The 55892-nt window shown below is 71.6% G+C and carries 57 protein-coding genes, 1 tRNA gene and 1 riboswitch (1 of these 59 running past the window's edge); of the genes, 44 read left to right on the forward strand and 14 right to left on the reverse strand.

Features of this window, described 5'->3' with window-relative positions; all coding sequences use genetic code 11:
- Nucleotides 1–488 precede the first annotated feature (488 nt).
- Nucleotides 489–1037, reverse strand: coding sequence for a MarR family winged helix-turn-helix transcriptional regulator (locus ACIRF9_RS29740; RefSeq protein ID WP_403828266.1), 549 nt, complete (start codon nt 1035–1037; stop codon nt 489–491).
- A gap of 134 nt (nt 1038–1171) precedes the next feature.
- Here ACIRF9_RS29740 and ACIRF9_RS29745 point away from each other — a divergent pair, with 134 nt between their 5' ends.
- Nucleotides 1172–2434: an MFS transporter gene (locus tag ACIRF9_RS29745; RefSeq protein ID WP_403828769.1), complete on the forward strand. Its 1263-nt coding sequence runs from the start codon at nt 1172–1174 to the stop codon at nt 2432–2434.
- Between the two features lie 57 nt (nt 2435–2491).
- Here ACIRF9_RS29745 and ACIRF9_RS29750 read toward each other — a convergent pair whose 3' ends face one another.
- The 3 genes from ACIRF9_RS29750 to ACIRF9_RS29760 form a co-directional block, all read right to left on the reverse strand.
- Nucleotides 2492–3280 carry a class I SAM-dependent methyltransferase gene (locus ACIRF9_RS29750; protein ID WP_403828268.1) on the reverse strand — a complete coding sequence of 263 codons (789 nt, stop codon included), beginning with the start codon at nt 3278–3280 and terminating at the stop codon, nt 2492–2494.
- Nucleotides 3281–3313: 33 nt separating this feature from the next.
- Nucleotides 3314–4969, reverse strand: coding sequence for a SpoIIE family protein phosphatase (locus ACIRF9_RS29755; protein ID WP_403828270.1), 1656 nt, complete (start codon nt 4967–4969; stop codon nt 3314–3316).
- A gap of 212 nt (nt 4970–5181) precedes the next feature.
- The gene (locus tag ACIRF9_RS29760) at nt 5182–6561 is read right to left on the reverse strand and encodes an NAD(P)/FAD-dependent oxidoreductase (protein ID WP_403828272.1); all 1380 of its coding nucleotides are present in this window, start codon (nt 6559–6561) and stop codon (nt 5182–5184) included.
- Nucleotides 6562–6939: 378 nt separating this feature from the next.
- On the opposite strand from ACIRF9_RS29760, the gene ACIRF9_RS29765 reads away from it, so the two are divergent.
- Together ACIRF9_RS29765 and ACIRF9_RS29770 are read left to right on the forward strand one after the other, a co-directional pair.
- Nucleotides 6940–7734 (forward strand): TetR/AcrR family transcriptional regulator, encoded by a 795-nt coding sequence (locus tag ACIRF9_RS29765; RefSeq protein ID WP_403828274.1) that lies wholly within the window; start codon nt 6940–6942, stop codon nt 7732–7734.
- A gap of 287 nt (nt 7735–8021) precedes the next feature.
- The gene (locus ACIRF9_RS29770) at nt 8022–10166 is read left to right on the forward strand and encodes a sigma-70 family RNA polymerase sigma factor (RefSeq protein WP_403828276.1); all 2145 of its coding nucleotides are present in this window, start codon (nt 8022–8024) and stop codon (nt 10164–10166) included.
- Here ACIRF9_RS29770 and ACIRF9_RS29775 read toward each other — a convergent pair.
- Nucleotides 10153–13572, reverse strand: coding sequence for a BTAD domain-containing putative transcriptional regulator (locus ACIRF9_RS29775; protein ID WP_403828278.1), 3420 nt, complete (start codon nt 13570–13572; stop codon nt 10153–10155). The genes ACIRF9_RS29770 and ACIRF9_RS29775 overlap by 14 nt on opposite strands.
- Nucleotides 13573–14034: 462 nt before the next feature.
- Entirely contained in the window at nt 14035–16164 is a 2130-nt protein-coding gene (locus ACIRF9_RS29780) for an asparagine synthase-related protein (RefSeq protein ID WP_403828280.1), read from the reverse strand.
- Nucleotides 16165–16870: 706 nt separating this feature from the next.
- On the opposite strand from ACIRF9_RS29780, the gene ACIRF9_RS29785 reads away from it, so the two are divergent.
- The 4 genes from ACIRF9_RS29785 to ACIRF9_RS29800 all read left to right on the forward strand — a co-directional run bounded on the left by ACIRF9_RS29785 (nt 16871) and on the right by ACIRF9_RS29800 (nt 22040).
- Entirely contained in the window at nt 16871–18295 is a 1425-nt protein-coding gene (locus tag ACIRF9_RS29785) for an MFS transporter (protein WP_403828282.1), read from the forward strand.
- 81 nt (nt 18296–18376) lie between these two features.
- On the forward strand, nt 18377–19585 hold the full coding sequence (gene lhgO, locus ACIRF9_RS29790; protein WP_403828284.1) for an L-2-hydroxyglutarate oxidase: 1209 nt from the start codon (nt 18377–18379) through the stop codon (nt 19583–19585).
- An 86-nt stretch (nt 19586–19671) separates the two neighbouring features.
- Entirely contained in the window at nt 19672–20502 is an 831-nt protein-coding gene (gene trmB / locus ACIRF9_RS29795) for a tRNA (guanosine(46)-N7)-methyltransferase TrmB (protein WP_403828286.1), read from the forward strand.
- A 92-nt stretch (nt 20503–20594) separates the two neighbouring features.
- Nucleotides 20595–22040, forward strand: coding sequence for a PrsW family intramembrane metalloprotease (locus ACIRF9_RS29800; protein ID WP_403828288.1), 1446 nt, complete (start codon nt 20595–20597; stop codon nt 22038–22040).
- 6 nt (nt 22041–22046) lie between these two features.
- Here the strand turns inward: ACIRF9_RS29800 and ACIRF9_RS29805 are convergent, their stop codons facing one another.
- From ACIRF9_RS29805 to ACIRF9_RS29820, 4 genes are all read right to left on the reverse strand, one after another.
- Complete coding sequence (locus tag ACIRF9_RS29805; RefSeq protein ID WP_403828290.1) at nt 22047–22991, reverse strand: aldo/keto reductase; 945 nt, start codon at nt 22989–22991, stop codon at nt 22047–22049.
- A gap of 112 nt (nt 22992–23103) precedes the next feature.
- On the reverse strand, nt 23104–24147 hold the full coding sequence (locus tag ACIRF9_RS29810; protein ID WP_403828292.1) for a M23 family metallopeptidase: 1044 nt from the start codon (nt 24145–24147) through the stop codon (nt 23104–23106).
- Between the two features lie 7 nt (nt 24148–24154).
- Nucleotides 24155–24323: riboswitch (cyclic di-AMP (ydaO/yuaA leader) on the reverse strand.
- A gap of 243 nt (nt 24324–24566) precedes the next feature.
- Nucleotides 24567–24640, reverse strand: a tRNA-Met gene (locus ACIRF9_RS29815).
- Between the two features lie 62 nt (nt 24641–24702).
- Nucleotides 24703–25830 (reverse strand): dihydrofolate reductase family protein, encoded by a 1128-nt coding sequence (locus tag ACIRF9_RS29820; protein WP_403828294.1) that lies wholly within the window; start codon nt 25828–25830, stop codon nt 24703–24705.
- A 66-nt stretch (nt 25831–25896) separates the two neighbouring features.
- On the opposite strand from ACIRF9_RS29820, the gene ACIRF9_RS29825 reads away from it, so the two are divergent.
- From ACIRF9_RS29825 to ACIRF9_RS29835, 3 genes are all read left to right on the forward strand, one after another.
- The gene (locus ACIRF9_RS29825) at nt 25897–26418 is read left to right on the forward strand and encodes a MarR family winged helix-turn-helix transcriptional regulator (RefSeq protein ID WP_403828296.1); all 522 of its coding nucleotides are present in this window, start codon (nt 25897–25899) and stop codon (nt 26416–26418) included.
- Between the two features lie 156 nt (nt 26419–26574).
- Nucleotides 26575–27201 carry a GTP cyclohydrolase II gene (gene ribA / locus ACIRF9_RS29830; RefSeq protein ID WP_403828298.1) on the forward strand — a complete coding sequence of 209 codons (627 nt, stop codon included), beginning with the start codon at nt 26575–26577 and terminating at the stop codon, nt 27199–27201.
- Between the two features lie 212 nt (nt 27202–27413).
- Complete coding sequence (locus tag ACIRF9_RS29835; RefSeq protein ID WP_403828300.1) at nt 27414–29105, forward strand: SpoIIE family protein phosphatase; 1692 nt, start codon at nt 27414–27416, stop codon at nt 29103–29105.
- Nucleotides 29106–29468: 363 nt separating this feature from the next.
- On the opposite strand, the gene xerC is transcribed toward ACIRF9_RS29835, so the two are convergent.
- The 3 genes from xerC to ACIRF9_RS29850 form a co-directional block, all read right to left on the reverse strand.
- Nucleotides 29469–31124, reverse strand: coding sequence for a tyrosine recombinase XerC (gene xerC, locus ACIRF9_RS29840; RefSeq protein ID WP_403828302.1), 1656 nt, complete (start codon nt 31122–31124; stop codon nt 29469–29471).
- 4 nt (nt 31125–31128) lie between these two features.
- Nucleotides 31129–31368: a hypothetical protein gene (locus ACIRF9_RS29845; RefSeq protein WP_403828304.1), complete on the reverse strand. Its 240-nt coding sequence runs from the start codon at nt 31366–31368 to the stop codon at nt 31129–31131.
- Nucleotides 31369–31525: 157 nt separating this feature from the next.
- Nucleotides 31526–31966: a hypothetical protein gene (locus ACIRF9_RS29850; protein ID WP_403828306.1), complete on the reverse strand. Its 441-nt coding sequence runs from the start codon at nt 31964–31966 to the stop codon at nt 31526–31528.
- Nucleotides 31967–32236: 270 nt separating this feature from the next.
- Between ACIRF9_RS29850 and ACIRF9_RS29855 the strand changes: the two genes are divergently transcribed.
- The 23 genes from ACIRF9_RS29855 (at nt 32237) to ACIRF9_RS29965 (ending at nt 47415) form a co-directional block, all read left to right on the forward strand.
- On the forward strand, nt 32237–32527 hold the full coding sequence (locus ACIRF9_RS29855; protein ID WP_403828308.1) for a helix-turn-helix domain-containing protein: 291 nt from the start codon (nt 32237–32239) through the stop codon (nt 32525–32527).
- Nucleotides 32524–32847: a hypothetical protein gene (locus ACIRF9_RS29860; protein WP_403828312.1), complete on the forward strand. Its 324-nt coding sequence runs from the start codon at nt 32524–32526 to the stop codon at nt 32845–32847. Before ACIRF9_RS29855 ends, ACIRF9_RS29860 begins: the two co-directional genes overlap by 4 nt.
- Nucleotides 32848–32859: 12 nt before the next feature.
- The gene (locus tag ACIRF9_RS29865; protein WP_403828314.1) at nt 32860–33339 is read left to right on the forward strand and encodes a hypothetical protein; all 480 of its coding nucleotides are present in this window, start codon (nt 32860–32862) and stop codon (nt 33337–33339) included.
- Nucleotides 33336–33584 (forward strand): hypothetical protein, encoded by a 249-nt coding sequence (locus ACIRF9_RS29870; protein ID WP_403828316.1) that lies wholly within the window; start codon nt 33336–33338, stop codon nt 33582–33584. Before ACIRF9_RS29865 ends, ACIRF9_RS29870 begins: the two co-directional genes overlap by 4 nt.
- Nucleotides 33581–36424 carry a DUF927 domain-containing protein gene (locus tag ACIRF9_RS29875; RefSeq protein ID WP_403828318.1) on the forward strand — a complete coding sequence of 948 codons (2844 nt, stop codon included), beginning with the start codon at nt 33581–33583 and terminating at the stop codon, nt 36422–36424. Before ACIRF9_RS29870 ends, ACIRF9_RS29875 begins: the two co-directional genes overlap by 4 nt.
- Nucleotides 36425–36750: 326 nt before the next feature.
- Nucleotides 36751–38358 carry a DEAD/DEAH box helicase gene (locus ACIRF9_RS29880; RefSeq protein ID WP_403828320.1) on the forward strand — a complete coding sequence of 536 codons (1608 nt, stop codon included), beginning with the start codon at nt 36751–36753 and terminating at the stop codon, nt 38356–38358.
- A 62-nt stretch (nt 38359–38420) separates the two neighbouring features.
- The gene (locus tag ACIRF9_RS29885) at nt 38421–38843 is read left to right on the forward strand and encodes a hypothetical protein (RefSeq protein WP_403828322.1); all 423 of its coding nucleotides are present in this window, start codon (nt 38421–38423) and stop codon (nt 38841–38843) included.
- A gap of 19 nt (nt 38844–38862) precedes the next feature.
- Nucleotides 38863–39573, forward strand: a complete 711-nt coding sequence (locus ACIRF9_RS29890) for a WhiB family transcriptional regulator (RefSeq protein WP_403828324.1) — start codon at nt 38863–38865, stop codon at nt 39571–39573.
- A 68-nt stretch (nt 39574–39641) separates the two neighbouring features.
- Nucleotides 39642–40196 carry a hypothetical protein gene (locus tag ACIRF9_RS29895; protein WP_403828326.1) on the forward strand — a complete coding sequence of 185 codons (555 nt, stop codon included), beginning with the start codon at nt 39642–39644 and terminating at the stop codon, nt 40194–40196.
- A complete protein-coding gene (locus tag ACIRF9_RS29900; protein ID WP_403828328.1) occupies nt 40193–40387 on the forward strand; it encodes a hypothetical protein in 195 nt (64 codons plus the stop codon). The genes ACIRF9_RS29895 and ACIRF9_RS29900 overlap by 4 nt, the downstream gene beginning before the upstream one ends.
- The gene (locus ACIRF9_RS29905) at nt 40384–40731 is read left to right on the forward strand and encodes a hypothetical protein (protein ID WP_403828330.1); all 348 of its coding nucleotides are present in this window, start codon (nt 40384–40386) and stop codon (nt 40729–40731) included. Before ACIRF9_RS29900 ends, ACIRF9_RS29905 begins: the two co-directional genes overlap by 4 nt.
- Nucleotides 40728–40997, forward strand: coding sequence for a hypothetical protein (locus ACIRF9_RS29910; protein ID WP_403828332.1), 270 nt, complete (start codon nt 40728–40730; stop codon nt 40995–40997). Before ACIRF9_RS29905 ends, ACIRF9_RS29910 begins: the two co-directional genes overlap by 4 nt.
- Nucleotides 40994–41653, forward strand: a complete 660-nt coding sequence (locus ACIRF9_RS29915) for a hypothetical protein (protein ID WP_403828334.1) — start codon at nt 40994–40996, stop codon at nt 41651–41653. The genes ACIRF9_RS29910 and ACIRF9_RS29915 overlap by 4 nt, the downstream gene beginning before the upstream one ends.
- 363 nt (nt 41654–42016) lie before the next feature.
- Nucleotides 42017–42313, forward strand: coding sequence for a hypothetical protein (locus ACIRF9_RS29920; RefSeq protein WP_403828336.1), 297 nt, complete (start codon nt 42017–42019; stop codon nt 42311–42313).
- Nucleotides 42310–42552 carry a hypothetical protein gene (locus ACIRF9_RS29925; RefSeq protein ID WP_403828338.1) on the forward strand — a complete coding sequence of 81 codons (243 nt, stop codon included), beginning with the start codon at nt 42310–42312 and terminating at the stop codon, nt 42550–42552. Before ACIRF9_RS29920 ends, ACIRF9_RS29925 begins: the two co-directional genes overlap by 4 nt.
- Nucleotides 42549–43667: a hypothetical protein gene (locus ACIRF9_RS29930; RefSeq protein ID WP_403828340.1), complete on the forward strand. Its 1119-nt coding sequence runs from the start codon at nt 42549–42551 to the stop codon at nt 43665–43667. The genes ACIRF9_RS29925 and ACIRF9_RS29930 overlap by 4 nt, the downstream gene beginning before the upstream one ends.
- On the forward strand, nt 43664–43828 hold the full coding sequence (locus ACIRF9_RS29935) for a hypothetical protein (RefSeq protein WP_403828800.1): 165 nt from the start codon (nt 43664–43666) through the stop codon (nt 43826–43828). Before ACIRF9_RS29930 ends, ACIRF9_RS29935 begins: the two co-directional genes overlap by 4 nt.
- The gene (locus ACIRF9_RS29940) at nt 43825–44142 is read left to right on the forward strand and encodes a hypothetical protein (RefSeq protein WP_403828342.1); all 318 of its coding nucleotides are present in this window, start codon (nt 43825–43827) and stop codon (nt 44140–44142) included. The genes ACIRF9_RS29935 and ACIRF9_RS29940 overlap by 4 nt, the downstream gene beginning before the upstream one ends.
- A gap of 87 nt (nt 44143–44229) precedes the next feature.
- Nucleotides 44230–44385, forward strand: coding sequence for a hypothetical protein (locus tag ACIRF9_RS29945; RefSeq protein WP_403828344.1), 156 nt, complete (start codon nt 44230–44232; stop codon nt 44383–44385).
- A complete protein-coding gene (locus ACIRF9_RS29950) occupies nt 44378–44542 on the forward strand; it encodes a DUF6257 family protein (RefSeq protein ID WP_403828346.1) in 165 nt (54 codons plus the stop codon). The genes ACIRF9_RS29945 and ACIRF9_RS29950 overlap by 8 nt, the downstream gene beginning before the upstream one ends.
- Before the next feature lie 86 nt (nt 44543–44628).
- Nucleotides 44629–46728: an FtsK/SpoIIIE domain-containing protein gene (locus ACIRF9_RS29955; protein WP_403828348.1), complete on the forward strand. Its 2100-nt coding sequence runs from the start codon at nt 44629–44631 to the stop codon at nt 46726–46728.
- Nucleotides 46729–46730: 2 nt separating this feature from the next.
- Complete coding sequence (locus ACIRF9_RS29960; protein WP_403828350.1) at nt 46731–47027, forward strand: hypothetical protein; 297 nt, start codon at nt 46731–46733, stop codon at nt 47025–47027.
- 187 nt (nt 47028–47214) lie between these two features.
- Nucleotides 47215–47415, forward strand: a complete 201-nt coding sequence (locus ACIRF9_RS29965; protein ID WP_403828352.1) for a hypothetical protein — start codon at nt 47215–47217, stop codon at nt 47413–47415.
- A 186-nt stretch (nt 47416–47601) separates the two neighbouring features.
- Here the strand turns inward: ACIRF9_RS29965 and ACIRF9_RS29970 are convergent, their stop codons facing one another.
- Nucleotides 47602–47757 carry a hypothetical protein gene (locus ACIRF9_RS29970; protein WP_403828354.1) on the reverse strand — a complete coding sequence of 52 codons (156 nt, stop codon included), beginning with the start codon at nt 47755–47757 and terminating at the stop codon, nt 47602–47604.
- 40 nt (nt 47758–47797) lie between these two features.
- On the opposite strand from ACIRF9_RS29970, the gene ACIRF9_RS29975 reads away from it, so the two are divergent.
- The 11 genes from ACIRF9_RS29975 to ACIRF9_RS30025 all read left to right on the forward strand — a co-directional run.
- Complete coding sequence (locus ACIRF9_RS29975) at nt 47798–48181, forward strand: holin (protein ID WP_403828356.1); 384 nt, start codon at nt 47798–47800, stop codon at nt 48179–48181.
- The gene (locus ACIRF9_RS29980; RefSeq protein WP_403828358.1) at nt 48178–48435 is read left to right on the forward strand and encodes a hypothetical protein; all 258 of its coding nucleotides are present in this window, start codon (nt 48178–48180) and stop codon (nt 48433–48435) included. The genes ACIRF9_RS29975 and ACIRF9_RS29980 overlap by 4 nt, the downstream gene beginning before the upstream one ends.
- Nucleotides 48432–48668, forward strand: coding sequence for a hypothetical protein (locus tag ACIRF9_RS29985; RefSeq protein ID WP_403828360.1), 237 nt, complete (start codon nt 48432–48434; stop codon nt 48666–48668). The genes ACIRF9_RS29980 and ACIRF9_RS29985 overlap by 4 nt, the downstream gene beginning before the upstream one ends.
- A 187-nt stretch (nt 48669–48855) precedes the next feature.
- A complete protein-coding gene (locus ACIRF9_RS29990) occupies nt 48856–49323 on the forward strand; it encodes a hypothetical protein (protein ID WP_403828362.1) in 468 nt (155 codons plus the stop codon).
- Entirely contained in the window at nt 49310–50941 is a 1632-nt protein-coding gene (locus ACIRF9_RS29995; RefSeq protein WP_403828364.1) for a hypothetical protein, read from the forward strand. Before ACIRF9_RS29990 ends, ACIRF9_RS29995 begins: the two co-directional genes overlap by 14 nt.
- 12 nt (nt 50942–50953) lie before the next feature.
- Nucleotides 50954–52417 carry a phage portal protein gene (locus ACIRF9_RS30000; protein ID WP_403828365.1) on the forward strand — a complete coding sequence of 488 codons (1464 nt, stop codon included), beginning with the start codon at nt 50954–50956 and terminating at the stop codon, nt 52415–52417.
- Entirely contained in the window at nt 52414–53466 is a 1053-nt protein-coding gene (locus ACIRF9_RS30005; RefSeq protein ID WP_403828367.1) for a hypothetical protein, read from the forward strand. Before ACIRF9_RS30000 ends, ACIRF9_RS30005 begins: the two co-directional genes overlap by 4 nt.
- Nucleotides 53467–53513: 47 nt before the next feature.
- Nucleotides 53514–54275, forward strand: coding sequence for a hypothetical protein (locus ACIRF9_RS30010; RefSeq protein ID WP_403828369.1), 762 nt, complete (start codon nt 53514–53516; stop codon nt 54273–54275).
- Nucleotides 54276–54293: 18 nt separating this feature from the next.
- The gene (locus tag ACIRF9_RS30015; protein ID WP_403828370.1) at nt 54294–55148 is read left to right on the forward strand and encodes a P22 coat protein - protein 5 domain protein; all 855 of its coding nucleotides are present in this window, start codon (nt 54294–54296) and stop codon (nt 55146–55148) included.
- 15 nt (nt 55149–55163) lie between these two features.
- On the forward strand, nt 55164–55541 hold the full coding sequence (locus ACIRF9_RS30020) for a hypothetical protein (protein ID WP_403828372.1): 378 nt from the start codon (nt 55164–55166) through the stop codon (nt 55539–55541).
- Nucleotides 55541–55892, forward strand: partial view of a hypothetical protein gene (locus ACIRF9_RS30025; protein WP_403828374.1) — the 5' portion only. Its footprint extends 2 nt past the window's final position; only the first 352 of its 354 coding nucleotides appear in the window; it begins with the start codon at nt 55541–55543; the stop codon is cut by the window's right edge — 1 of its three bases falls inside, at nt 55892. Before ACIRF9_RS30020 ends, ACIRF9_RS30025 begins: the two co-directional genes overlap by 1 nt.

The raw sequence follows: 55892 nt of genomic DNA on the forward strand, positions 1-55892 counted from the left end.
GGAACGGACGCTTCCTTTGTACTCACCCGAGAGACTCTCTCAGGCTTTCCTCCGGGCGCTTCCCTTCGGTCTTGCGTTTCCGACTCTATCAGATCTTTTCTCGATCCGATTTCCTCGGTGCTTTCCAGGTTCCCGCTCTCGCGTTTCCCTTTCCGGCGTTTCCGACTCTATCAGATCCTTTCGGCGTCTGATTCCCAGTCAGAGGGGGTTGTCTTCGCGGCTCTCGGGCCGTTCCGACGTCTCAAACCTTAGCGGATCCGCTCGGCAGTTCCTAATCGAGCTGCCGGGCCCGATTCGAATTGAATTCGGGCACGCCGAAATTCAACCCCGTCGGGAGATCGTGCTGATGGTTTGAGTGCCGCTTGAGCGGCGGGAGTGTCATCGAAGAACCGTTCCGGCTCCCCGACAACCCGAAGAACTCTACCCACCGCACAGGGCAGTGTCAAGCACCCCTTGTCAAGATCTTTTCGAGGGTGCTCCCGGCGGCCTCAGTCCAGGTCGCTGAGCCGGCCGCCGGCGTCCGGCTGGGCGTGCTCCACCCGGCGCAGGAGCCTGGTCAGGACCTCGCCGAGGGTTGTGCGCTCCCCCGGGGAGAGGTCCTGGAGCAGGTCCTCCTCGAAGACCGTGGCCAGGCGCATCGCCTCCAGCCACTTCTCCCTCCCCTCCGGCGTCAGCTCCACGATGACGCGCACGCGGTTGGACTCGTCCCGTTCCCGGGTCACCAGTCCTTCGGTGACCATGCGGTCGATCCGGTGGGTCATCGCGGCCGGCGTCAGGCCGAGGCGCTTGGCCAGATCGCTGGGGCCCAGGCGGTAGGGAGCGCCGGAGAGGACGAGGGCCTTGAGGACCTCCCACTCGGCGCTGCTGATGCCCAGCTCGGCGGTCTGGCGGCCGTAGGCGACGTTCATGCGGCGGTTGAGGCGGGAGAGGGCCGAGACGATCTTCTCGACCTGGGGGTCGAGGCCCCTGAACTCGCGCTGATAGGCGGCGATCTGCTCTTCGAGGGTCGGCTCAGTGGCGCCGGGGGGCTCGGCCATGTCCGCAGTATCGCATGCGGCGACTTTGCCTTGAAGTCCTTCGGAATATACTCTTTAGCTTCGAAGTTTAGCTTTGAAGTCTTCACATCTAACTAGTGAGAGAGGTGAACGTGACCAGGGCGAAGGGCGCAGCGATGCGCCGGATCCACGTGGGCAACGCACTCAGCGCGTTCGGGCTCGGTTTCACCGTCCCCTACCTGTACGTCTATGTGGCGCAGGTGCGGGGTCTTGGTGCCATGACGGCGGGACTCGTGCTCGCCGTCTTCGCCGTGGCCGCGCTGATCGTGCTGCCGTTCGCCGGACGGGCGATCGTGCGGCGCGGTCCACTGCCGGTCCTGCTCGCCGCCCTGGTCACCGCAGCTCTCGGCGCGCTGAGCCTGGGGCTGGCCGGCAGCGCCAGCACCGTGCTGGCCTCGGCTGCCGCGCTCGGGGCCGGGCAGGCGGTGATGCAGCCGGCGCTGGCGACGATGATCGTGGACTGCTCGACGACGGAGACGCGGTCGCGGGCGTTCGCCATGCAGTTCTTCCTGCAGAACCTCGGGCTGGGCGTCGGCGGGCTCATCGGCGGGCATCTCGTCGACACCACGCGCGTGTCCTCCTTCACCCTTCTGTTCGCGATCGAGGCGGCGATGTTCCTGCTGCTGGTCGTGATCATGGCGACGGTGCGGGTGCCGTCCGCGCCTCGGGTCGGGGACGCGCCCCGGCAGTCCGCCAAGGGCAGCTGGCGGCAGCTGCTCCGCAATCGGGCCATGGTGCAGCTGTCCGTTCTGGGCTTCGTGCTGTTCTTCGCCTGCTACGGCCAGTTCGAGTCGGGGCTGAGTGCGTACGGAGTAGAAGCCGCCGGCATCTCGACCTCCGCGCTGGGGACCGCGCTGGCCGCCAACACCGCCATGATCGTCGTCGCCCAGTTCGCGGTGCTGAAGTTCGTCGAGCGGCAGAAGCGGTCGCGGGTGATCGCGGCCGTGGGACTGATCTGGGCCGTGGCGTGGGTCGTCGCCGGGTACGCGGGGCTCGGGCACGGCAGCCAGGAGATGGCGACGGCGGCGTTCGTGTCGACGTACGCGCTGTTCGGGCTGGGTGAGGCGATGCTGTCGCCGACGGTCGCGCCGCTGGTCGCCGATCTGGCGCCGAGTGGGATGGCCGGGCAGTACAACTCGGCTTTCGCCCTGGTGAAGCAGCTCGCGCTGGCCGTCGGTCCCGCGGTGGGCGGGCCGATGGGGGCCTCGCTGCACGCGCCGTACATCGTGACGTTCCTGCTGTTCTCGCTGGGGATCACCTACCTCGCCGTACGGCTGGGGCGGCAGCTGACCGCCGTACAGGATCAGCCGTGGCTGGTGCGGAATCGGGTGGTGGCCAAGGGTGGGGCCGTGGTGGAGCCCGTGGCCGCGGAGGCGTGAGGGCCGGAAGCCGAGGGCGGCCGTCGTTCTGAGGACGACGGCCGCCTTTTTGTGTGATCAGCGGATCGCTGTCACCAGGGTCGCGGTGAAGGGGAAGGTGCTCGTGCCCTCGGGGAGGTGGGCGCGGATGGTGTGGGCGGCTTCGATGAGGGTCTGCTCGGTCATCGCCCGGCTCGGGGAGAGGGCGGAGAGATGGGCGGGGACCAGCTCCTCCAGCGGGAAGAGCTCGATGTCGAAGGTGATGTCGCGGTGGGTCGTGGTGCCGTAGCCCGCCCGGCGCAGGGAGTCGGTCAGGCGTTCGGCGGTGCAGGAGAAGGCCGTCCGGTAGGTGGCCGCCGCGTCCGGGCCGCCGTGCTTGCGCAGGGCGTGGTGCTGCGCGACGCAGTACGGGGACTCGTCCATACGGGTCCAGACGGTGGCCGCGAAGCGGCCCTGGGGGCGGGTGACGCGGGCGGCTTCGCGCAGGGCCGCGTCGAGGTCGGGGAAGAACTGGGCGCCCTGCTGGCACAGGACCACGTCGAAGGCCTGGTCGCGGTGGGGGATGTCGTCGGCGGGTGCCGCGGTGAACTCGATGTCCGGGTACAGGCGGGGGTGGCGGGCCCGCGCGACTTCCAGCCGGTCCTCGTCGATGTCGACGCCGAAGACCCGTCCGGCAGGACCGACCTGCGGGGCTGCGGCACGGGCCGCGAAGCCGGTGCCGCAGGCGAGGTCGAGGACGGTGGCGCCGGGGTAGAGGTCCGCGGCGTCCACGAGTGCGGTGACGAAGGGCGCCATGAGGGGCGCGACGTAGTGTTCGTAGCGCTCGGGGGCGCTTCCCTTGAGGTGAAAGCCCGTTGCGTCTGCCATTGGGAAGCAATTAGCACCGGGGGACGGGTTCGCCTAGGTGCTCGGCAGGACGAACTCGCACCACACCGCCTTTCCGCCACCGGGGGTGCGTCGGCTGCCCCAGTTGGAGGCGATCGTGGCGACGATCGCGATGCCCCGGCCGGACTCGTCGCCCGGTTCGGCGCGGCGGCGGCGCGGGAGGTGGTCGTCGCCGTCGGTGACCTCGATGATCAGTCGGCGGTCGGTGCGGCGCAGGCGCAGCCGCATGGGCGGGATGCCGTGCTGGAGGGAGTTGGCGACGAGTTCGCTGGTGGCGAGGACGCCGAGGTCGTGCAGGTCGGGCGGGAAGCGCCAGCTGGTGAGGACGCCGGAGGCGAAGGCACGCGCGCGTGGGGCCGCTTCGACGCCGCCGAGGAGTTCCAGTGCGGCGTTGCGGAAGAGTTCGCTGTCGGCGCCGGTGCGGGCGGGGTGCTGGAGGACCAGGACGGCCACGTCGTCGTCGTGGTCGGCGGTGACGCCGGCCGAGCGGACCAGACGGTCGCAGACGACCTGGGGGGTGCCGGTGGCGCCGGCCAGGGCACGTTCGAGGGAGGCGATGCCTTCGTCGAGGTCCTCGTCGCGCCGCTCGACCAGGCCGTCCGTGTAGAGGACGGCGGTGGAGCCGGGGCCGAGAGGGATGGAGCCGGAGGCGTGCATCCAGCCGCCGGTGCCGAGGGGCGGGCCGGTGGGTTCGTCGGCGCGCTGGACGTGGCCCTGGTCGTCGCGGACCAGGATGGGGAGGTGGCCGGCCGAGGCGTACACCAGCCGTCCCTCGTTCGGGTCGTGGACGGCGTACACGCACGTGGCGATCTGGTTGGCGTCGATCTCGGTGGCGAGGCCGTCGAGGAGGTTGAGGACCTCGTGCGGGGGGAGGTCGAGGCGGGCGTAGGCGCGTACGGCGGTGCGGAGCTGGCCCATGACGGCGGCGGCGCGGACGCCGCGGCCCATGACGTCGCCGATGACGAGGGCGGTACGGCCGCCGCCGAGGGTGATGACGTCGTACCAGTCGCCGCCGACGGCTGCTTCGGTGCCGCCGGGCTGGTAGGTGGCGGCGATCCGCAGGTCGTCCGGTTGTTCGAGCTCCTGGGGGAGGAGGGAGCGCTGGAGGGTGACGGCGGTCTCGCGCTGGCGGCGCTCGCTGGCGCGCAGGCGCTCGGCGGCCTCGGCATGGTCGGTGACGTCGGTGGCGAAGATGAGAACGGCGCTGCCCGCGCCTTCGCCGGTGTCTTCGGCGACCGGGGTGCAGGTGAAGGTGTAGTGGCGGCCGTCGGGGGCCTTGCGGGACTTCAGGGTGCGGGGCTTGCCGCTGCGCTGGGCCTGGTCGAGGAGGGGCATGAGGCCGAGGTCGCGGAGTTCCGGGAGGGCCTCGGCGGCCGGTTCGCCGCAGGGGCGTGGGCCGAAGGCCGCCGTGTAGGCGTCGTTGACGTAGGCGAGGCGGTGGTCGATGCCGTGGACGAGGGCGACGAGGGCCGGGACGCGGTCGAGGACCTCACGGACCGGGAGTTCGTCGACGGCCGGCACGGGGGGCGGATCGTCGGTCAGTTGTTCGGCGCGGGCCGCGGGTACGGAGCCCTCGCTCCGCCGGTCCGTGATGGTGACCGTGTGCTCGGCCCGCGCGGCGGCGCGGCGCTGAGTTCCGGGGAGCCGGGCGCTCCAGCGCGTGAAGTTCACGAATCCTTGCCTCGTGTAGTCGTCGTCGGCCGGCTCCGGGCCCGGCCTGGGCTCCGGGGGCCGCGCGGCGGTGGCCGCACATTGTTGCAGCACCCGGGGAGTGGAGCACTTGGGAACAGCCTCTGTGAGCAGCAAGCAGTCTGGCAGTGTGGCCGCGGTCCCGGCCGACATTCGTCAGACGTGGGGGCGGTCGGGGGAGTTCCTGGATCCGGTCAGGACGACCCCTTCGGGTCGTCGGAAGCCTCGTCAGAAGGCTTTCCACCGGCAGCGAGTTCGAACTCCGCGCGGGGATGTTCGAGGGATCCCAGGGAGACGATCTCCCGTTTGAAGAGCCCGGCCAGGGTCCATTCGGCGAGCACGCGCGCCTTGCGGTTGAAGGTGGGCACGCGGCTGAGGTGGTAGGCGCGGTGCATGAACCAGGCGGGGTAGCCCTTGAGCTTGCGTCCGTAGATGTGGGCGACGCCCTTGTGCAGGCCGAGGGAGGCGACGGAGCCGACGTACTTGTGGGAGTAGGTCTCGAGGGGTTCGCCGCGCAGCGAGCGCACGATGTTGTCGCCGAGGAGCCTGGCCTGGCGGACGGCGTTCTGGGCGTTGGGGGCGGTCTCCCTGCCTGCTTCGGCGGCGGTCACGTCGGGGACGGCCGCCGCGTCTCCGGCCGCCCACGCGTGCGTGACGCCGTCGATCCTGAGCTCGGGGGTGCATTTCAGCCGACCTCGTTCAGTGAGGGGGAGGTCGGTGGCGGCGAGCACGGGGTGGGGTTTGACGCCGGCGGTCCACACGACCGTACGGGTCGGGAAGCGGGCGCCGTCGCTGAGGACGGCGATGCGGTCCGCGCAGGACTCCAGGCGGGTGTTCAGGCGTACGTCGATGTTGCGGCGGCGCAGTTCGCTGACGGTGTAGCGGCCCATCTCCTCGCCGACCTCCGGCAGGATCCGGTCGGAGGCCTCGACGAGGATCCACTTCATGTCCTCGGGCTTGACGTTGTGGTAGTAGCGCGTGGTGTAGCGGGCCATGTCCTCGAGTTCGCCGAGTGCCTCCACGCCCGCGTACCCGCCGCCGACGAAGACGAAGGTGAGGGCGGCGTCGCGGATGGCGGGGTCGCGGGTGGAGGAGGCGATGTCCATCTGTTCGATGACGTGGTTGCGCAGGCCGATGGCCTCCTCGACGGTCTTGAAGCCGATGGCGTAGTCCGCGAGGCCGGGGACGGGAAGCGTGCGGGAGACGGAGCCGGGTGCGAGGACGAGCTCGTCGTACGTGAGCTGCTGGGGGCCGGTGCCCTCTTCCTCGGTGGCGAGGGTGGTGAGGGTGGCGGTGCGTTTGGCGTGGTCGATGGCGGTGACCTCGCCGACGACGACCCGGCAGTGCGGCAGGACGCGGCGCAGGGGGACGACGACGTGCCGGGGGGAGACCGCGCCGGCGGCGGCCTCGGGGAGGAACGGCTGGTAGGTCATGTACGGGTCGGGCGTGACGACCGTGATCTCGGCCTCGCCCCGGCCGAGTTCCTGTTTCAGCTTCCGCTGGAGCCGCAGTGCCGTGTACATCCCGACGTAGCCGCCGCCGACAACGAGAATGCGCGCACGTTCCTTCACCATCCCATGACGCACCCGGCGCCGGAGTTTGTCCACAGCCCCGACAATTTGTGTGACCGCGAGCCATGCGGGCACGTGGTTGGCCGAAAGACTGGCGTATGGGGCAGGTGCGCAGGTCAGCGGGTGTGCGCCGGGGTGCGGGAAGTGGCGTAATCGGGACGTATACGACCCGTACTCCGATCGGGGGGCGCTCCGTGCGGAACCTGCCCCTTCTGAATTGACTGCCTCTCAACTATGTTCGTGTCGACGGGGTGTCAGGGGGAAGCGCGCTCCATGGTCCGCGACGGGCGGGTCCGGGAGTCGGTCCCCGGTTCCACGCGCCCCGGAATTCGATGGCGGGGAGAGTCTCCGGGGGGAGACGTCATTACCGGGGGATCATTCATGCACATTCAGGACACGCATTGGTCGTCCGCTTCCGCGCTTGCGCACGGTGGCGGTGTGAGCGCGGTGGGCAACGGACGCGGGGACGGCCCGCGGACCACTCCGCTGCGCGTGGACGCACAGCGCAATCTGGAGCACGTCCTGCGGGCGGCGCGCGAGGTGTTCGGCGAGCTGGGGTACGGCGCGCCGATGGAGGACGTGGCGCGGCGCGCGCGGGTGGGTGTGGGGACCGTGTACCGGCGGTTCCCGAGCAAGGACGTCCTGGTCCGGCGGATAGCCGAGGAGGAGACGTCCCGGCTGACCGATCAGGCGCGGGCGGCGCTCGGCCAGGAGGACGAACCGTGGTCGGCGCTGTCGCGCTTCCTGCGGACCTCGGTGGCTTCGGGTGCCGGGCGGCTGCTGCCGCCGCAGGTGCTGCGGGTCGGGGCCTTCGCCGAGGACGGCTCCGAGGGCCCGGCGGCCGACGAGGCGCGGGTGCCGCAGCAGCGGACCCAGCCGGGCGGCGGTGAGCTGCGGCTGGTCGCCGAGGACGGTGCGGCGACGGGTGCCTCTGGCGCCTCCGACGCCTCCGTGGGCGACGACAGCGGGGCCGCGGCGCTGCTCGAGGTCGTGGGCCGGCTCGTGGAGCGGGCGCGGGCGGCGGGCGAACTGCGGGCGGATGTGTCGGTGTCGGATGTGCTGCTGGTGATCGCGACGGCGGCGCCCTCGCTGCCGGACCCGGCCCAGCAGGCGGCGGCGTCGGCGCGGCTGCTGGACATCCTGCTGGAGGGACTGCGCTCGCGCCCGTCCTCCTGAGCGGCTGGTCGCGGGTCACTCGAAGGGGTGGTCGGGGTGGGGATGCGTCGGCGTCCGCACCCCGGTCAGCGCTGCCCGGACATGTGGGGCATTTCGTTCGGGCGGCCCAACTGCTGCCCACAGCAGGACAGTTGAACCTTCCCCGTACGGGTGAAAGTTAGTACTGGATCGCGACAGGTCCCCACGGACGAGTGGACAGGCTGTCCCGTCAGGTACTGAACAAAAGCCAATATGGCACTCTGACCCGTTGTCGGGACCGGGTGGGCAGGTGGCGGGGGCTTTCCGCGATGAGCGTTGACGGGCGGGACGAGCAGGTGCCGAGCCAGGGCAGGCGCACGCGCTCACCGGAGAGCGGCGTGCCCGCCCAGCGGGAGCGGCCCGACGAGGGTGGCCTGCCGCCGCCCCGGGATCTGCCGGCCGCCGACGCCGACCTGATCGGCCGGATGCGCGCGGGCGACGACACGGCGTACGAGGAGCTGTATCGGCGCCATGCCGACGCCGTGCGCCGGTACGCGCGCACCTGCTGCCGGGACGCCCACACCGCCGACGACCTCACCGCCGAGGTCTTCGCCCGCATGCTCCAGGCGGTACGCGGCGGCTCGGGACCCGAGTACGCCGTCCGCGCCTACCTCCTCACCTCCGTCCGGCGGGTCGCCGCGGGCTGGACGCGGTCGTCGAAGCGGGAGCAGCTCGTCGACGACTTCGCGGTGTTCGCCGCGCAGGCCTCCCGCTCGTCGGAGGAGCGGGACGACACGGCGGCCATGGGCTCGTTCGGGGCCGGCCTCGACGTGGGCGCCGATGTGCGCGCCCTGCACGAGGCCGAGCAGTCCATGGCCATGCAGGCCTTCCGCTCGCTGCCCGAGCGCTGGCAGGCCGTGCTGTGGCACACCGAGGTCGAGGACGAGTCGCCGAGCGAGGTCGCCATGCTCTTCGGCCTCGACGCCAACGGCACGCGCGTCCTCGCCAGCCGTGCCCGCGAGGGCCTCAAGCAGGCCTATCTCCAGGCCCATGTCAGCGCCACTCTCACCAGCGACGAGGAGTGCGCCCACTACGCCGACCAGCTCGGCACCTACGCCCGCCGCCGACTGCGCACCCGCGCCGAACGCGGGCTGCGCAAACACCTGGAGGAGTGCGCCAGGTGTCGGCTGGCCGCCCTCCAGATCGAGGAGGTCGCCGGCAGCATCCCCGCCGTGGTGCCGGTCGCGGTCATCGGCTGGTTCGGCGCCGCCGGGTACGCGAAGGCGCTGGGGCTCATCGCGAGCGGGGCTGGAGCGGGCGCGGCGGGCGCGGCTGCTGTGATGGGCGGTGGCTCCTCCGGTGCGGCGGGTGTGGCTGCGGGTGCGGGGGTGGCGGGCGCGGGTGCGGGCGTGGCGGGTGCAGGCGCGGGTGCCGCGGGCACTGGTGCGGGCGTGGCGGGTGCAGGCATGGCGGGTGGGGCGGCCGGCGGCGGCTCCACCGGGGCGGCGGGCGCAGGTGCGGCGGCGAGTGACGCCTCCTCCAGTGGGGCGGGTGCCGCGGGCGCGGTGGGTGGTGGCTCCACCGGCTCGGCGGGTGTGGGTGGGGCGGTCGGTGGTGGCTCCTCCGGTGGGGCAGGGGCGGGTGGGGGTGCGGTGGTCTCGGAGGGGCTGGGGGCGCCGGTGAAGGCCGGGATCGCTGCCGGTGTGGTGGCGGTGGCGGCCGCCGCGGTGGCCCTCGCCCTCGTCGGCGACGAAAGTTCCGCGAAGCAGCCCGTGGCCGCGCCTCCGGCCTCCGCGCCCGTGGTCCGGCCGCAGGATCCGACACCCACGCCGACTCGTACGACGCAGTCGCCCGAGGCGGACCCGCCGGCGATCGTCCCGGCGGCGGCGCCGACCCCGACACCCACCCCCACCCCGGCCCAACGGCGTACGTCCGCCCCGACGCCGACCCCCACGCCCACCCAGCCGCTCCCACCGGCACCGGGCCCGACGCCTCCTCCCACTCCGACGTCCACGCCTTCGCCCACTCCCCCGCCCGCCCCGGTCGTCTATCCGCTGAGCGAGCTGCCGTTCGACGTCAACGGAGACGGCACGGGCCCCGAGATCCGGTTGGGCGCGAGCAGTTGGGTGTGGCAGCGCTACGGGCTGTCCATCGCCGACCGGCAGTACGCGCGCGGGGTGACCGTGCACGGCAGGTCCTCCGTCACCGTCGACCTCAACCGCGCCTGCACCTCCTACGACGCGCTGGTCGGCGTCGACGACCTGACGCTGAAGCTCGGCAAGGTGTCCTTCGCCCTCTACGCCGACGGGGTCCGGCTGTGGACGTCGGGGGCGGTCAAGGGCGGCGACCCCGCCGTGCCGGTCCATGTGGACCTGGGCGGCCGCGAAACCGTCCGGCTGGTGGTCGAGCCGCACAGCCACGTCGACGGGGTGGCCCTGGCGGACTGGGCCGAGTCGAAGTTCACCTGCTCGTAGGCAGGGTGGTGGACGCCGGATGGGCCCGGACGGCGTCGGCGAGTTCCCGTAGGACGTCGTCCGCCGTGAGGGCAGTGCCGTGGGCGCGCTCGGCCCGGTGGCGTGCCACGCCCAGCGCCGCACGGGCCGCGTTCTCGGCTTGTTCGGCACGCGCGTGTTGCGGGGCGGGGCGGGCGTGGGGGCCGCGCAGGGTGTCGGCGGCCGCCAGCAGCCTCACCGTGCGTGGGAAGTCCCCGAGCCGGGACAGCAGTTCCGCCGCACCGTCCACGACTGTCGAGGTGATCGCCCCGGTGCACTGGTCGGCCAACGCCCGGTGCAGCGTGTCGGCGTACATCGGCAGGGCGTGCTCGGAGCCGGACTCCGCTGCTGTGACGTCCGCGTGGAGCATGTTCAGCGCCGCCATGAACTGCGGGGGCGGGGTGCCCCGCCGGGTTTCCATGAGGGTCGCGTCGCAGAGTTCGCGCGCGCGGGCGACATCGCCGTCGTGGAGCGCGATGTGGGCGTGCAGCAGTACGACGAACGCCCGGGCGTCCGCCGTTCCGTAGCGGTCGGCAAGCGCGCTCGCCTCGTCCAGCGCCTTCACCGCGCCATCGAGGTCACCCACGCGGTAGCCGATCTCCGCGAGCCGGGCCATGAGGAACGCCGTCTCGGCATACGCACCGACCTCGTAGGCGAGTCGCAGCGCCTCCCGGTACTCCCGCTCGGCCGACGCGAAACGGCCGCGGGCCATCTCCGCCTCGGCGACCGCACTGCACACCTGGGCCCGCATCCAGCGGTCGCCGACCCGCCGGCTGATCGCGCGCAGCTCGGCCAGGTCGTCGTCCACTCCGGCCAGCCCGCCGGGGGAGTCGACGGCCATGTGCGTACGGAACATCAGCATGCAGCCCAGCTCCCAGTCGCCGCCGTACGCACGGCAGTTGGCGACGGCCATGTCCAGGACGCGGCGGACGTCGACCGTGTCCCGCATCTGGAACGCCGTCAGCGGCCAGAGCATCCCAGGCATCCGGGCCGCTTCCGGGCCGCCGGGCTCGAAGCGGGCCTGGATGCCGAGGAGGTAGGCCTGGTAGCGGGGGTCGCCCTCCACGTCTCTGGGCTCGGACTCCGAGAGCAGGAACAGGTGCAGCATCCGCAGGTTCGTCCGCTGCCTGTACCTCGGATGCCCGCCCTCCCGTGCTTCCTCGACGGTCGGCTCGGCGAGGGCGGCGTCGACGGGGTCCAGGGCCGCCATGCGCTCGGCCAGGTCGGCCGGGACGGGCACGGAGCGGCAGATGAGCGTGGGCACCTGGGCGGGGGCGGGCGAGGGGTCCGCCGGCAGGGCGGGGAGCGAGTCCAGGACAGCGCCCAGGCGCAGGGTGCGGTCGGCCCAGGCGGCGCCCTCGTGCCGGTAGTTGCGCAGCCACCAGAACCAGCTCATGGCGAGGCAGAGCGCGGCGGCCTCCTCCTCGTCGGCCGTGGTGATCGCGCGCTGGATCGCCACCCGGATGTTGTCCAGCTCGGTCTCCAGACGGGAGATCCACGGGAGTTGCTCGGCGGAGCGGAGCAGGGGGTCGGCCTTCTCCACGAGCGCGCGCACCCACGCGCGGTGCCGGCGCTCGGCCGCCTCGCGCGCGTGCGGGTCCTCGGCGGCGCGCTCGACGGCGTACTCGTGGATCGTCTCCAGCATGCGGTAGCGCATGCCGTCGCCGCCGTCCTGCTCGCACGGGGCCGCCACCACCAGGGACTTGTCGACGAGCGCGCCGACGACGTCCGCGACCGGGCCGGTGCACACGGCCTCGGCGGCCTCCAGGTCCCAGCCGCCCGCGAAGACGGACAGCTCGCGCAGCACGGTCCGCTCCGGTGCGTCGAGCAGCTCCCAGGACCAGTCGACCACGGCGCGCAGGGTCTGCTGGCGGGGCAGGGCCGTGCGGCTGCCGGAGGTGAGGAGGCGGAAGCGGTCGTCGAGGCGGTCGGCGATCTGCCGGGGGGTGAGCAGCCGGAGCCGGGCGGCGGCCAGCTCGATGGCCAGGGGCAGGCCGTCGAGCCGTCGGCAGATCTCCGCGACCGCCTCCTCGTCCCGGCCTCGCAGGGTGGCGGCCGCGGTGGGGCGTACGGCGGCGGCACGCTCCCTGAAGAGGCGGTGCGCCTGCTCGGGGAGGAGGGGCTCGACCGGGCGGACCGACTCGCCGGGGACGCCCAGGGGTTCACGGCTGGTGGCGAGGATCGTGAGCCCCGGGCAGCGGGTGAGGAGGGTCTCGGCGAGGGCGGCGGCCGCACCAATGACATGCTCGCAGTTGTCAAGGATCAGGAGTTGGCTGCGCGGGGCGCAGTACTCGACGAGCAGGGCGACCGGGTCGTCCTGCGGGGTCGCCAGATCGCTGCCCATCAGCACGGTCTCGCGCAGACCGAGGGCACTGACGACCGCGCCCGGTACCGCCTCCGGCCGGTCGAGCGGGGCCAGCTCGACCAGCCACGCCTGCGGGAGCCCGGCGGCGGCTTCCTCGGCGAGACGGGTCTTTCCGGAGCCGCCCGGTCCGGTGAGGGTGACGAGGCGGGCCCTGTGCACTTCGGAACGGATGGCGTCGAGCTCGGGTTCCCGGCCCACGAAAGAGGTAAGACGCGGACGGATGTTGCCGTTTCGGTCGGGGGGCCGGGGTGGGGTGAAGGGGGCTGCGGAGTGGCTCTCGGACCGCTTCTCGGACCGCTTCTCGGGGCGGCTGAGGAGTTCGGCGTGGAGGGCGCGGAGTTCGGGGCCCGGGTCGGTGCCGAGGGCGTCGGCGAGGGTGCGGCGGGCGGTCTCGTACGCGGCGAGGGCGTCGGCGTCGCGGCCCGTGTCGCGCAGGGCGCGGATGAGGAGGGCGTGCAGCGGTTCGTCGTACGGGTGGGCGGCGGTGAGTTCTCTGAGGCGCGGGACGGCTTCGCGGGCGCGGCCGAGGAGGAGGTCGGCCTCGGCGCGGGCGCGGGTGGCATCGAGGTGCAGGGCCTCGGGGCGGGCGGCGGGGGTGCGGTCGGGGAGGTCGGCGAGGGCGGGGCCGCGCCAGAGGGCGAGGGCTTCGTCCAGGGTACGGGCGGCGGTTTCGGCGTCGGCGCCCTGCTGCAGGGCTGTGGTGGCCTGGCGTACGAGGCGTTCGAACACGTGGAGGTCCACGTCGTCCCGGGTCGCGGTGAGGGTGTAGCCGCCCGGGGTGGAGGTGATGGTGTCCTTGCCGAGGGTGCGGCGGAGGCGGCCGATGAGGGCCTGGAGGGCGGCGGGGGCGTCCTGGGGCGGGGTGTCGGGCCAGACCTCGTCGATGAGGGTTTCGGGGGGTGTGGGGAGGCCTGGGCGGAGGGCCAGGGCGGTGAGGAGGGCGCGGAGGCGGGGGCCGGGGACGGGTATGGGGGTGCCCTGGTCGTCCTCGGTCTGGGTGACGCCCAGGATTTTGAACCGCACGGGGCCATTGTCGCCGGGGGGGTGGGGCGGGGGCACGGGGTTTGTGGTGCGGGAGTGTTGAGCCGGGAGGTTTGCTGATGACCGTCCGCTTCAAGTTGCCCGGGGTGGGGGCTGGGCGGGGGTGGGTTCCGCTCGCCCGCGCTTGCGGGGTGCCGCTGCGCCCACCCGTGCCGCCCCAGCGGCACGACTGCCCGCAGCTGGGGGGCGACGGCCCGGCAGAACGACTGCCCGCAGCTACGGAAGACGACGGCCCAGCGAAACGGGCTGCCCGCAGCTGGGGGGCGACGGCCCGGCGGAACGGCTGCCCGCAGCTACGGAGCTATCTCAGCCGCACGACCTGCCGCAGCTGCGGTGAGCAATGGGGCAGCGTGACTGCCACTCCCCAGGGGGGCGGGGAACTGCGCGATCAGCCCACGACGGCCCGCAGTCGAATGACTGCTTCAACTCCCCTCGGCCGACCGCTCAGCCTCCGGAGGACACCGCTCGTCTCTGGGGAGCGATCCCCGCCGGTACCGCGCGGGCGCGGGCCGGGGTGCCGGTCCAGCAGGTGCCTCGGCGGGAGAGGAGGCGGCGGAGCCAGAGTTCGAGGGAGATGAGGTCGGCCAGGCCGGGGAGGGGGAGGGGTTCGCCGGAGGCGGCGGCGCGGACCGCCTTGCGGACGACTCGCGCCTCGATCAGGCCCGCCTCCGCGAGCAGGGGGGCGTCGAAGAGGGTGAGGAGGGGGTCGGTGGCCATGCGGAGGCCGGCGCGGGCCGCTGCCGTGGTGGTGCCGTGGGTGGGGGCGCCCCAGCCGGGCGGGAGGTCGGTGATGCCGGTGCCCTTGAGGACGGTGCGGAGGATCGCGGCACGCGCGCCAGGCTGTACGCGCAGGGTCTCGGGAAGCGCGCGGCAGGCGCGTACGACCTGGTTGTCGAGGAAGGGGGCGTGCAGCCGCTGGGAGCGGATCTCGGCGGCCTGTTCGAGGATGCGCAGGTCGGCGGCGTGGCGGGTGAGGGCGGCACGCGCGCGGTAGTCGCCCGGGCGCTGGCCGGGACCGACCCCGGCGCGATGCGCCGAATTCTGCAGAAGAACCGATACTTCAGCCAACGCCTCCCCCGTCAGCCAGCGCGCCGCCGGGCCCGGTCCGCCCCAGGTCAGGGCGGCGAGCGAGGCTCCGACCGCGCCTCCCGGGTCGTCGTCGAAGCTGCGGTGCAGCAGGCGGTCGGCGAGGTTCTCGACGCCGGCCCGGTACGGCGTACGGGCGAGTCTTCGGGCCGCTCCGTACACGCGCGCGGGGACCAGGACGGAGCCGTCGGCCTTCGTCAGCGCCGCGACGGGGCGGACGAGGTGGCGGCGCTTGCGGTCCATCAGCAGGTCCGCCAGCCGGGCCGGATGGGCGTCCAGGACCTGGCGGGCGCCGTAGCCGGTGAAGTGGTCGGCGCTGCCCGCGGCGAGGCGCGCGCGGTGGCGGGCGGCGCTCACCAGGCTGGGGCCGGGTTCGTCGGTCAGCGGGCCGTCCAGGTCGGCGTACGGCAGGGTCTCCTCGCCGCCGGCCACGACGACGTGGTGCAGCCGCGGGTTGGCGGCCAGGGCGCCGGCCCGCTGCAGTTCCTCCTCGCGGCCGCGCGTCGTCAGGTCGTTGAAGGTGACCGCCAGCAGACGCTCCCCCGCGCCCGTGCCGTGGCCCAGGACCGTACCCGGCATGCCAGGCAGGCCGGCCGCCAGCAGGGCCAGCGTGCCGGAGGCCGGGCCGCCGGAGAGGTCGGCGCCGATGCCCGGGACCGGCATCCCGCGCGCGGCACGGCGCTCGGCAGGGCCCATTCCGGGCACGGGACCGGGATCGATGTCGGGCACGTGTCTGGGCGCGGACAGACGCGCGCGTACCGCGTCTACGAGTGCGTCGCGCACCCCGTCGACCGCGCTGTCCGGGTCGGCGGGCGGTGCCGCCACGGCGAGGGAGGCGACCGGGTCGTACCCGGCGATCTCACGCGCCCCGGCGCGCAGGATCAGCGCATGCCCCGGCGGAACGCGCCGCACGCCGTCGTACGGCGTGGAGTCGTGCAGGGCGGCCGGGACGTCGGGGGCGGCCAGGAGCGCCGCCAGGTGGCCGAAGTCGAGGTTGGCCTCGATGAGGTCGGCGAGCGGCAGCGCGGCCGTCGCGTACGCGGTTCCGCCTGCCCAGGGGGTGTGGAACACCGGCCGTGCGCCCGCCAGGTCGCCGCAGACGGTGATGCGCCGGCCGACCTGGACGACCGCGGTGTAGCTGCCCGGCCAGGCCGTCAGATGGCGCAGTGCGCCCCCACGCGCGGCGAACAGTCCGACGCGCAGCTGCTCGTCGCTCGCCCCGCAGGTGCCGAGGACGGCGATCCGGGTCTGGGTGTCGGCCTTCACCACCCGTACCTCGTCGGGGCGCCAGTCGCCGACCGCCCACAGCGGATCGGGGTCGCCCCACAGGAGTTGGGAGCCGACGGGGTGCAAGGTCTCGCCGTCGTAGCCGACTTGGCCGCCGTAGGGTTCGCCGCCGTCGTAACGGCCGTCGTCGCGAAGGCCGTAGCCGACGGCTCCGCCCAGCGCACCCGCGGCGGTGCTGCTCCATCCCACCAACCACCGCATCGACGCCTCCACAGGCTGTGGACAACCGAGTGCACCGTACGAACGGTTCACCATGCTGCCACGAAGAACGCGCCACAGCGGGAGGCGGCGCCGCTTGTGATCCGGAGAGTGCGCCCGTGTGAAGGCGTCGGCGCCTGCCTGGGCGACCGCGCGCACCCCGGTGTCTGCGACACGAATGCGCCCCGGTACGCTCCCCCGAAAACGCCCTGCGCGCCCTCGATTTCCATGGTCGGAGGCGTTGTCACCCATGGATCGCAGGGTCGATTTTCGGCCAAATCCGGCGCGGGCGCCCTGTGTTGTACCTCTCGTGCGCACGCTCCGCACACGCTCCGTACACACGCGCGTGCTCGTCATGAGCCGCGCCGGCCCGGGAGGCGGAGTACGCCCCCCGGACCGTTCCGCCGCCCGCGGGGATGAAGGCGGCGGTGTCCCCCAGCCCACTGGATCCAGTACAGCGGGCCGACCCACGCACGACCCATGGAACCGCTCCCCCGATGGCCGGAGAAGAGCGCACACCCGGGCGCACGGCCACACAGCGGGAGCACGTGACGACGGACCGTACCGAAGCCCGCACTTCAGTACGGACCACAATCCCGCCAACCGGCAGAATGCCCCTTAACGCTTGGGATGCGGCGAACTACGCTGGGTTTACGAATGCCGCGTGGTTATGCCAGCGCGGCAGCCGTCTGTGTCGAGGGGTGGCGCAATGTCCAGGGAGCAACGCGGGCCGAACGAAAAGCTCGGCGCCGTTCTCGCCCTCGCGGGAATCAGCAACGCAGGACTCGCGCGACGCGTCAACGACCTTGGCGCTCAACGCGGGTTGACTCTTCGCTACGACAAGACGTCCGTGGCGCGCTGGGTGTCGAAGGGCATGGTGCCGCAGGGCGCCGCGCCGCACCTCATCGCGGCCGCCATCGGACAGAAGCTCGGCCGCCCGGTGCCGCTCCACGAGATCGGCCTGGCGGACGCGGACCCCGCGCCCGAAGTGGGCCTCGCCTTCCCCAGAGACGTCGGCCAGGCCGTGCGCTCGGCCACCGAGCTGTACCGCCTCGATCTCGCCGGCCGCCGGGCCGGCTCGGGGGGCATCTGGCAGTCCCTGGCCGGATCATTCGCAGTAAGCGCATACGCAACGCCTGCCTCGCGATGGCTGATAACCCCGGCCGACAGTTCGGTGGCGCGTGAACCCCACTCCGTGGAGGGGACCGGCGCACCGCTCAAAGTCGGCCACAGCGATGTGCAGAAACTGCGGGAGGCCGCCGAGGACGCCAGGCGCTGGGACTCCAAGTACGGAGGCGGCGACTGGCGTTCGTCGATGGTGCCGGAGTGCCTGCGGGTGGAGGCGGCACCGCTGCTGCTCGCCTCGTACTCCGACGAGGTCGGGCGCGCCCTGTTCGGGGCGAGCGCCGAACTGACCCGGCTGGCGGGGTGGATGGCCTTCGACACCGGTCAACAGGAGGCCGCGCAGCGGTACTACATCCAGGCGCTGCGCCTCGCGCGCGCGGCGGCGGACGTACCGCTCGGCGGATACGTGCTGGCATCGATGTCGCTGCAGGCGACCTACCGGGGCTTCGGCGACGAGGGCGTCGACCTCGCGCAGGCCGCCCTGGAGCGCAACCGGGGGCTGGCCACGGCCCGCACGATGAGCTTCTTCCGCCTCGTCGAGGCACGCGCGCATGCCCGCGCCGGGGACGCGCAGGCCGCGGGAGCGGCGCTCAAGGCCGCGGAGAGCTGGCTGGAGCGGGCGCGCGAGGGGGATCACGATCCGTCGTGGCTCGGGTTCTACTCCTACGACCGGTTCGCCGCCGACGCGGCCGAGTGCTACCGGGATCTGAAGGCACCGCGGCAGGTGCGGCGCTTCACCGAGCAGGCGCTTTCCCAGCCGACGGAGGAGTTCGTGCGGTCGCACGGGCTGCGGCTCGTCGTTTCCGCGGTGGCCGAGCTGGAGTCGGGAAATCTTGATGCGGCGTGCGAGCAGGGGGTGCGGGCCGTGGAGGTCGCCGGGCGGATCTCCTCGGCTCGGACCACCGAATACGTGAAGGATCTTCTGCATCGGCTGGAGCCGTACGGGGACGAGCCGCGCGTCGTCGAGCTGCGGGAGCGGGCTCGGCCGCTTCTGATGGCGCCGGCGTAGGAACTTCGCCTGAGACGAGCCGCACTGCCGCGCGTTTGAAGTGACTGTCAGTGGCGCAGTGCACTATCGAAGGCGGAGGTGGTGCCGGTGGTGGCGTACGACTGTGATGTGCTCGTGATCGGTGGAGGGATCGTCGGGCTGTCCACCGCGTACGCGATCGGCCGCGCCGCGCCCGGGACCCGGGTGACCGTGCTGGAGAAGGAGCCGGGGCCGGCCCGGCATCAGACGGGGCGGAACAGCGGGGTGATCCACAGCGGGATCTACTACCGGCCCGGGTCGCTGAAGGCGCGGTACGCGGTGCGGGGTGCCGCCGAGATGACCAAGTTCTGCGCGGAGTACGGCATCCCGCACGCCGTCACCGGAAAGCTGATCGTCGCGACGGAGCGGGACGAGCTGCCGCGCCTGCACGCGCTGGTGCAGCGCGGCAGGGAGAACGGAATACCGGTGCGGGAGCTGGGCCCCACCCAGATCGCGGAGTACGAGCCGGAGGTGCGGGGGCTCGCGGCGATCCATGTGGGGACGACCGGGATCTGTGACTTCACGGGGGTCGCCCGGCAGCTCGGGGAGGCGTCCGGGGCGGAGATCCGGTACGGCGCCGAGGTGGTGCGGATCGACCGGCGGGCCGGCCTCGGCGTGGCCGTGCTCACCGCGCGCGGCCACGTCGTACGGAGCCGGGTGCTGGTGAACTGCGCGGGGCTGTACTGCGACGAGATCGCGCGGCTGACGGGGGACGAGCCCGGGGTGCGGATCGTGCCGTTCCGGGGCGAGTACTACGAGCTGGCGCGGCCGGAGCTGGTGCGGGGACTGGTGTATCCGGTGCCCGATCCGGCGTTCCCGTTCCTCGGCGTGCATCTGACCCGGGGTGTCGACGGGGGTGTGCACGTGGGTCCCAATGCCGTGCCGGCGCTGGCCCGGGAGGGGTACGGATGGGGAGTCGTACGGCCTCGGGAGGCGCTGGCGACGGCGGCGTGGCCCGGAGTGTGGCGGATGGGGCGCCGGCACTGGCGGTACGGGGCCGGGGAGCTGCGGCGGTCGGTGTCGAAGGGGGCGTTCGCGGAGGCGGTGCGGCGGTTGTTGCCGGCGGTGCGGGAGGGGGATCTGGTGCGTACGGAGGCGGGGGTGCGGGCGCAGGCCGTGCTGCGGGACGGGGGCCTGGTGGACGACTTCCTGATCCAGGAGAGCGCCCGGGCGGTGCATGTGCTGAACGCGCCCTCGCCGGCGGCGACGGCCTCGCTGCCGATCGGGCGGGAGGTGGCCCGCAGGGCCCTGGAGGTGCTGGGGACCCGGTGAGCGGCACCGGCAGCACCGGCCTCCCGTGGCCCGGCGGGAAAGCCCGTACCCGTCGAAAAGTCCGTCCCAGTAAAATCGACCCCACTGTGTCTGATTCCGTGAACACCCCCGAAGTCCCCCGGCCCGCCCCCGGCGGCGAGCACCACCCGGGCGAGTCCGTCCGGCATACCCGGGCCAAGGGGGAGCCGCGCTTCCCCGACGGTCCCAAGGCCGATCCGGCCGGGTCGCACTTCGAGCGGCGGATCAGGAGCTTCCAGCCCCGGCGCAGCCGGGTGACGGCCGGACAGGCCGACGCCCTGCAGCGGCTGTGGTCGAAGTGGGGACTCGACATCGACGGGCATGCCGTCGACCTCGTCGAGCTGTTCGGGAACGACAGACCCGTCGTGCTGGAGATCGGGTTCGGGATGGGCGAGGCCACCGCGCAGATGGCCGCCGCCGCCCCGGACACCAACATCCTCGCCGTGGACGTGCACACCCCCGGCCAGGGGAACCTGCTGAACCTCGCGGACCGGGGCGGGCAGACCAACATCAGGGTCGCCAACGGCGACGCGATCATCCTGCTGCGGGAGATGCTGGCGCCGGACTCGCTGGACGGGCTGCGCGTCTACTTCCCCGACCCCTGGCCCAAGAAGCGGCACCACAAGCGGCGCCTCATCCAGCCGGAGTTCCTCAGCCTCGTCGCGACGCGGCTGAGGCCGGGGGCGATCGTGCACTGCGCGACCGACTGGGAGCCGTACGCGGAGCAGATGCTGGACGTCCTCACCGCACACCCCGACTTCGAGAACACGCAGGCAGGCGGCGGGTTCGCGCCGCGGCCCGCGTTCCGGCCGCTGACCCGTTTCGAGGGGCAGGGGCTGGACAAGGGTCATGTGGTGAACGACCTGCTGTTCCGTCGCGTACAGCACGGCGATCGCTGACCGCCGGCCCAGCCCCGGATCGGACCTCCGGATCAACAGCCCCCACAGACAGACCGTCCACCACAGTCCCCTCCCTCGTTAGGGTCGATGCCGTGGCCATCAGTCCCCCGTTTCCGCCGTACCCACCGCACCCGGGCGGCCCAGTCGAGGACGCCGCGCTCCGGCACGCGCACTGGTGGCAGCGATGGGGGTCCCCCCGGGGCCGAGCGCAGCCGAGGGCTTGGGGGAGGATCAAATACGGGGCGCTGATCACCCTGCTCTCGCTGTCCGGGCTGGTCATCCTCGCGCTGGTGCGGGAACAGACCGGCACCGAGGGGTTCCTGGTCGGGCTCGGCCTCGCGGTGCTGCCGGTGCCGCTGCTCATAGCCGCCTTCCGGTGGCTGGACCGGGTGGAGCCGGGGCCCTGGCGCAACCTGGTGTTCGCGTTCGCCTGGGGGGCGTGCGCGGCCGCGCTGATCGCGATCGTCGCCAACAGCTTCGCGACCCGCTGGATAGCCACGGCGACCGCCGACCCGTCCAGTGCGGACACCCTCGGGGCGACGGTCATAGCGCCCGTCGTCGAGGAGTCCGCCAAGGCCGCCGCGATCCTTCTCGTCTTCCTCTTCCGCAGACGGGACTTCACCGGCCTCGTCGACGGGGTGGTGATAGCCGGGGTCACCGCCACCGGCTTCGCGTTCACCGAGAACATCCTCTACCTCGGCACCGCGTTCGGCACCGACCAGCTCACCGGCGACAGCGGCATCGCCTCCGTCACCGCCGCGACCTTCTTCGTGCGCGTCATCATGTCGCCGTTCGCGCACCCCCTGTTCACCGTGCTGACCGGCCTCGGCTTCGGCTTCGCCGCGCGCTCCGGCGACCGGCAGCGCGTACGGCGCGTCCTGGTCCCGCCAGCCGGACTGCTGCTCGCGATGGGCATGCACGCCCTGTGGAACGGCTCGTCGACCTTCGGCGAGTTCGGGTTCTTCGCGGTGTACGCGGCGTTCATGGTGCCCGCGTTCGGGCTGCTGACCTGGCTGGTCGTGTGGACCCGTCAGCGGGAGCTGCGCACGGTCCGCGAGGAGCTGCCCGCCTACACGGCCGCCGGCTGGCTCGTCCCGGCCGAGCCGTACGCGCTCGGCTCGATGCGGGCACGGCGGCTGGCCCGTGAGTACGCCAGGCAGCACCTCGGCCGGCCGGCCGCGCGGGCGGTGGCGGAGTACGAGGCGTACGCGACCTCCCTGGCGTTCCTGCGGCACCGGGGACGCAACGGGCGGGCGGGCGCCGACTTCGTCGTACGCGAGAGGGAGTTGCTGAACGAGCTGTGGCGGCGCAAGGACGTCGCCCGGCCCGCGCTGGACCACGCGGCCCGGATGACGGCCCCGCCGGTCCGCGTGGCGATGCCCGCGGCGCCCTGGCCGGTCCACGGGGGCTACGGGTACGGGCAGGGGTACGGCCCGGGTCACGGCCCCGGGTACGGGTACCCGGCGGGGCAGGCGTACGGGTACGGCTACGGGTATCCCGCGGGTCCGTATCCCGCCGCCAACCCCTATCAGTCGTAGGGAGGATCAGGCCGAGGCCCGGGTCAGCCGGGCGATCTCGTCCTCGGTCAGCTCCAGCCCGGCCACCCCGAGCAGGGCCGGCAGCTGTTCGAGCGACCGCGCGGAGGCGATCGGTGCGACCACCGTCGGCTGGGCGGCGAGCCAGGCCAGGGCGACCGTGGCGGCCTCGGTGCCGCGGGCGGCGGCGATCTCGTCGAGGGCGGTGAGGACGCGCCGGCCCCGCTCGGAGTCGAGGTGCCTGGCGGCGCCCGCGGACCGCGGGCTCCGCACGGTCGTACCGGGCCGGTACTTGCCGGTGAGGAAGCCGGACGCGAGGGCGTAGTAGGGGACCGCGGCGAGGCCGGCGCGGGCGGCGAGGTCCTGGAGGGCGCCCTCGTAGGTGTCGCGGGAGACCAGGTTGTAGTGGGGCTGGAGGGCGACGTACCGGGCGAGGCCCTCGCGGTCGGAGAACTCCAGTGACTCCTGAAGGCGTTCGGGCGTGATGTTGGAGGCGGCGATGTGCCGCACCTTGCCCGCCCGCACCAGCTCGTCGAGCGCACCGATGATCTCCTCGACCGGCACCTCGGGCTTGTCGAAGTGCGTGTAGTAGAGGTCGATGTGGTCCGTGCCGAGGCGGCGCAGGGAGGCGTCGGCGGCGGCCTTGATGTTGGCGGCGGTCAGGCCGGGGAACTCGGGGTGCTGGCTGACCTTGGTGGCGATGACGACGTCGTCGCGGTTGCCGCGGGAAGCCACCCACCTGCCGATGATGGTCTCGGACTCGCCGCCGCCGTTGCCCTCGACCCAGGCCGAGTAGGAGTCGGCGGTGTCGACGAAGTTGCCGCCGGCGGCCGCGTAGGCGTCGAGGACGGCGAAGGAGGCCGCCTCGTCGGCGGTCCAGCCGAAGACGTTGCCGCCGAGGGAGAGGGGGAAGACCTCGAGGTCGGAGGAGCCGAGCTTGCGCAGAGAAGTCATGTTCAACGTCAACAACGGCGTCGGAGCGGCCCATTCCGACGTCGTACGAACAACGCGTGAACGGAACCGCTCCGTGCCGGGGATGTCTCCGGGGTCTCCCTGAGGGGAGATGTCAGGGGTTGAGGCCCTTGCTGCGCAGCCAGGCCATCGGGTCGACGCCGTCGGCGCTGCCGTTCGGGTGGACCTCGAGGTGGAGGTGGGCGCCGGTCACGTTGCCGGTGGCGCCCACGCGGCCGATCACGTCACCGGTGGCGACCTTCTGGCCGACGCTGACGCTGATCGACGACTGGTGGCAGAACCAGATCTCGGTGCCGTCGTCCAGGGTGAGGATGGTGCGGTAGCCGTAGGCCCCGGCCCAGCCCGCCTCGGTGATGGTGCCGCTGTGGACGGCCTTGATGAGCGTGCCGGTGGGGGCGGCGAAGTCCAGACCGGTGTGGTAGCCGGAGGACCAGAGGGAGCCGGCCTGACCGAAGGTCGAGGTGATGGTGTACGAGGAGGTCGGCAGCGTGTACTGCTTGGCCAGCTCGGCCAGGCGCGCGGCCTCGGCCTTCTCCTTGGCGGCCTCCTCGGCCTTCTCCTTCGCGGCGGCGGCCTCGGCCTCCGCCTGCTTCTCGGCCTTGGCGACGGCGGCCGCCTCCGCCTTGGCCGCGGCGGCCTCGGCGACGGCCTGGGCCTTGGAGGCGACCTGGGTCTGCTGCGACTCGGCCTGCGCCATGATCCGGTTGCGCAGTGCCTCGCCGGCGTCGGAGGAGCCGCTCTGGTCGGTCGCGTCCGGGGCCTCGGCGCCGAAGCTCGAGAGGGCGGGCGCGGCGTCCTGGGCGGAGTCGTCGTCGGAGATGAGCGAGCCCACGCCCGGCAGGTCCGGCATGGAGATGGAGACCGGGGGCTTGCCGGTGTTGGCGCTGGCCATCCCGCCGGCGCTGAAGGCGGCTATGACGCCGACGCCGAGGACGGTGGAGCTGCGGGCGAACCCGCCGCCGCCGCGCTGCTTGGCGACCCGGTGCTTGCCCCGGACCGGGGCAAGGGACTCCTCGGTGGGATTCCACTCCTCCCAGGGGCCCTCGTCGGTGCGGTAGCTGCCGTAGCCGAAGGTCTCGGAAGAGGAGCGCTGGCTCGGCACGAACGGGGCTTCTGGGGCAGGCCGGTTGGACGCCACGCGGGCGTACTCCTTTCCTTCCGTCGCCTACCGGGTTAGCTGACGGGTTCGGAGCGGGAAGGTCTCCTACGCGCGTAAACCGTTCGTGACTCTCCGAGTTCACGGCGGCCTTCGGCGCGATTCACCCCAAGGTGGTGGTTCCCCGGTTCCCTTACGGGATTCGGCGCGTGCGCACGGAGCCGACTCTTGTGACGGCTGGGACGACCGCGCTGCGTTATCGAACGTTAATAGACCTGGGGGCGGCTTTCCAAGCTCTTCCGCTTGATCAACAACATTTTTGGCCTGGACTTTCAGGCCATGACTGTTGAAAAACGGGCGAGTTGACCGGAATGCACAGCGGACGCACAGTCACCGGCCGGTCAGACCGGGAACACACCGAGGGCCGGAACCCTGTCAGGGTTCCGGCCCTCGGCCTTCAGTAGCGGGGACAGGATTTGAACCTGCGACCTCTGGGTTATGAGCCCAGCGAGCTACCGAGCTGCTCCACCCCGCGTCGGTATGACACCAGTGTACGCCATCCGCGGGACCGAAAGTCCCAGGGTGGTGCGAGGCCCCTCACACGAGGTGCCGGTTGGGCGCCTTGGCCTGCTCCGCGTACTCCGGGAGTACGACGACGTCGGCGCCCTCGGCGGCCAGGAGACCGTTGCCGTCGGCGGCCGTCACGAAGGTGTCCGGCTCCTGCCAGGCGGTGACCACCCGGCGCACGCCCGCGTCGAGGATGAGCCGGGCGCAGGGCCGCGGGCGGGAGGAGCGGCGGGCGCAGGGTTCCAGGCTGCTGTAGACGGTGGCCGTGGCCAGACGGGGGTCGGCGGGGTCGAGTTTGGCGAGGGCCGCCTCCTCGGCGTGGACGACCGGGTCGCCGGCCTCGCGGGAGTGGCCGCGGGCGAGTTCCGTGCCGTCGGCGGCGACGATCACCGCGCCGACGCTGAAGGCGGTCCGCGAGGGCGGGCAGAGGGCGGCGAGCTCGCAGGCGAGGGCCAGCCAGAGGCGGTCGGCGGCGGACGGGAGGGGGCCGGTGCCGGGGGCGGTGGGTTCGTAGCGCATGAGGACCACGTCCTCGATCCGTCGGGTCTCGGTCAGGCGCAGACGTCCGCCCTGGTAGGCGCCGGGGCCGAAGAGGCGGGGCGCGTCCGGGTCGCCCACGAAGAGAGGGGCGAGGACGAGCTGGAGTTCGTCGGCGAGGCCCTGCTGGAGGAGCTGGGTGTGGATGGTGCCGCCGCCCTCGACCATGAGCCGGTGGACGCCGCGCTCGTCGTGGAGGTGGTGGAGGAGCCGGCGCCAGTCGAGCTCGGGGCCGAGCGGGACGACGTCCGCGGCGATGCCGAGCGCCCGGGCCCGCTCGGCGCCCTTCTCCGTCGTATAGACGACCTTGTCGCCGCCCGTGTGCCAGAAGTTCGCCGCCGGGTCGAGGTCGCCGGAGCCGCTGACGGTGACCTTGAGGGGGTATTCCGGCTGTCCGGCCGCCGTGCGGGCGGCGCGGCGGTCGGCGGAGTTCACGAGCAGGCGGGGGTTGTCGGCGCGGATGGTGCCGGCGCCGATGAGGATCGCGTCGACGGAGGCCCGTACCTCGTCGACGCGGTCGAAGTCGGCGGGGCTGGAGAGGAGCAGGCGCTCGGGGGTGGTGTCGTCCAGGTAGCCGTCGAGGGAGACGGCGGCGGACAGCAGGACGTACGGGTACGACATCGACGCGGCTCTCCCTGGCGACGGGCGGATCTTGGTTCAAGTTTGAAACAAACCTACACTGAGTGCATGACGACCCGCTGGCTCACCCCCGAGGAGCAGCGCGCCTGGCGCGCGTATGTCGCCGGGTACCTCCTCCTGGACGACGCGATCGACCGGCAGCTCCAGCAGGAGGCCGGCATGCCCCACCTCTATTACTCCATCCTCGCCAACCTCTCCGAGATTCCGGAGCGGCGGCTGCGGATGACCGATCTCGCGGAGCGGCTGAAGATCACGCGCAGCCGGCTCACGTACGCGGTGACCCGACTCGAGAAGGACGGACTGCTGCGGCGCGAGAACTGCCGGTGGGACAAGCGCGGGAGCATCGCGGTGCTGACGGACGAGGGCATGGCGGTCCTGGAGGCGACGGCTCCCGGCCATGTCGAGACGGTCCGCTCCATGCTGTTCGACCGGCTCACACCCGAGCAGGTGGGACAGCTGGAGGAGATCTTCACGCAGGTCGCGCGGGGTTTCCAGGAGGACGGCGGGGAGGCCGCGCCGGAGGATCTTCCATGGCGCCGGCGCTCGTCGCCCTGCTCCGGGACCTCATGAGGCACGTCGCGGACGGCTCCGGGACCTCATGAGGCACATCACAAATACGTTGCTTCAAATTTAAAGCATAGGGTAGGGTCTCGATTCGTTGGATCTGCTTCAAATCTGAAGCAGAGACTGGCTCGTTCATCGCCCCACCGGACCCGGGAGACCCGCATGCCCGACACCCCCGCCGCCACCCAGCGCGCCCGCGTCCGGGTACCGCTGCGCTTCCACGACGGCTACTCCGTCGACGCCGAGCTCGTCACCTTCCACGGCCTGGCCGACGGGCAGGAGCATGTCGCCGTCGTCCTCGGCGAGCCGGGGCCCGTCCCACTGGTCCGGCTGCACTCCGAGTGCCTCACCGGCGACGTCTTCGGCTCCGCCCGCTGCGACTGCGGCCCGCAGCTGCGCGAGGCGGTCGAGCGGATAGCCGAGACCGGCGGCATCCTGCTGTACCTCCGTCAGGAGGGCCGCGGCATCGGTCTCTACAACAAACTGGACGCCTACGCCCTTCAGGACCAGGGCCTGGACACCTACGAGGCCAACGCCGCGCTCGGACTGCCCGAGGACGGCCGGGACTACACGGCCGCCGCCCAGATGCTGAACGCCCTGGGCGTCACCAGCCTGGACCTGCTGTCCAACAACCCCGACAAGGCCGACCAGTTGCGGTCGCTCGGCATCGACGTCCACGACCGCGTCCCCACCGGTGTCTTCACCACCCCGCACAACGTCCGCTACCTGCGCGCGAAGGTCCTCCAGACCCAGCACACCCTGCCGCTGGCCCAGCTCAGCGCGGGCTGACCGGCCGTCCGGGAGCCGCCCACCGGACGTGGGCGGCGTCGAGGGGCGCGGCCCGGCCAAGATGCGCCCCACCAGCCCTGCCCACAGGATGGGAAAGGGCTCGACTTCCCCGGACAGCTGGAGAGACGGTGAACGGTGAACAACTCCCGCCGTCGTGGCTCTTTCCGCAGGTTCAGCCCCAGGGGCCGCGCACCGCGGTCACGGATCCCGCGATGCCCACGGCCAACGGCACGGACAAGTCCTGCGACTGCGGATTCCTGCGCGGGATCATCGAGGGCACGTCCGCTCCCGTGGTGATCCTCGACCGCCATCTGCGCCACCTCTACGTCAACCCCGTCTGGTCGCAGCTCACCGGCCTCCCCGCCACCGCGGTCCTGGGCAGGACGGTCGACGAAGTACTGCCGGACTTCCGCAGATCCGACGACGTGCTGATCGAGGTGCTGGCGGACGGCCGGCCCCGGGAGGTGACGCTGACCGGAACCGCGCAGGACCCCTCCCGCGCCGGCCGCCGACTGTGGCGGGCGGTGTTCCACCGGCTGGAGTCACAGGGGCAGATCGTCGGCGTGTGCGGCATCGGCGTGGAGGTCACCAACCTCCGCCAGTACGTGGACGACCTGGAGGACGCCCACCAACGTCTCGCCCTGCTGGACGCCGCGACCGTCCGCGTCGGCACCACCCTGGACGTGGCCACCACCTGCGCCGAGCTCGCCGACTTCCTCTCCCCGTCCCTGGCCGACGTGGCCGCCGTGGCGATCGTCGACCACGAGATCCCGGACGCGCCCCCGGTGCGCCCCGGCGTCGTGCGGGCGCGGAAGATGCAGCTGTCGGCGCCACCGGAGCTGAAGTGGCATCTGCGCGCGCTGGAGGGACCGCAGCCGTACATCGACTTCCCTCGCGGCTCCCTCTTCCGCCGCTGCATGGACAGCGGACGCCCCTGGCGGAGCAACATGGCCTCCGACGAGCTGTTCCAGAAACTCGCCTTGAGGCCCGAGCACATCAAGGTCGTCCGCGCGGCCGGCATCCATTCCGTCCTCGTCGCTCCGCTGCGCACCGCGGGCCGCTCCGTCGGTTTCGTCCTTCTGATGCGAGCCGGGGACTCCGCGCCGTTCACCGACGAGGACATGCTCACCGCCCAGGGAGTGGCCAGTCGCGCGGCCATCTCCATCGACAGCGCCCACCGCTACACCCACGACCACACCATGACCCTGGAACTCCAGCGCGCGCTGCTCTCCGAGCCCGACAGCACCCATCCCAGCGTGGACGTGGCCACCCGCTACCTGCCGTCCGGCCACAGTGCCCTCGTCGGCGGGGACTGGTTCGACTCCGTCGCCCTGTCGTGCGGCCGCACCCTGCTCGTCATGGGCGACGTGATGGGGCACGGCTTCCAGGCGGCCGTCGCCATGAGCCAGTACCGCTCCGTCCTGCGGACCGTCGCCGCGTCCGGTCAGCCCGTGCACGACATGCTCGCCGAGGCCGACCGCCGGGCCGCCCTGGCAGGCCTCGACCGCGTCGCCACCTGTCTCCTCGTCCTGGTCGACGCCGACTCCGGCACCTGCACCGCGGCCACGGCCGGCCATCTGCCCCCCATCCTCGTCCGCCCGGACGGCAGCGCCGACATCCTGAGCCTCCCGGCCGGCCCCCCGATCGGCACGGAGCTCGGCGCCTACGAGATGACAACGTTCTCCTTCGAGCCCGGCGACGTACTGCTCCTCTACACCGACGGCCTCGTGGAGCGGCGCGGGGTGGACATCGACGACGCGGTGCGCACCCTCACCGAGATGGGCCTCTCGGCCGGCGGCCCGCTGGAGGATCTCCTCGACACGCTCCTGGCCCAGCTCACCAACGGCATGTGCGAGGACGACATCGCGCTCCTCGCCGCTCGTCGGCGGGCCCCGGACGGCTGATGCGGGACAGGGCCGGAAAACGCCGCGGCGCCCGAGCCGGCCGAAGCCGACCCGGGCGCCGCACAGCAGATCGGAGGCGTATCCCCCGACCACCGTCCGTAGGCCCTGTGGGACTCGAACCCACAACCAATGGATTAAAAGTCTGATGAGTGCTCATCGTGTCTCGTACCGCGCAGTACCGCGACGCACCGCCCGTTGCCGTATTGCCCAGTTCAGCGGCTTGCTGCGGGGCGATGCCGCATCGCCTTCACCTTGTCTCGTACCGTCTCGTACCGTCGCGGAATGCGGCTTCCGGGCCAGCAGCGGGCCAGCAGGAAGGGCCCCCGACCCGCAGGTCAGAGGCCCTTCGCCTGTCCGTCAATTCTACGCCGAGGCCTGCCCATTGTCAGTGTTGGCCCGTACCGTGGAGGCAACAGCAGCGTCTGCAACTGGCTGCGAGGCGCCCGGCCCCTGCTGCGGTACAGCGCCCGTAGCGGGGGCCGTTCCACGCCCGCGCCGGGCGCGCGGCACCGCGGCAGCCGCACGCTCCGCCAGGTCCTGCTCGTACTCCTGGAAGAGGGCCATGTAGGTGTCGGCGGTCAGGACGATCGTGGAGTGGCGCAACTTCTTGCTGGCGTCGTCGATGTCGCCGCCGCCGGCCTTCACCAGGGCAGCCGCACCGTGTCGGAGGTCGCGCAAGTTGATCGGGGGCAGGCCGGCCGCCTCCGCGATCCGCTTGAACTCTTTGGACACGACATCGGGGTGCAGCCAGTTGCCGTCCTCGGTCGTGAAGAGCTTGCCGGTGTCCGCCCACGACTTCCCGGCTTCTCGGCGTGCGGCACGCTGAGCGTCCTGGCGGGCGCGGTGCTCGCGCAGAACAGCCACTGTCTCGCGGTCGATCGTCACCGACGACATGCTGCTGTCGGTCTTCGGCGCCGTCTCGATGGGCTTCCAGCCGTCCACCACGATCTCGGTGAGGACGTCGATACGCGGTGGAGTCGCGTCGAGGTGCACGTTCGCCCAGTCGGCGCCGACGCCCTCGCCGCGGCGCAGGCCGTGGTGCGCAGCGAGGTGATAGAAGGCGTACAGGCGGGAGGCCTCGGCCTCGTCGAGGAAAGCGCCCAGCTGCTCAGGTGTCCAGACCATGACCGGGCTGGGAACCTGACCAGACTCACGCCACCGCGCCACACGCTCAGCCGTCCACAGCAGTCCCTTGGGGCGCGCGCTGGAGCCCAGCTCGACATGCGCGGCCGCGTTGAAGGTGATGAGCTGTTCGGCGATGGCCTTGTTGAGGGCAGCGCGCAGCGTGCGCCGGATGGCATGCCGTGTCGCCTGGCCGGCCGTCTTCCGATACGGCTTCATCTCGGACAGCTTCGCGCGCTCAGCAGCGAGACGCTCGCGCTCCTTGGCCGGCGGTCGCCCTGGGCGCGTCCACTTCGCCTGAGCCTCCTGCTCGCGGCGCGCCTCGTTCTCGGCGCGGATGACGTCGGCCTGGTCGGCGATCGCGTCGAACATCGCCTGAACGTGCCCGACGTTCACGCGGTCGAGGCGGTAGTGCCCAAGGTGCGGCTTCAGGTGAATCTTGATGTGCGAGCGGTAACCCGCGTTCGTCGTGGTCCGTGTCTTCTTGCTGGCCATCCAGCGGTCGAGCCACTCGGCCACGGTCATCTTGCCGTCGAGGGGAACGCCGACCCCGAGTCGGCGCTGTACCTCGGAAGTCTCGGGAATGTCTGCGCGGCGCCGGGAGATGTCGGCGAGTAGATCTCCCACGCGTCGCTGCTCGTCCGGGTCGTCACCGGCAAGATCAAGGATGGCCTGAAGGCGGGAGAGGTCGCCCTGAGCCTCCGTGACCGTGCCGTACCCGGTTCGCCTGAACGTCCTGCGTGTGCCCTCAGCGGACGGCGGGAGTTCCTGGCGGATCGCTGGGGCGCCATGGCCCTTGCGCTTCAACTTGGGACACGTCTGCCCCAACAGCTTGCCGTCGGGACCGCGGCACTCGCAGCGTCGGTAGATGCTTCCTGCGCGGCGGGCTGACGGCATCGGGTTACTCCTTCCTGGCCTCGGTGTCGGGCGGCTTCTCGGTCGGGCCCAGGTGCGCCAGGCCTACGCCGAGAACGAACCGAGCGGTCTCATTCAGTGCTTCCAGTGTGGCCTCCGGCATGGCGCCGGTGCGGACGCCGAAGGCCAGACCATGCCGTGTCTTGAAAGGGACGATCAGCTGCCCGTCCGGCAGATCGTCGCTGAAGAAATACCAGGCCTGCATTTGGGCCGGCGGTGACACCATGCAGCCTCCCCCATCTCCCGCAAGTGCGTTCGATTCGTGGCTTAGACCAGCGCTCTTCTGGTCCTAGAGCGTCCGGACATGATCGCACCACAGGCCCCAGATATCTACCGTCTGCTCGGAGATGTCACCGTGAGTGATGCATGGGGGAACGGATGATTCAGCCGTCTTCACCCAGGTGCGGCGGAACCAGCGTGTCAATCAGGCTAAGCAGGCGATCCCGCTGGTCAGCCGGTAGGGAGTCCAGTTTTCGAACATAAGCGACCGCTTCCCCCGTTCCCGAGCGCAACGGATCCACCCCATGGAACTGCTGACCGGCTGCATCCTGGAGCCTCTCGACCGGCAGGCGCGCAGCTTCGGCCAGCGCGCAGAGCTCCTCATACACGGGCGGCGTGACCCGTTCTCGCTTCTCCAGGCGATAGATCCAGCCACGCGTGACGCGCACGCCGCTGGCTGGGTCGACAGCCCGGTTCGCGAAGGTGTCCAGGCTGTCGCCCAGCTCCGCCCGGCGCTCCCGAATCAGGTCACTGAGCTGCGTGCGCTGTTCAGGGCTAGGAGCAGTGTCGCGTGGGGGTTCATCCGTAGCCGCCATGGGGCTCATCCTGCCACTCCTGCGCTCTCTGTGAATGAGGGACCGTTCAGGGTTCGTTGACGTCTTCCCGACGTACGGGCAGGTCAGACGCGCCGTTCATTCTGCACGCTGAATGAATTGTTCAACACACTGGGTCGGGCCGCCAGGTAGCGAAGAGTCATTGGCCGATTACCGACGCGCGCCCCCGGATATTCAACGAGCTAGACAAACCGTTCAACCCATGGAATGCTCACAGCCACCCCATTCAACTCGTTGAATGATCTGTACTACGAGGTGAACGTGAGCGAAGAGAACACCCCACCCACCATGTACGCGGTCCACAGCAGCGACCGCCTCAAGCTCCTCATGGAGCGCACCGGCACCGGTGAGTCCATCACCAGCCGCGAACTGGCCGCCCAGGCAGGCGTCGCCCACGGAACCATCGGCAACCTGATGTCGGGCGCACAGCGCATCGTCCCGGAGGACAAGGCGCAGTCCATCGCCGCCGCCCTCGGCGTGAAACTCCTGGTCCTCTTCGTCGAGATGGAGCGCGCCGGCCGCGCCTTCATCCCCGCGCAGGCCGCCGTATGAGCACCGCCGCCGCACTGACCCCGGACGAGGTCCGCGCCCTGCCCGCGATGCTCAGCGCCAATCAGGCGTTCGCCGCGATCGCCATCGGCAAGACCCTCGGCTACGAGCTGATCGACGCCGAGGAGTTCCCCGTCGAGGTCATCCGGCTCGGCCGCGTCTACCGCTTCCGCAAGACGGACGTCATGGCCTTCCTCGGCCTCTCCGAGACCGCTGCTGCCGAGGTCCAGTCGGCAGCAGCTACCCCCGACGACGACGGCGCCCCCGGGGTCCAGCCGAAGGCGCCGTCCGAGCCGTCCACCACCACCCGCGCCAGCAAGTAGAGGGGCCTGCTCATGTCCGAGCTTCCCACGGCCACCGAGCCGCCCACCACGCCCGACGTCGCCCGCACGCTGGCCGACATCGAGGCCGCCAAGCTGGGCGCCAGCCCGGACGTCGCCGAATGCCTCACGGCCATCGGCGACCTGGTGAGGATCACCGGTACCCCGAAGACCCTCGACTGGGTCCGCGACTTCCTCGGCCGCGAGGAGCTGCAGGTCTTCGCCGAGCAGCACCACGTCACGATCCACGAGTCGCGGGCCACCGGCGAGGAGCAGCTGGACCGGACCGTCGTCATCTGGACCGCTGGCGACGAGGGCCTGGCCCTCGTCCCCGCAGGACAGCGCCCCGCCGCCACTCTGCTCCAGCTGCGCGAGGAGACCGCACAGCGCGAGGAGGAGCTGCAGCGCGCCGCCGACTTCCAGGCGTCTGTCGCGGCCGGGCACGTCGAGAGCCTCGACGACTGGGACGCGCGCACCACCCAGGCGGGGAAGTGACGACCACCAGCGCGCGGGCCCGGGACACGCCGAGCCGGGCGCCCACCCCCCAGCGCATCGCCGGCGTCCTGCGCGTCGACCTCGACGGCCAGCGCGCCCGCTACGACTGCAGCCGCCCCGGATGCCCCCATCCCTCCGAGGGGCCCATCACCGCCGCACAGCACGGCCTCGCCGAGCTCCGGGCATTCGTCGCCGGAGTCCGTGACGTGCACCGGGCCGCGTTCCACAAGGAGAACCAGCCTTGACCGACTCACAGACCACCGATCTCCGGGCCGCCGCCCGCGAGTTGCACGACGCTGGCCTGTGCGTCCTGCCCATCAAGGCCGACGGCAGCAAGGCGCCTGACGTCCGCAGCTGGACCCCCTACAAGCTCGACCGCTCGACCCCCGCCGAACACGACCAGTGGTTCGGTGGCGACCGTCCCCACGGCATCGCCGTCGTCTACGGCGCCGTCTCCGGCGCGGTGGAGATGCTGGAGTTCGAGGGCCTGGCCGTCCGCGAGGGCATGCTGGACGCCGCCACCGAGATCATGGAAGCGTCCGGGCTCGGCGAGCCGTGGGCGGCCGTACTCGGCGGCTGGGCCACTGAGTCACCGTCCGGAGGCAGGCACTACCGCGTCCGCGTCGAAGGCACCGACGTACCAGGCAACACGAAGCTGGCCAGTCGCCTCGCCCGCGAGGACGAGTACACCGCCGAGGAACGGCAGCGCCTCCGCGAGAAGCCGGGCGCCCGCATCGTCCGCGTCCTGATCGAGACCCGGGGCGAGGGCGGGTACGGCCTGGTGGAGCCGTCCGGCGGCACGGTGCACGCCTCTGGCCGGCCGTACGTCCGGCTGGCCGGCGGCCCGGCCACCATCCCTGTCCTGGACGCAGACACCATGGCCGCGATTCGCGACGTCTGCCGCATGCTGGACCAGCTGCCCCGGCCCGAGGCACCGAAGTCCACCGCACCTCGCCCAGCGCCGCCCCGCCCAGACGGAAGCCTCCGGCCCGGCGACGACTTCGAGGCCCGCGCCACCTGGACGGACATCCTCCAGGGAATCTTCCGCCCCCTCACCACGCGCGGCAGCGAGACCTACTGGGGCTGGGCCGACGGCGTCGGTGGGGTGAAGGCCACCACGGGCAAGGACGAGCACGACAGGCTGTTCGTCTTCGCGACCGGCTCGGACTTCACCCCCGAGGTGCCGTACAGCAAGTTCGGCGCGTACGCCCTGCTCCAGCACAACAGCGACCACAAGGCCGCCGCCAAGGAGCTGGCGCGCCAGGGCTACGGAAGCCGCCACCTTGCCGCAGTCGGTCCCCGCCCTGCCCCCGCCTCCCCGACGCCTGAGCCCTCCACGGGCGAGCAGCAGGACGCGCACCAGACGGCTGTCAAGGTTGAGGACGATCCCGAAGGCTTCGACTACGCAGAAGCGTTCGGCCTGCCTCCCACCGTACGCACGCCCTACGACTATCGGGTCACCGGCCGGGGCGTCGAGGTGCTCAACACCAGCGGTGAGAACTGGATCAGGGTCACGTTCGCCCCGCTGGTCGTCACAGCCACCTTCGAGGACCCCGAGGGAGACCAGTACGTCGAACTGTCGTGGATCGACCGCAGCCTGGGCAGGCCGCGCCGGATCTCCCGCATCGTCTCCCGAGAGACCGCGAAGCGCGGGCGGAAGCTGATTGAGACGTTGGGCTCGGCTGGTCTCCCCGCAGTCGAGGGCGACGCGCGCGCTGTCGAGAAGTGGCTGGCCGAGTTCGAGGCCCGCAACGTCGGCCGCATCCCGTCCGAGCAGCTGGCGCGCTGGCTGGGCTGGCAGGACGACGGCACCTTCGTCTCCTCGCCCGAGGACGGCATCAAGGTCGACACGCCCTTCGAGGAGCAGCGCGGCCCGGCCCGTGCGCACGCCAAGAAGGGGACCCTCGACGGCTGGAAGGACACCGTCGCGCAGCTGGCCGACTTCCCCGTGCCGCGCGTCGCCGTCGCGGCTGGGCTCGCCGCTCCGCTGCTCAAGCCGCTCGGGCTGAACTCCTTCACCCTGGACATCTCCAGCCGGTCCACAAAGGGCAAGACGACCGCGCTCCAGTGCGCCCTCAGCGTGTGGGCCGACCCCTCCGAGCACGCGTCGGCCATGTCCAACTGGCGCACCACTCTGTACGCCATCGAGAAGCGGCTGAACCTGGTCCGAGGGATCCTCACCGTCTTCGACGAGACCATGGCCGTCACCGACGACACCCTCATCGACGAGGTGCTCTACCAGCTCCCGATGAACCACGGGAAGGCTCGGTCCGGCGGGGCGTTCGGCAACATGCTGCCCTGGGAGACCATCCTCCTCAGCAGCGGCGAGCGGCCGGCGCTGTCCTTCACGACCAGCCAGGGCGCGGCGGCCCGCATCCTCGGCACGACGATCGCCCCGTTCGGCGACGGCGGCGGCCCGACGGCGGCCGCAGCCCGGGAAGGCGTGCTCGCCAACCACGGGCACGCCGGGCCGGAGTTCATCCGGTACATCCTCAGCGGCCTGGCCCAGCCGAACGGCCGCGAGCGGCTGAAGGAGAAGCATCGCGCGCTCGTGGACGAGTTCCGCGGCGGCGGCGACATGACGAACCGGCGGGCGCCGATGGTGGCCGTCCTCGCGTTCGCTGAGGCGTTGGCGTGCCGCATCGGCCTGCTGCCGTACGAGCCGCTGCGGCATGACGTGTGGCGTGGCCTGTTCACCGCCCACAACCCGACCGACAACCGCCCCGAGATGGCACTGGACGTCCTGCGGGAGTACGTGGCCGGTCACGCGCACGAGCTGTTCAGCGCCACCCGCGCCGCCATGAACGACCGGCCGCCGTACTCCGGATGGCTCGGCGTCCTGTCGGTCAAGGACGGCGTCACCGAGGTGGCCCTGTTGCCCGAGCGCGTACGCAAGGTGCTGGCGGACGCGGGCTATTCGCTCGACGCCGTGATCGGCAGCTGGGTCGACGCCGAGTACGTGAAGACCCTGAAGAGCCAGCGCCCGGCCCACCTGCTGCCGCGTCGGTTCGACGGAGCCCGTGCGAAGTGCCTGGCCTTCACGCCCGCCGGCATCGGATACGGCGACGACGAGGCAGCGGCATGAGGGCCGTGATGCGGGTGGTACGCACGAGGTGCGTACCACCCGGCCGCCCCGGTTTCCGCAGGTCAGAGGCGTACACAAGCCGGATTCGGGGCCGGTACGCAGTCGCCCGGAAATGGCACCCCTCAGGCGTGAGCGCGTGTGCGCGTGCGTGCGGGCGTGCGCACACACATCGACCCCTGTGTCTTTCTGCGTACCTGCGTACCAGTCCCTCTAGAGAGAGACATAACACCAGCTCAGAGGCGCTTTCACCCCGGTACGCAGCCGGTACGCAGCCGGTACGCAACGCGTACCGCCCCTCTCCCCCACCACTCGAATCGAGGTGACCCATGTCCTTCACACCCCGCCCGTACCAGGTCGACGCCATCGAGGCGCTCCGCCAGGCCTGGGCCTCCGGCCAGAACCGTGTCGCCGTCGTCCTCCCGACGGGCGCGGGCAAAACGGTGGTGTTCAGCCACCTGGCCCACCAGATGCTCGACAGCCTCGGCGGCCGCCGCGCGCTGGTCATCGCCCACCGGGAGGAGCTCATCGAGCAGGCCGCTTCCAAGCTGCTCGCCGTCGACCCCATGCTGCGGGTCGGCATCGTCAAGGCCGCTCGCGACGACCACCACGACGCCGACGTGATCGTGGCCAGCATCCAGACCCTGGCCGTCGCCCGCCGCCGCGAGGCCATCCGAGACATCGGCCTGATCATCGTGGACGAGTGCCACCACGCCGCCGCCCGCACCTACATGGAGGTGCTCCGGCACTTCGGCGCCTGGGACGGCGTGCCAACGGCTGGCTTCACCGCGACCATGACGCGCACCGACGGCGGCCTGGCCGAGGTCTGGGAGGACGTCGTTTTCCGCCTCGACATCCTCGACATGATCAGCGACGGCTACCTGTGCGACGTCCGCGGCAAGGCGATCACGGTCGACACCCTCGACCTCAACAAGGTGAAGACCAGGGGCGGCGACCTCGTCGAGGGCCAGCTGGGCAAGGCGCTGGAGGACTCCGGTGCGCTGGACGCGATCGCCAAGGCGTACGTGGACCACGCGGGCGAGCGCGCCGGCGTCGTCTTCACCCCGACCGTCGCGACCGCCCAGGCCGCCGCCGCCTCTCTCCAGGCCGTCGGCATCAAGGCCGCCCCGGTCTGGGGCGACATGGGCCGCGACGAGCGGCGCGCGACGCTCGCTCGGTACGAGGCTGGCGACATCCAGGTGCTCACCAACTGCATGGTGCTCACCGAGGGGTTCGACGCCCCGCACACCAGCTGCATCGTGGTCGCTCGCCCCACCAAGTCGCCTGGCTTGTATGTGCAGATGGTCGGCCGCGGGCTCCGCCCGGCGCCTGGGAAGCGCGACGCGCTGCTGCTGGACGTCATGGGTGCTGCGTCCCGTCACAAGCTGGCTTCGATGGTCGACCTGACCGAGCGGGAGATCGGCGAGGCCGAGGAGGGGAAGAGCCTTCGGCAGGTCGCCGAAGAGCACGTGGCCAGCGAGAAGCGGCGCGCGCTTGCCGCGCAGGTGACCGCCGAGGAGATCAACCTGTTCGGGCAGTCGGCGATCCGCTGGCTCCGCACGGAGGACGGCACGTGGTTCATCCGCCTGACGGGCGCGATGTTCCTGTTCCTCGTCCGGGATCCCGGGACCCGGATGTACCGGATGCGCCGCTGGACACAGACGGACGGCATCCACCCACCCAAGGACGACGTCGCCCGACCGCTGCCGGAGGCCCTGGCGTGGCTGGAGCAACAGGCCAAGCTGCTCGCCCCGGGCGCGTTCGTCGCCCGTGAGGCCCGGTGGCGCCGCAGCCAGCCCAGCGACAAGCAGTTCGGCCTGTGCCGGCGCCTCGGCATCAAGGTGCCGCGCGGCAGCACGGCCGGCGACGTCGCTGACCTGATCGACCAGGACCGCGTCGGCCGCGTCCTGGGCCAACTGATCCTTCCCGCCGCTTGACGGTCCGGGCCTGTCGCTATCAGGCCCGGACCTCCACCCATCACACCACGGAGGAATCCCAGATGAACTACAAGACCCCGGCTCTCGTCGCCGCACTCCACACCTACGAGGCCGCCGTCAAGGCCGAACGCGTCGGCGACGGCACCCCCGAGCAGACCGCGGCCGCCCGCCAGGCCGCCACCGAGCTCGGCGCCACCTGGAACGCCTTGCACTGCGCCGCAGGCGGCTTCATCCCGGAGCGCATCACGATGGCCGACTACCCGCAGCCCGTCGGCACGATCATGCGCGGGTCGTTCGGCTCGCTGGCTGTCGTCGTCGAGCGCGACGGCTTCGTGTTCCTCGCCTGCTGCGCGGAGCACGAGGCGCAGGGCAACGCCTCCGGCTACTTCGTGCAGGCCAGCCACGGCAGGATCTGCGACCGATCGGAGCCCGCCGGAATCGCCGATTACGACTGCCCGCACGTCCCCGGCCAGCTCTTCAGCTGACATGCCGACCATCACGTCTATGACGGCCTGGCGCACCCGGGCAGCGTGCGCCGGCCAGGACACCGAGCTGTGGTTCCCCGACTACCCGGTCGGCGCCCCGGCCATGAAGATCTGCGGCCGTTGCCCGGTGCGCGCCGAGTGCCTCTACGACTGCCTCGCGGACGAGGTGCCCTCCAGGCGGTACGGCATCCGCGGCGGCCTCACTACCGGCGAGCGCCAGGCACTCCCTGAACTCCCCGAACGGCCTTCCGACGCCATCGCCGTACTCCGCGAGCTGCTCCACACCACATCCGAAGACCAGCCACCAGCCGAAAGGACCGGCCCCACCATGACCACGGACACCGAGCTTGTTGCGCAGGCCAAGACAGAAGATCTCCCCGTTGGCCAGCTCCTCAAGTGGGGCGACGAGCACCCGGACGCCGACGTCCGCGACCAGGCCGCCCGCGCCCGCCTCGCCCTCACCGGCCTCCGCCGTCGGCACGTCGCCGACCAGGAGCTGGCCGCCATCACCACCGAGGCCGAGCAGCTGGAGAAGCGCCTCGCCGAACTCCAGGCCCGCAAGGCCGAGCTGGTGCCGGCCAAGCCGAAGCGGAAGACGCCCGCGCGGGACTACGACACCCGCACGGTGCGCGCCTGGGCCGACGAGCAGGGCGTGGAATGCCCGCGGGTCGGCCAGATCCCGAAGCGCGTCCTGGACGCCTGGCGGGCCTCGCTGCTGCAGGCCGGATGAAGCACGTACGGCCGCCCCGCAGTCGAAGTGCGGGGCGGCCTCCCACCCATCACACCACGGAGAACCCCATGGCAGATCTCAGCCTTGCCTCACAGAAACTCCTTCTCGAGCTCGGCCGCCGCGACAAGGGCGCCGGCGTCGCCGTGCGCTACTCCGGCCGCGGACGCTGGTACTTCGCTGGCCCCAGTACCGGGCAGCTGTTCAACACCCGCACGTTCCCGCCGCTGTACGACGCCGGACTTGCCACTGGCTGGGACGAGTACGACGACGACGGGCCGATGCGCATCACGGAGGCGGGTCGACTCCTCGCCGCCGAGCTGGAGGCGCAGGAGCGGGCGAAGCGCGAGGCCAAGGCCGCCCGCCCGAAAGCGAACGCGGACGGCCCGGCAGCACTCCGTCTCCTGCGGGAGATCGCCAGCCGCGACCAGCCGGTCCCGATCTACGACGACGGCAGGCGCCGCGCCTGGCGCGTCGGCTCCCGTGACGGCCACAGCGCATCCATCGACACCTGGATGGCCCTCTGCAAGGCCGACCGCATCCGCATCGACCGCGTGTCCAGCATCGGCGGCCACCGCGTGACCGTCACCGACGCTGGACGCGAACGGCTTGGTGACGCCCGGTGACGCCCCGCCCGCGCTGCGCCAGCGGCCACTGGCTCCCCGCCGCCGCCGAGCCCGGCTCGCCCTGCTGCTGCGTGTTCGCGCCGCGTCGCCTGCGGTCCCGGCCGCGCGACCACCGCGACCTGTGGGGCCAGGGCCGCCACATCGCCCACCGCCGCATGACCACCATCCGACTCGCCGGGAGGTACCTGTGAACCACAACGACCGCGCCCTGCACTGGCTGTACCTGCTCGGTGGCGCGCTCACGGCGCTCTGCGCCACGACCAGCGCCCGACACGGCGCGTACTGGTACGCCGCAGGCCTTGCCGCCGTCACCTTCCTGCTCGTCATCGCAGCGATCCGCGAGTACGTCGACGCCGACGAGCGCCGTGCAGCCGCCGTGCGCGCCGAGCGGGCGGTGCGTGTCCGGGCGCTCTCCGACGAGCGCCAGCTGCGGCAGATCGCGGACTCCCTCGGTCACTCCTGCTGCGAACGCTGGTGGACGTCCTGCGGCGCCGAGCACGCCAGCACCTGCAGGAACCAGGGGGTGCAGCGATGAGCGCCCCGCGCTACACCGCCGACAGCATCACCGACGATGCCCTGGACAAGCTGTACGCCAACGCCTCGAAGGGCTGGCGCCGCGGCGACGACTGGAAGAAGCGGGCCGTGGCGGCGGAGGCCGCCATCGCCCGGCTCACCGCCTGGTGCGACGAACTCGACGCCAACGCCCAAGCCCTCTGCAAGGACAAGGACAGCGGCATCGTCCACCCCGTCGCCGCCAACATCCGCGCGAAACTCCAGCCGGAGGAGACCAGCACACCGTGAACAACTGCGGCATGTGCGAGCAGCATCTGGAGCACGGGCACCTGTGCCCCGGCTGCACGCTCGCCACCCTCGAACGCCTCAACCGCATGCCGAAGCTGTGGGCCGAGCTCGCTGAGTTCCTGGCCCCGGGCAGTCAGGGCCCGAGCTACGGGCGCACGCGGCCCGCCGAGGCGCCGCTGCCCGTCGTCGAGAACGTCCTCAGCCTGCGCGCGGTCGGCGGCATCCTCGGCGTCCTGGAGGACTGGTACAGCGCGATGCGCGCCGACCGCGGCTGGGCCCGCCCGCTCAGGCGCCGGCCGAAGGGCGACGGCATCGGTGCCCGCGTTGAGGCGGCCGCCCAGGCCCTGGTCGTCAACCTGGAGTGGATGGCCGGCTTCTGGTGGCCGGTCGGCGAGTTCGCCAAGGACCTGCGGCGGCTTGAGTCCGAGGTGCTCTCCATCGTCGACCCGCGCGACCCGGCCACCGAGGGCCGCCGCTACGGCTACTGCGTCGCCACCAAGGACGGCGAGGTGTGCGGGGCGGTGCTGCGGCTGTACCCGGGTGAGACGGCGATCACGTGTCGCTGGTGCCGCTATGTCTACCAGCAGACCGACTTCCTCCGACTGCGGCAGTTGCAGCCGGACACGGGCGCGGAAACCGCCGAACCCGTTGCCTAGAACACTAGGGTTCGGGTAGTCTGATCTGCGTGCCAACTACCAATTGGCGCGAACGAGTTGATGCCGAAGACCGGCGACAGAAGCGGTTGCTGGACCTGATCTCAGCCAGCGCCCGGAAGCGAGCGGCAGCGCTCGAAGACGGCGTGAGAGAGCTGGGAAGCAAGTCCGCAGTCGCGGAGGTCCTCGGCGTCAGCCCGAGCGCAGTCCGCAGATCCATCCGCGAGCACGGGACCGGGACCCTACCCCCAACCGGCAGCTCCCCGACCACAACCGAATAGGCCCGGAAAGCGGGCACCCCCGGATCGAGCGACCCTACCGCCCGTCCGGGGACACCCCAGATCACGAGAGAGACGGAACCTCCTCATGACCCAGCGGAACCTTATCGCCCCCGGCCAGGGGGCCGCCGCGCGCGTTGCTGCGCTCCACCAGCTCGCCCGCGAGGACTACGTGAAGGGCCAGCGCGAGCGCGCGGCGCACATGGCCCTGAGCGCCACCCACCTGGCTGCGCCGGCCCCGGTCGTCCCGTCCGAGCCGAGCGACCTCGAGGTGGCCATCAACGTCGCCCAGCGGCTGCTCGACAGCGACCAGATCCTGTCCGTCCGCGAGGCCCTCCGCCTGCTCCTGCGCGCCCTCGGCGCCGAGGCGGTGACCGGTCGATGACCTCCTACGACCCGCTGCACGGCCCGGAGAAGACGACGCCGCTGCACGGCCCGGAGAAGACGACGCCGCTCGTCGCGTCCCTCGAAGTCGAGCTGAGCGTCACGCGCCGGATCCTCGACGAGACCGCACCGCTGAACATCCACAGCCACGACGACATGCTGAAGGCCGCCGTCGCCCTCGACTGCCGCGTCCGCGCCCTCGTGGCTGCGCTGGAGGCCGCGGGGGGTGAGCGCCCGTGACCACCCGTGAACTCACCCGCGGTCAGGCCGTCGTTCTCGGCGCGGCCGCCGCCGCGATGGTCGTCGTCGGAGGCTTCGGCAGCTGGGGCACCTACTCCAACGCCGTCACCGCGTTCCACCGGCAGGCCACCGCCGCCGGCGTCGTCGCCGCGGGTGAGGGCCTCACCCTCATCCTGGCCATGGTCATGCTCGGGCGGACCATGCTGGGCATGGCGACGCCCGCCGTCGTGCGCGGCGGCATGTGGCTCGCCCCGCTGTCGGCCAGCTTCATCGGCCTGTCCATCGCCGACGACGCCCGCGAGGCCGCCGTGTACGCGGCGACCCCGCTCGCCATGTCGCTCGCCGCCGAGGGCCTCGGGTTCATTGCCCGCAGCATCGTCGTCTACCGCACCGGCGTGGACGCCGAGGTGATGCGCCGCAACGCCGACGCCGCCCGGCAGCTCGCCTTCAACCGGGCCGTCGCCGACGGCCACCCCGACAAGCGCAAGCAGAAGGCTGCTGTGCGCCGGTACTGGCGCCTTGCCCGGCACGTCGGTGTGGGCGACGCTGAGCTCGGTGCCGGCCTGGTCGACGTCCAGCGCGTCCGCGTCCGCGACGGAGCTGATGCGGCGCTCGCATCCATGTACGGCGGTGCGAAGGACAGCGTGTCCTCCGCACCCGTCGAGCGGCCCCGGTCCGTGTCCGCGACGGACGTCCTGCGGGCCCGCTTCGCCGACATGGACCCGGCCGATGCGATCCGGTTCGCGGCTGCCGGGCGACCTGATGCGCCGCCCGCCGAGCTCGCCGCGATCCTCCAGACCTACGACGTCCACGTCGACCCCGTCGCGGTCGCCCTGGTCCTCGGCGAGCAGCCCTCCGAGTACACCGTCGAGCGACCCGATACGCCCGCGCATCACGAGGTCACAGCCCTCCCGGCGGTGAACCTGCAGGGCGCCGTCGAGGAAGCCGCCGCGGTCCTCGGCGCGGACGCATCACCCCGCGCGATCGCCGAGCACCTCGAGCAGAACCGGCGCCTGGTCGTCGACGAGCCGTACATCCGCACCGCCCTGTCCCGGGCCGCGAAGAAGCCCCAGCCGGGCACCCCGGCCAAGCCGATGGAGGGGGGATACGCGTGATGCGCATCGTCTTCGGCGTCGTCCTGGGACTCCTCGTCGCCTACCCGGCGCTGCTCTCCCTGCTCTTGGGCGTCGTCGCCCAGCCGCCCGTCCTCGCGTTCGCCGCTGGCGTCCTGCTCTGGCCGCGCATCACCCGCCGCGTCAGGGGGTGGGCCCGGTGAGCGACGCCCTCAACAAGGCGGAGGCCGCGGTGCGGGCCGCCGAGACGGACACGGACGTCGTCCGCATCGTCGCCGCCGTCCTCGCCACCCAGCAGGCCATGAAGGAGCAGGACCGCCCCGCCCCTCCCGCGCCGCTCGCCCAGCGCCCCGTGGGCCTGTACGTCGCGGCCGGTATCGGTGGCGCCGTCGCCCTGTCGTTCCTCGCCATGGCTGCCGCGCTCCTGGCGGTCGCCGTCGCGGTCGGAGCGGTCGCGACCACTGTGTGCGTCCTGGTCCTGCGCTCCGTCTGGCAGGACATGCAGCGAGGCCGCTGACCTGGCTCTTCCGTCCCACTGACTCCCACCAGGAAGTCAGTCGGGCGGTGGGGTCGGACCAGCCGGCCCACCACCGAGAGGAACCCCGTGAACGACGACGACTACAGCAACGACGACCTGTTCAGCGCCTCCGAGCTGGCCGAGATGGACCGCGACGCCGAGTTCCGGATGGACGCCGCCGACGACGCCCGCAACACCGCCGAGGTCGAGGCCGACGAGCGGGCGGAGGACACCGGTGTCTGAGCCGAAGCTGACCCTCGGCGAGAAGGCCGCCATCGTGCGGCTGGAGCTCAAGGGCCTGCGCCGCGCCGCGGCCGGGATCACCGTGCAGCCCGACATCGACCGCGGCATCGCCCGCATCAAGGACCGCGCCCGCAAGCGCGAGCAGCAGAAGAAGTAGCCACGCCCCGGGGACGGCCCAAACCGCCAAGTCAGCGGCCGTCCCCGGGCCCCGGACCGCCCATCAGAACGACCGGAGAGACCAGGATGACCGACAACGTCGTACAGCTCCACAAGACCCCGCCCGCCGACCTCGGCGACACCCTCACCGAAACCATCATCGACGTCGTCGCCAACGCCGAGCCCCGGCCCGTCGACCCGCCCGACACCAGCCCCGAGCCCGGCACCTGGATCGCCGACGCCCAGGCCTACCTCGCCGACGCCCCGCCCGTCGTCCCCACCTTTCTCCGCAAGGTCGACGCCTTCACCAACGCTGCCCGCTGGACCGTCTCGTATTACGCGCACGTCACCGCGTTCCACACCCTCCGCACGCCCGTCTACCTCTCCCGCCTGCTGCTGCGCGCCCCGCGCGGCACCGGTCGGCTCCTCGTCCGCTGGGGCAAGTGGGTCGCCGACACCGAGGCCCGCCCCGTCGAGGCCAAGGCCGCCGCCAGCGCGGACATCGAGGCCTGGCTGGCGCTCTCGCGCGAGCACTCCCGCCGCGTCCGCCCGCGCCGCATGGCCTCCCTCGCTGTCGCCACCACCACCAGCATCACCACCCTGATCAGCGGCTTCCTCGTACCCGGCTGGACCCTCACCGGCGCCGTCACGGCCGCCGCCCTGGCTGGCCTGGCCGGGAAGAAGGGCGACAAGGCCCTCATCACCCGCTACGTCGCCACCAACGTGCTCCGCCGCCTCGACTCCACCGAGGTGTTCGACGCGCTCGCCGCCATCGGCATCGAGGGCAAGAAGGGCCGCAAGGGCGTCGAGTTCGCCTCCGAGGTCATGCGCGACGGCCCCGGCTGGCGCGCCGAGGTCGACCTCCCGCCCGGCATCGAGGCCACCGCCGTGCTGGAGAAGCGGGCCGCCCTGGCGGCCGCCATGCGCCGCCCCATCAGCACCGTCTGGCCCGAGGCCGACCGCACCGCCCACCCCGGCCGGCTCGTCCTGTGGGTCGCCCAGCGCGACCCCGCCAAGGCCGCCCGCAAGCTGTGGCCCCTCATGAAGGACGGCCAGGCCGACGTCTACCAGCCGCTGCCCTTCGGCTTCGACCCGCGCGGCAACCTCGTCGAGATCACCCTCATGTACTCGAACCTGCTGGTCGGAGGCATCCCCGGCAGCGGCAAGACCTCGTGCGCGCTCGCCATCGTCCTCGGCGTCGCCCTCGACCCGTCCGCCGAACTGTGGATCTACGAGCTGAAGGGCTCCGGCGACCTCGACTCCGTCAAGCCCATCTGCCACCGGTACGTCAGTGGTGACGAAGACGAGGACCTCGAGGCCGCCCTCGGCGGCATGCGCTCCGGGATCGCCGAGTACCAGCGCCGCGCCGCGTTCGTGCGTTCCCTGCCCGCCTCCGAGGTCCCCGAGGGCCGCAAGGTCACCCGCGCGCTCGCCGAGAAATACCCCGAGCAGCAGCTCGGCCCGCGCGTCATCGTCATCGACGAGGTGCAGGAGCTGTTCACCCACGCCGAGTACAAGGAAGAGGCCGCCGCCCTCGCCACCCGCCTCATCAAGAAGGCCCGCGCCTACGGCATCATCCTCATCCTCCTCACCCAGAACCCCGACGCCCCGTCCCTGCCCACCTCCGTCTCCTCCTCCGTCGGCACCCGCCTGTGCCTGGCCGTCATGGAGTGGCGGGCCAACAACAACGTGCTGGGCACCGGCGCCTACGACCGCGGCATGCGCGCCACCGACATCTCCGTGGACGAGCAGGGCACCGGGATCCTCGCCCGCGGCCGCGAAGGCATCACCGTCCGCGCCGCGTTCATCAAGCAGACCGAGGCCGAGGACATCGCCAAGCGGGCCCTCGCCCTGCGCACGGCCGCCGGCACGCTCTCTGGCCAGTCCGTCGGCGCCGCCGTCTGGGACCAGGACGTCGAGACGGTCGTCGACCACCTGCGCGCCATCTGGCCCGACGGGGTTGAGACGGTCCACTCCCACCGGCTCGTCGAGGCCCTCGCCGCCTACCGGGCCGACCTGTACAAGCCGTGGACCGAGATGGACGCCGCGGCCGCGTCCACCGCGCTCTCGGCCGCCCTGAAGCCCTTCAAGGTCTCCACCCGGCAGCTCACCATCAGGGAGTGCTGCGGCGGTGCCAAGGGCCTCCGGTACACCGACCTGCCCCAGACCGACGACACCGAGGAGTGACCATGGGGAACGCCTACTACGAGATCACCCGCCAGGACGGCACGACGATCGAGGCGGGCTACGGCGTGGAAGCCGTCTGCGAGCAGGACGGCTGCTTCGCCGAGATCGACCGCGGCCTGGCCCATCTGTGCGGCAACGAACCGGGTGGCGACGAGTACGGATGCGGCGGCTACTTCTGCGCCAGCCACCTGTTCCTCGGCTCGGGAGCCCCCGTCTCGGAGGGCCTGTGCGGCACGTGCAGCGAGCGGTACGAGCGGGAGCACCCGGACCCCGAAGAGGCCGCCGAGGACAGCGAGTAGGGGACCGAAAGCCGGTTTCGGATCAAGCCTGCGGTTTCACCTTGATCCGAAACCGGTTTCGCCCCCGATATCGGCCCCCACCTGCGAAGTTTCGAGTTTCGGACCTGGCCGCGCGAGGCCGTAACCGCCCCGGAACCGGCCCCGGCAAGGGCCTCCGCAGCCGACATCGCTACCGCACACTGGGGACATGGAGTCACAGCTCATCCGCCCCGGCTACCTGACCGCCCACCAGACTGCGCGGGTCCTCGGCGTCGACCTCGCCACGGTCCGCCAGCTGGTCCGCCGAGGCAAGCTCACCCGCGCGGGCGGCACACCCCGCCAGCCCTGGTACGCGGTGAACGACGTCACCGCGTATGCCGCCAACCGCGACGCCGTCAAGGTCGCTTGACCTGCTGGTCAGCACGGTGTCACGATCTCCGTGTACAGCCATGCCCGCAGGACGGGCACCACAGACACACGGCGAAGCCCCGGTGACCTGAACACCGGGGCTTCGTCGTGTCAGGAGATGGCGGCGCGGAAGACGGGTAGCGCCGTCCGCGAGCAGGGTGGGCGCCTGCCCGCGCCGCCGTCCCCGTCAACGCCTGCGCTTCACCGCCGCCGAGGCTAGGACGCCCAGGATCATCGCGGCACCGAGGATCACGCCTGGCCACCACGTGATCAACCGGCTGCCGATCAGCAGCACCAGGCCAGCCACGACGATCCCGAGCGGGACGTCGAGCTTCTGCTTCATGTTCACCACCCCCAAGGCCGGACACGGTAGCGGAGGTGCCATGTCCAAGTCCCAGCGCTGGCGTGTCTGCTCCGTCCCCCGCTGCCCCGAGTACACGCAGCACGGCAAGTGCGACGAGCACCGACGCCAGGCAGAGCAGCAGCGAGGCAGCGCACGGCAGCGAGGCTACGGACGAGAGCACGAGACCCGCTTCCGCCCCGGAGTCCTCGCCAAGCATCCGACGTGCGTCTGCACCGAGCATGAGCACGGACATGGTCAGCCCTGCGGTCGTCCCACCGAGCATGCCGACCACTACCCCTACGACCGCCGTGCCCTGGTCGCCGCCGGCCTGGACCCGAACGACCCGAGGTACGGCCGCGGACTGTGCGGGCCATGCCACAGCAGCCACACCGCGACTGAGCAGCCTGGAGGTTGGAACCGATGACACGGCACAACGTCGAGATCAGCACCGACGGCATGCGCCGAGAGATCCTCCTCGACGGACACGACATTGCGCACAGCGTCACAGCTCTGTCCTTCAGCACGGAGCACCACTGCCTGCCGGTACTGATGCTGTGCCTGCGCCTCGTTGACGTGACCACGCTCAGCAGCAAGGACACCGAGGTGCTGGTCGATGACGGCGTAGCGGAGACGCTCAAGCGGCTTGGCTGGACACCTCCTCAGGAGCAGCAGCCATGAGCGACGAGGCGAGGCCCGTCGGCGACGTCCTCGACGCCATCGGCATCAGGGCCACCGTCGCCGACGGCGAGCTGGTGGCCGGCGCCATGGTCCTGCTGAAGGTGATCGACAACGAGGGCGACACGCGCCTAAGCATGGCCTACTCGGACGGCCTGGGGTGGATCGAGCGCGCCGGCATGCTCCGCATCGCCGAGCGTATGGAGGCCCCGTCGGACCAGGTGGATGAGGGGTAGCCGTGACGGAGGGTGACAGTTCCATGATCACCCGGTGGGGGTGGACCCCCGATCAAGATCGCCTGGGGGACCGCCGGGGAGGTGGCTCCCAGGTCTGCCGGGTTCAGAGCTCCCGGTGATCATGCTCCGCTGTCACGCAAGGTGACGGCGCCGACGCCGCGCAACGCGGCCAAGTGGAGTGATCAACATGGCGAAGGGTGGAGCACGCTCCCGTTCCGGCCCGGCACCCGACCCGGAGGCGCTGCGGCGAGAACGGGACGCCGGCGAGTGGACGATCCTGCCCGCCGAGGGCCGCCAGGGCACATCGCCCGACTGGCCGCTGCTCGGCCTGAGCAACCGTGAGTCCGAGCTGTGGACCCGCCTGTGGCGGACGCCGCAGGCCCTGATGTGGGAGCGGTACGGCCAGGAGCTGGAGGTGGCGCTGTACATCCGGCGGCTCGCTGAGGCTGAGATGCCGGAGTCCGCGGTGAACCTGTCCACGCTGGTGCGACAGATGGCCGACAGCCTCGGCCTGACGAGTCCGGGTATGAGGGCGAACCGGTGGCGCATCGAGCGTCCCAGCGAGGACGACGAGACGCCTTCGGGCCCGACGCCGACGATCGCGCCGAACTCGGCGCGCGCCAGGCTGAGGGCGGTGTCCGGTGGTAGCGGCTGACGACGGCACCTGGTCGCTCGACTTCCCGGCCCTGTTCGTCGTCCCGGACTGGATCACCCGGCACTGCCGCCTCCAGTCCGTCGGCGGCCTGGACGACACCCCGGCGCCGTTCGAGATGTACGACTGGCAGCTGCGGATCACGGCCAACCTCTACCGAGTCAAGCCGACCGCCGAGCTGGGACAGCTCGCGACCGCCTTCCACTACCGGCGGGCACAGGCCGTGGCGCCGCAGAAGAGCGGCAAGGGCCCCTGGGCTGCGTCCATCGTCGCGGCCGAGGCCGTCGGGCCGGTGCTCTTCGGCGGCTGGGCGCTCGGCGGCGAGCGGTACCGCTGCTCTGACCACCGGTGCGGCTGCGGCTGGGTGTACGAGTACGAGCCGGGCGAGCCGATGGGCCGACCGTGGAACAAGCCGCTGATCCAGATCACGGCGACGTCCGAGGACCAGACCGACAACACGTACCGCCCGCTTCAGGAGATGATCCGCAACGGGCCGCTCGCCGAAGTGATGCGGGTGGGCGAGCAGTTCATCCGGCTACCGAACGACGGCCGGATCGACGTCGTCACCTCCAGCGCCCAGTCCCGTCTGGGCAACCCGATCACGTTCGCCTCGCAGGACGAGACCGGTATCTGGACCGAGGGCAACGGCATGACGAAGGTGGCCACGACGCAGCGCCGAGGCCTGGCCGGCATGTCGGGGCGCTCGCTGGAACAGACGAACGCCTGGGACCCAACCGAGAACTCGGTGGCGCAGAAGACGGCGGAGACCAAGGTCAAGGACGTGTACCGGTTCCACCGGCTGCCGCCGAAGGATCTTGACTACGGCAAGAAGCCCGAGCGGCGGAAGATCCACGCCGTGGTGTACCGGGGCAGCCATCACGTGGACCTGGACTCCATCGAGGGCGAGGCCGCCGAGCTGCTGGAGAAGGAGCCGGCGGAGGCCGAGCGCTTCTACGGCAACCGGATCACCGCGGGCATGGGTGCATGGCTCCAGCAGGACCGGTGGGACGCCCGCCTCGGGCGCCGGACGGTCCCGGACAGTGCCCGGATCGTGCTCGGCTTCGACGGCTCCGACGTGGACGACTGGACCGGGCTGCGGGCGGAGACGCTCGACGGCTACCAGTTCACCCCGCGGTACGGTCCGGATCGGCTGCCGTGCGTCTGGAACCCGGCCGAGTGGGAGGGCCAGGTTCCGCGCTTGGAGGTCGACGCCGCGTTCCGGGAGATGTTCGAGCGGTACGACGTGGTCCGTGCCTACGTCGACCCGCCGTACTGGACCAGCGAGGTCGCGGCCTGGCAGGCCCGCTTCGGCGAGAAGCGAGTGACGGAGTGGCACACGAACCGAGTGGTGCAGATGCACGCCGCGTGCGAGCAGCTGCTCACGGACGTCACGAAGAAGGACTCGACGTTCTGGCACGACGGGTGCGAGACCACGTCCATCCACGTGCGCAACGCCCGCAAGGCCGCGCGCCCGTCGAACCGCTACGTGCTGAGGAAGGCCACGGTGCTCCAGAAGATCGACCTGGCCGTCTGTTCGGTCCTGGCCCACGAGGCGGCCCAGGACGCCATCGCCGCGGGGCAGGCCGAGCCGCCGCCGACCTACTACGCCTACACGGCCTGAGAGGGGGCGAGCGTGGCTACGGAGGAGCAGGCCCGGCGCCTGGTGGATGTCCTGGCGACGGAGCTGACGTCCCGGTCGGGTGATGTGCTGCGGCACGACCGCTACTACCGGGGCAAGCATCCGCTGCGGTTCGCGTCGGACGAGTTCCGGAAGTACTGCGCGGACCGCTACGAGGGGTTCTCGGACAACTGGGTGCAGCCGGTGGCCGATTCCCCGGTGGAGCGGCTCACAGTCACCGGGGTGCAGGCGCCCGGGGAGGTGAAGGCGGACGCTGAGCTGTGGGGGGTGTGGCAGCGCAACGCGCTCGACGCCGACTCGCAGCTGGGCTTCCTCGGCGCCGGGAACGCGGCCCGCTGCTTCGTGCTGGTGTGGGGCAACCCGGACGACGAGGAGAACCCCGTCGTCACCTTCGAGGACGCCTCGACGGCCGTAGTGCAGTACGAGCCGGGGTCGCGCCGACGTCGGCGGGCCGCGATGAAGATGTGGCAGGACGGCTTCAGCGAGTTCGCCACCCTGTACCTGCCCACCGAGGTCTGGAAGTTCGAGCGGCCGCTGTCCGCAGGGGAGAAGAAGTCGCCGCAGATGGCGGAGGCTGACGCGGTCATGGCTTCCTGGACGCCTCGGGAGACCGGGGCCGAGCCGAACCCGCAGCCGAACCCGATGGGCGTCGTGCCGATGGTGGAGCTGCCCAACCGGCCGCTGCTGGCGTCCGAGCCGGTCTCGGACGTCTCCGGGGTCATCGCCATGCAGGACGCGATCAACCTGCTGTGGGCGATGCTGTTCACCAACGCCGACTATGCCTCGCTGACCCAGCGGATCGTCACCGGCGCCGAGGTCCCGAAGGTCCCGGTCCTGGACTCGACCGGGCAGAAGGTCGGCGAGCGGCCGATCGACCTGAAGAAGTTCGTCACCGACCGCATCCTGTGGCTGGAGAACCCCGATGCCAAGGTCGACTCCTGGCCTGCCGCCCAGCTCACCGCGTACACCGAGGTGATTGAGGTCTGCGTGGGCCACATCGCCGCGCAGACCCGCACCCCCCAGCACTACCTGGTGGGCAAGATGGCCAACCTGTCCGGCGACGCCCTGATTGCCGCTGAGACCGGCCTGGTCAAGCGGGCCGAGGAGAAGCAGCTGTGGTTCGGCCAGGCGCTGCGCGAGGTGTTCCAGCTGATCTGCCTGGCCCGCGGCGAGGACGACAAGGCCAAGGCCGTGGCCGGCGGGACGGTGCTGTGGAAGGACCCGCAGTCCCGCAACCTCGCCCAGCTCACCGACAGCCTGCTGAAGCTGAAGCAGATCGGCTTCCCTTTCGAGTGGCTGGCGCTGCGGTTCGGGCTGACCCCGCCCGAGGTGGCCACGCTGATGGAGATGCGTGCTCGAGAGGCGGAGTTCGACCCGGTGGCAGCCATCATGGGCGGCGGCACCGTCGAGAAGCCTCCGCCGCCCGGCCCGGACCCGGCCGACGAGGGTGTGCCGTGACGGAGCCCCTGACCCTGGCGACTCGGCACCTGGCCCGTCAGCGGCGGATCGCGGCGGCCTCCATGGCCGGGGCGCTGCGCGAGTGGGGACTGCTGGACGCGAACGACCTGCGCGCGTCATGGAGCGTGATCAGTCCACGGCTGGTGAAGGTGCTCACCGCGGGGCAGCTCGCGGCAGCCAGCGGCGCGGACGACTACGTCACGTCGGTCGTCGCAGCCGAGGGCGCGGACGGGCTCATGGAGGGCACGGTCAACGCGACGGCATTCGCCGGGGTCGCCGCCGACGGGCGCAGCCTGGACACGCTGATGTTGCGCCCGCTGATCACCACGTACCGGGCGCTGTCGTCGGGTGCGACGCCTCCGCAGGCACTGAGCGCAGGGCGGGGGCTGCTGGCGACGATCGTGCGCTCCGAGGTCGCCGACGCGGGCCGTGGAGCGGTCGGTGTAGGGATCGCCGGGCGCCGGACGATCCAGGGCTATGTCCGGGTGGTGCAGCCGCCGGCCTGTTCCCGCTGCGTGATCCTCGCCGGGCGCGAGTACGGATGGAACAAGGGGTTTCAGCGGCACCCGCGATGCGACTGCATCCACCTGCCGACGACGCTGATCGCCCGCAACCAGCACCTGGGCCGGGGCTCCTCGGAAGGGGGCCGGGGCGGCTTCATCGACCCCCGCGGCTATTTCAACAGCCTGTCCAGGGCCGAGCAGGACCGCATCTTCACGGCAGCCGGGGCAAGGGCGATCCGCGAGGGCGCCGACATGGCCCAGATCGTCAACGCCCGCCGGGGGATGTACACCGCGGACGCGTACGGCCGCCGGGTCGCTGCGACCCGCGAAGGCGCCACCCGGCGCGGCCAGTTCTACCGCCGGGAACGGGCACTGGCCGAGGCCCGCACCGGCACCCGGTTTGCCCGGGACCGCATCGACGCCAGACGGGGCCTGCCGACGTTCCAACTGCGCACGCCACGGCTGCTGCCGGAAGAGATCTACCGGCTTGCCGAGGACCGCGAGGACGCGATCCGCATGCTTCGCCGCTTCGGCTACCTGACCTGACCCGGGCGCAACGCCCAGGTCCTGACTTCCGCAACGGGAGCACTCTCATGGACCTCTCCACCCTCCCCCGCCATGTCCGCGACCACGCGGCCGGCTGGGCCCACCCCTACCCGGTCGGCCCCTGGTCGCCGGTCTTCTACGCCGGCGGCGACGACGAGGACCAGGACGACGACCAGGACGACGGCGGCAGCGACGGAGGGGACGACGCCGACGACGACCAGGACGGCAGCGACGACCAGGGCGACGACGGGGACGACGACGCAGACGAGGAGGGCGCCGACCAGCTCGGCGACGCCGGCAAGCAGGCCCTCGACCGCATGAAGGAGAAGTGGCGCAAGGAACGCGAGCGGCGCAAGGCCGCCGAGTCCGAGCGCGACCAGATCAAGGGCGCCGGCGGCAATGCCGACGACTCGGAGCAGATCCGTACCGAGGCCGACCGGGCGGCAACCGCCAAGGCCAACGGGCGGATCGTCCGGTCCGAGATCCGCGCGGCGGCGGCGGGCAAGCTCGCCAACCCGCGCGACGCGCTCGCCTTCCTCGACGTCAGCCAGTTCGAGGTCGACGAGGACGGCCAGGTCGACGAGGACGAGATCGCCGAGGCGATCGAGGACCTCCTGAAGGAACGCCCGTACCTGGGGGTCGCCGCAAAGGTGCCCGAGCCCAGGTTCCAGGGCACGGGGGACGGCGGAGCCCGCAAGGGGCGCGGCGGCCCCAAGCAGTTCACCGAGCAAGAAGTGCTCAAGATGACGCCCGAGCAGATCGACGAGGCTCACCGCAAGGGTCAGCTCCGCGACTACCTCGGCGGATAGCCACCCGAGAGGAAACCGATGTCCATCAAGCGTTTCCGGCCGGAGATTTGGTCCGCCAAGCTCCTGGTCGCACTCCGCAAGAGCCTGGTCTACGCCGGCCCCGGCGTGGTCAACCGCGACTACGAGGGCGAGATCCAGGAGGCGGGCGACACGGTCCGCATCACCTCGATCTCCCGGCCGACGATCGGTACGTACACGCCGAACTCGACGGTCATCACGCCGGAAGAGCTCACCGACGCCCAGCGCACGCTGGTCGTCGACCAGTCCAAGTACTTCGCCTTCAAGGTCGACGACGTCGACAAGCGGCAGGCGAAGGGCGACGTCATGCCCCAGGCGATGAGCGAGGCCGCCTACGGGCTGCGGGACGTCGTCGACCAGTACGTCGCCAGCCTCTACACGCAGGCCCAGGCGGCGAACCAGCTCGGCACGATCAGCGTCCCGACGACGAACCCCGAGTACTTCTACTCGAAGATCGTCGTGCCCCTCGAGGTCGCCCTGACCGAGGCGAACGTGCCCGAAGAGGGCCGGTACCTGATCGTGCCGCCGTGGCTGTACGGGCGCGCGCTCCTCGACCCCAACTTCATCAACGCCGAGAAGTCGGGTGACGGCGGCCAGGCCCTGCGCAACGGCTACGTCGGTCGCGCCGGAACGTTCACCATCTACCGGTCGAACAACTGCCCCAACCCGACCGGTGACGACTACGTGGTCACCGCCGGGAACAGCACGGCGATCTCCTTCGCCGAGCAGATCAACAAGACCGAGGCGTACCGGCCGGAGTCGAGCTTCTCGGACGCCATCAAGGGCCTGGCGCTGTACGGCGCGAAGGTCATCCGCCCCGACGCGCTGGCCACGGCCCTCGCGTCCAAGACCTGATCGGAGGCCTGAGACATGGCACGCACCGCTGTTGCCTACAGCAACTTCGTCGCCAACACGGGAGTCGCCGACTCCTCCCTGACCGCGGTCACCCTCAACCCGGGTACCGGCAACGGCCACACCATCGCCAAGGCCGAACCGGAGCTGACCGTGCTGCGGGTCGCGGTCGGGGCGACCGGCGGCAACGTCACCGTCAAGGCCGGCGCACTCCCGCTGGCCGCCGCCGGCGGCCAGGGCGACCTGGTCGTGAACGTCACGGCCAACACCATCTCCTGGATCGGACCGTTCGAGTCCGGCCGGTTCCTGCAGAACGACGGCAGCATGCTCGTCGACGTAGCCGCTGCCGTCGTCCCCGGCACCATCACCGCCCTGCGAGTCCCGAGGAACACCTGATGGCCGAGACGATCCACCTGCGGGGCGAGGGCGGCGGCATCCACGCGATGGACCTGCCGCTGCCCGAGCCCATCGAGGAGCGCCTGCGCAAGGGCATGCTCCAGCGCGTCAACGAGGACGGCACCCCCTACGTCGAGGCGCCTGCCGAGGAGACCGAAGGGCCCACCGGCGTCGGCCAGGTGCCCGCCCCGGGGCAACAGGTTCCCGGCCTGCCGCTGACCGAGCCGGCCAAGACGGCCAACAAGCCGGAGTGGGTCGGGTGGGCGGTCGTGAAGGGCGCCGACCCCGAAGAGGCCGACGGCATGACCAAGGCCGACCTCATCGAGAAGTACGGCACCCCGAGCCCCACCT

The organism is Streptomyces sp. NPDC096132 (assembly GCF_044763345.1).
Classification (GTDB): Bacteria; Actinomycetota; Actinomycetes; order Streptomycetales; family Streptomycetaceae; genus Streptomyces.

Coding starts and splice junctions, on each gene's coding strand:
- ACIRF9_RS29910 (WP_403828332.1), top strand. CDS start 40,728: ATGAGCGCCCCGCGCTACACCGCCGACAGCATCACCGACGATGCCCTG.
- ACIRF9_RS29865 (WP_403828314.1), top strand. CDS start 32,860: ATGTCCGAGCTTCCCACGGCCACCGAGCCGCCCACCACGCCCGACGTC.
- ACIRF9_RS29860 (WP_403828312.1), top strand. CDS start 32,524: ATGAGCACCGCCGCCGCACTGACCCCGGACGAGGTCCGCGCCCTGCCC.
- ACIRF9_RS29885 (WP_403828322.1), top strand. CDS start 38,421: ATGAACTACAAGACCCCGGCTCTCGTCGCCGCACTCCACACCTACGAG.
- ACIRF9_RS29880 (WP_403828320.1), top strand. CDS start 36,751: ATGTCCTTCACACCCCGCCCGTACCAGGTCGACGCCATCGAGGCGCTC.
- ACIRF9_RS29765 (WP_403828274.1), top strand. CDS start 6,940: ATGCACATTCAGGACACGCATTGGTCGTCCGCTTCCGCGCTTGCGCAC.
- ACIRF9_RS29985 (WP_403828360.1), top strand. CDS start 48,432: ATGAGCGACGAGGCGAGGCCCGTCGGCGACGTCCTCGACGCCATCGGC.
- ACIRF9_RS29750 (WP_403828268.1), bottom strand. CDS start 3,280: ATGGCAGACGCAACGGGCTTTCACCTCAAGGGAAGCGCCCCCGAGCGC.
- ACIRF9_RS29805 (WP_403828290.1), bottom strand. CDS start 22,991: ATGACTTCTCTGCGCAAGCTCGGCTCCTCCGACCTCGAGGTCTTCCCC.
- ACIRF9_RS29990 (WP_403828362.1), top strand. CDS start 48,856: ATGGCGAAGGGTGGAGCACGCTCCCGTTCCGGCCCGGCACCCGACCCG.
- ACIRF9_RS29975 (WP_403828356.1), top strand. CDS start 47,798: ATGTCCAAGTCCCAGCGCTGGCGTGTCTGCTCCGTCCCCCGCTGCCCC.
- ACIRF9_RS30015 (WP_403828370.1), top strand. CDS start 54,294: ATGTCCATCAAGCGTTTCCGGCCGGAGATTTGGTCCGCCAAGCTCCTG.
- ACIRF9_RS29745 (WP_403828769.1), top strand. CDS start 1,172: ATGCGCCGGATCCACGTGGGCAACGCACTCAGCGCGTTCGGGCTCGGT.
- ACIRF9_RS29920 (WP_403828336.1), top strand. CDS start 42,017: ATGACCCAGCGGAACCTTATCGCCCCCGGCCAGGGGGCCGCCGCGCGC.
- ACIRF9_RS30010 (WP_403828369.1), top strand. CDS start 53,514: ATGGACCTCTCCACCCTCCCCCGCCATGTCCGCGACCACGCGGCCGGC.
- ACIRF9_RS29925 (WP_403828338.1), top strand. CDS start 42,310: ATGACCTCCTACGACCCGCTGCACGGCCCGGAGAAGACGACGCCGCTG.
- ACIRF9_RS29825 (WP_403828296.1), top strand. CDS start 25,897: ATGACGACCCGCTGGCTCACCCCCGAGGAGCAGCGCGCCTGGCGCGCG.
- ACIRF9_RS29970 (WP_403828354.1), bottom strand. CDS start 47,757: ATGAAGCAGAAGCTCGACGTCCCGCTCGGGATCGTCGTGGCTGGCCTG.
- ACIRF9_RS29740 (WP_403828266.1), bottom strand. CDS start 1,037: ATGGCCGAGCCCCCCGGCGCCACTGAGCCGACCCTCGAAGAGCAGATC.
- ACIRF9_RS29980 (WP_403828358.1), top strand. CDS start 48,178: ATGACACGGCACAACGTCGAGATCAGCACCGACGGCATGCGCCGAGAG.
- ribA (WP_403828298.1), top strand. CDS start 26,575: ATGCCCGACACCCCCGCCGCCACCCAGCGCGCCCGCGTCCGGGTACCG.
- ACIRF9_RS29785 (WP_403828282.1), top strand. CDS start 16,871: ATGTCCAGGGAGCAACGCGGGCCGAACGAAAAGCTCGGCGCCGTTCTC.
- ACIRF9_RS29780 (WP_403828280.1), bottom strand. CDS start 16,164: ATGCGGTGGTTGGTGGGATGGAGCAGCACCGCCGCGGGTGCGCTGGGC.
- ACIRF9_RS29955 (WP_403828348.1), top strand. CDS start 44,629: ATGACCGACAACGTCGTACAGCTCCACAAGACCCCGCCCGCCGACCTC.
- ACIRF9_RS30020 (WP_403828372.1), top strand. CDS start 55,164: ATGGCACGCACCGCTGTTGCCTACAGCAACTTCGTCGCCAACACGGGA.
- xerC (WP_403828302.1), bottom strand. CDS start 31,124: ATGCCGTCAGCCCGCCGCGCAGGAAGCATCTACCGACGCTGCGAGTGC.
- ACIRF9_RS29835 (WP_403828300.1), top strand. CDS start 27,414: ATGCCCACGGCCAACGGCACGGACAAGTCCTGCGACTGCGGATTCCTG.
- ACIRF9_RS29850 (WP_403828306.1), bottom strand. CDS start 31,966: ATGAGCCCCATGGCGGCTACGGATGAACCCCCACGCGACACTGCTCCT.
- ACIRF9_RS29960 (WP_403828350.1), top strand. CDS start 46,731: ATGGGGAACGCCTACTACGAGATCACCCGCCAGGACGGCACGACGATC.
- ACIRF9_RS29895 (WP_403828326.1), top strand. CDS start 39,642: ATGGCAGATCTCAGCCTTGCCTCACAGAAACTCCTTCTCGAGCTCGGC.
- ACIRF9_RS29770 (WP_403828276.1), top strand. CDS start 8,022: ATGAGCGTTGACGGGCGGGACGAGCAGGTGCCGAGCCAGGGCAGGCGC.
- ACIRF9_RS29890 (WP_403828324.1), top strand. CDS start 38,863: ATGACGGCCTGGCGCACCCGGGCAGCGTGCGCCGGCCAGGACACCGAG.
- ACIRF9_RS29845 (WP_403828304.1), bottom strand. CDS start 31,368: ATGGTGTCACCGCCGGCCCAAATGCAGGCCTGGTATTTCTTCAGCGAC.
- ACIRF9_RS29760 (WP_403828272.1), bottom strand. CDS start 6,561: ATGGTGAAGGAACGTGCGCGCATTCTCGTTGTCGGCGGCGGCTACGTC.
- ACIRF9_RS29965 (WP_403828352.1), top strand. CDS start 47,215: ATGGAGTCACAGCTCATCCGCCCCGGCTACCTGACCGCCCACCAGACT.
- ACIRF9_RS29820 (WP_403828294.1), bottom strand. CDS start 25,830: ATGTCGTACCCGTACGTCCTGCTGTCCGCCGCCGTCTCCCTCGACGGC.